48 protein-coding genes and 4 pseudogenes (1 of these 52 cut by a window edge) are annotated in these 57,094 nt (G+C 67.4%); 25 read left to right on the top strand and 27 right to left on the bottom strand.

Going from position 1 to position 57,094, the window contains the following annotated elements; translation table 11 throughout:
- A protein-coding gene (locus tag D620_RS0110180; RefSeq protein WP_017665700.1) for a glucose 1-dehydrogenase crosses the window boundary here: on the bottom strand, positions 1-492 show its 5' portion. The gene continues 270 nt to the left of window position 1, outside the view; only the first 492 of its 762 coding nucleotides appear in the window; the start codon lies at positions 490-492; its stop codon lies off the left edge, out of view.
- Between the two features lie 29 nt (positions 493-521).
- Positions 522-1,970, bottom strand: a complete 1,449-nt coding sequence (mgtE, locus tag D620_RS0110175; protein ID WP_017665699.1) for a magnesium transporter — start codon at positions 1,968-1,970, stop codon at positions 522-524.
- A gap of 104 nt (positions 1,971-2,074) precedes the next feature.
- Here mgtE and D620_RS0110170 point away from each other — a divergent pair, with 104 nt between their 5' ends.
- From D620_RS0110170 to D620_RS0110135, 8 genes are all read left to right on the top strand, one after another.
- Complete coding sequence (locus tag D620_RS0110170; RefSeq protein ID WP_017665698.1) at positions 2,075-2,536, top strand: peptidylprolyl isomerase; 462 nt, start codon at positions 2,075-2,077, stop codon at positions 2,534-2,536.
- A gap of 5 nt (positions 2,537-2,541) precedes the next feature.
- Complete coding sequence (locus tag D620_RS0110165; protein ID WP_017665697.1) at positions 2,542-3,132, top strand: hypothetical protein; 591 nt, start codon at positions 2,542-2,544, stop codon at positions 3,130-3,132.
- Between the two features lie 65 nt (positions 3,133-3,197).
- Entirely contained in the window at positions 3,198-4,553 is a 1,356-nt protein-coding gene (gene miaB / locus D620_RS0110160) for a tRNA (N6-isopentenyl adenosine(37)-C2)-methylthiotransferase MiaB (protein WP_026092117.1), read from the top strand.
- A gap of 10 nt (positions 4,554-4,563) precedes the next feature.
- Positions 4,564-5,142, top strand: a complete 579-nt coding sequence (locus D620_RS15835) for a hypothetical protein (RefSeq protein WP_155800106.1) — start codon at positions 4,564-4,566, stop codon at positions 5,140-5,142.
- 153 nt (positions 5,143-5,295) lie between these two features.
- Complete coding sequence (locus D620_RS0110150; RefSeq protein WP_017665694.1) at positions 5,296-6,336, top strand: PhoH family protein; 1,041 nt, start codon at positions 5,296-5,298, stop codon at positions 6,334-6,336.
- A 186-nt stretch (positions 6,337-6,522) separates the two neighbouring features.
- The gene (ybeY, locus tag D620_RS0110145) at positions 6,523-7,002 is read left to right on the top strand and encodes an rRNA maturation RNase YbeY (protein WP_017665693.1); all 480 of its coding nucleotides are present in this window, start codon (positions 6,523-6,525) and stop codon (positions 7,000-7,002) included.
- A gap of 89 nt (positions 7,003-7,091) precedes the next feature.
- The gene (locus tag D620_RS0110140) at positions 7,092-7,955 is read left to right on the top strand and encodes a transporter associated domain-containing protein (RefSeq protein ID WP_017665692.1); all 864 of its coding nucleotides are present in this window, start codon (positions 7,092-7,094) and stop codon (positions 7,953-7,955) included.
- A 95-nt stretch (positions 7,956-8,050) separates the two neighbouring features.
- Positions 8,051-8,935: a LysR substrate-binding domain-containing protein gene (locus tag D620_RS0110135; RefSeq protein WP_081596574.1), complete on the top strand. Its 885-nt coding sequence runs from the start codon at positions 8,051-8,053 to the stop codon at positions 8,933-8,935.
- Positions 8,936-9,135: 200 nt separating this feature from the next.
- On the opposite strand, the gene D620_RS15160 is transcribed toward D620_RS0110135, so the two are convergent.
- The 7 genes from D620_RS15160 to D620_RS0110100 all read right to left on the bottom strand — a co-directional run bounded on the left by D620_RS15160 (position 9,136) and on the right by D620_RS0110100 (position 13,459).
- Positions 9,136-9,996, bottom strand: a complete 861-nt coding sequence (locus D620_RS15160) for a lysophospholipid acyltransferase family protein (RefSeq protein WP_017665690.1) — start codon at positions 9,994-9,996, stop codon at positions 9,136-9,138.
- Positions 9,989-10,411, bottom strand: a complete 423-nt coding sequence (locus D620_RS0110125; protein ID WP_155800105.1) for a Fur family transcriptional regulator — start codon at positions 10,409-10,411, stop codon at positions 9,989-9,991. The genes D620_RS15160 and D620_RS0110125 overlap by 8 nt, the downstream gene beginning before the upstream one ends.
- Before the next feature lie 157 nt (positions 10,412-10,568).
- Complete coding sequence (locus D620_RS0110120) at positions 10,569-11,018, bottom strand: MucR family transcriptional regulator (RefSeq protein WP_017665688.1); 450 nt, start codon at positions 11,016-11,018, stop codon at positions 10,569-10,571.
- Positions 11,019-11,129: 111 nt separating this feature from the next.
- Positions 11,130-11,609 (bottom strand): GNAT family N-acetyltransferase, encoded by a 480-nt coding sequence (locus D620_RS0110115; protein WP_017665687.1) that lies wholly within the window; start codon positions 11,607-11,609, stop codon positions 11,130-11,132.
- Positions 11,606-12,229, bottom strand: coding sequence for a tRNA (adenosine(37)-N6)-threonylcarbamoyltransferase complex dimerization subunit type 1 TsaB (tsaB, locus tag D620_RS0110110; protein WP_017665686.1), 624 nt, complete (start codon positions 12,227-12,229; stop codon positions 11,606-11,608). Before tsaB ends, D620_RS0110115 begins: the two co-directional genes overlap by 4 nt.
- Positions 12,230-12,272: 43 nt before the next feature.
- Positions 12,273-12,881 (bottom strand): malonic semialdehyde reductase, encoded by a 609-nt coding sequence (locus tag D620_RS0110105; protein ID WP_017665685.1) that lies wholly within the window; start codon positions 12,879-12,881, stop codon positions 12,273-12,275.
- Positions 12,878-13,459, bottom strand: a complete 582-nt coding sequence (locus D620_RS0110100) for a NifU family protein (RefSeq protein ID WP_017665684.1) — start codon at positions 13,457-13,459, stop codon at positions 12,878-12,880. Before D620_RS0110100 ends, D620_RS0110105 begins: the two co-directional genes overlap by 4 nt.
- 130 nt (positions 13,460-13,589) lie before the next feature.
- Here D620_RS0110100 and D620_RS0110095 point away from each other — a divergent pair, with 130 nt between their 5' ends.
- The 5 genes from D620_RS0110095 to D620_RS0110075 all read left to right on the top strand — a co-directional run bounded on the left by D620_RS0110095 (position 13,590) and on the right by D620_RS0110075 (position 21,601).
- Positions 13,590-16,658: a M16 family metallopeptidase gene (locus tag D620_RS0110095; RefSeq protein ID WP_017665683.1), complete on the top strand. Its 3,069-nt coding sequence runs from the start codon at positions 13,590-13,592 to the stop codon at positions 16,656-16,658.
- Between the two features lie 136 nt (positions 16,659-16,794).
- Entirely contained in the window at positions 16,795-18,180 is a 1,386-nt protein-coding gene (locus D620_RS0110090; RefSeq protein ID WP_026092114.1) for a class II 3-deoxy-7-phosphoheptulonate synthase, read from the top strand.
- Between the two features lie 125 nt (positions 18,181-18,305).
- A complete protein-coding gene (egtB, locus tag D620_RS0110085; RefSeq protein WP_017665681.1) occupies positions 18,306-19,601 on the top strand; it encodes an ergothioneine biosynthesis protein EgtB in 1,296 nt (431 codons plus the stop codon).
- Between the two features lies 1 nt (position 19,602).
- Complete coding sequence (gene egtD, locus D620_RS0110080) at positions 19,603-20,589, top strand: L-histidine N(alpha)-methyltransferase (protein WP_017665680.1); 987 nt, start codon at positions 19,603-19,605, stop codon at positions 20,587-20,589.
- 46 nt (positions 20,590-20,635) lie between these two features.
- The gene (locus D620_RS0110075) at positions 20,636-21,601 is read left to right on the top strand and encodes an NAD(P)/FAD-dependent oxidoreductase (RefSeq protein WP_017665679.1); all 966 of its coding nucleotides are present in this window, start codon (positions 20,636-20,638) and stop codon (positions 21,599-21,601) included.
- On the opposite strand, the gene D620_RS15155 is transcribed toward D620_RS0110075, so the two are convergent.
- From D620_RS15155 to D620_RS0110055, 4 genes are all read right to left on the bottom strand, one after another.
- Positions 21,574-22,347: an FkbM family methyltransferase gene (locus D620_RS15155; protein ID WP_196795272.1), complete on the bottom strand. Its 774-nt coding sequence runs from the start codon at positions 22,345-22,347 to the stop codon at positions 21,574-21,576. The two genes, D620_RS0110075 and D620_RS15155, sit on opposite strands and share 28 nt — an antisense overlap.
- Positions 22,340-23,509: a hypothetical protein gene (locus D620_RS0110065; protein WP_017665677.1), complete on the bottom strand. Its 1,170-nt coding sequence runs from the start codon at positions 23,507-23,509 to the stop codon at positions 22,340-22,342. The genes D620_RS15155 and D620_RS0110065 overlap by 8 nt, the downstream gene beginning before the upstream one ends.
- Positions 23,506-24,303 carry an NTP transferase domain-containing protein gene (locus tag D620_RS0110060; protein WP_017665676.1) on the bottom strand — a complete coding sequence of 266 codons (798 nt, stop codon included), beginning with the start codon at positions 24,301-24,303 and terminating at the stop codon, positions 23,506-23,508. Before D620_RS0110060 ends, D620_RS0110065 begins: the two co-directional genes overlap by 4 nt.
- A gap of 82 nt (positions 24,304-24,385) precedes the next feature.
- The gene (locus D620_RS0110055; protein WP_324603066.1) at positions 24,386-25,894 is read right to left on the bottom strand and encodes a tryptophan halogenase family protein; all 1,509 of its coding nucleotides are present in this window, start codon (positions 25,892-25,894) and stop codon (positions 24,386-24,388) included.
- Between the two features lie 197 nt (positions 25,895-26,091).
- Here D620_RS0110055 and D620_RS0110050 point away from each other — a divergent pair, with 197 nt between their 5' ends.
- The 5 genes from D620_RS0110050 (at position 26,092) to D620_RS0110030 (ending at position 35,161) form a co-directional block, all read left to right on the top strand.
- A complete protein-coding gene (locus D620_RS0110050; RefSeq protein ID WP_017665674.1) occupies positions 26,092-29,385 on the top strand; it encodes a TonB-dependent receptor in 3,294 nt (1,097 codons plus the stop codon).
- A 13-nt stretch (positions 29,386-29,398) separates the two neighbouring features.
- Positions 29,399-30,376 (top strand): glycoside hydrolase family 16 protein, encoded by a 978-nt coding sequence (locus D620_RS0110045; RefSeq protein WP_017665673.1) that lies wholly within the window; start codon positions 29,399-29,401, stop codon positions 30,374-30,376.
- A gap of 33 nt (positions 30,377-30,409) precedes the next feature.
- Positions 30,410-31,465 carry a LacI family DNA-binding transcriptional regulator gene (locus D620_RS0110040; RefSeq protein WP_017665672.1) on the top strand — a complete coding sequence of 352 codons (1,056 nt, stop codon included), beginning with the start codon at positions 30,410-30,412 and terminating at the stop codon, positions 31,463-31,465.
- Positions 31,462-32,670 (top strand): MFS transporter, encoded by a 1,209-nt coding sequence (locus D620_RS0110035; protein WP_017665671.1) that lies wholly within the window; start codon positions 31,462-31,464, stop codon positions 32,668-32,670. The genes D620_RS0110040 and D620_RS0110035 overlap by 4 nt, the downstream gene beginning before the upstream one ends.
- A 94-nt stretch (positions 32,671-32,764) precedes the next feature.
- Positions 32,765-35,161 carry a glycoside hydrolase family 3 protein gene (locus tag D620_RS0110030; protein ID WP_017665670.1) on the top strand — a complete coding sequence of 799 codons (2,397 nt, stop codon included), beginning with the start codon at positions 32,765-32,767 and terminating at the stop codon, positions 35,159-35,161.
- Between the two features lie 18 nt (positions 35,162-35,179).
- On the opposite strand, the gene D620_RS15150 is transcribed toward D620_RS0110030, so the two are convergent.
- Positions 35,180-37,141: an alkyl/aryl-sulfatase gene (locus D620_RS15150; protein ID WP_017665669.1), complete on the bottom strand. Its 1,962-nt coding sequence runs from the start codon at positions 37,139-37,141 to the stop codon at positions 35,180-35,182.
- A 207-nt stretch (positions 37,142-37,348) separates the two neighbouring features.
- Here D620_RS15150 and D620_RS0110020 point away from each other — a divergent pair, with 207 nt between their 5' ends.
- Positions 37,349-38,491 (top strand): hypothetical protein, encoded by a 1,143-nt coding sequence (locus tag D620_RS0110020; RefSeq protein ID WP_017665668.1) that lies wholly within the window; start codon positions 37,349-37,351, stop codon positions 38,489-38,491.
- A 51-nt stretch (positions 38,492-38,542) separates the two neighbouring features.
- Positions 38,543-38,869 carry an ArsR/SmtB family transcription factor gene (locus D620_RS0110015; protein ID WP_017665667.1) on the top strand — a complete coding sequence of 109 codons (327 nt, stop codon included), beginning with the start codon at positions 38,543-38,545 and terminating at the stop codon, positions 38,867-38,869.
- Between the two features lie 28 nt (positions 38,870-38,897).
- Here D620_RS0110015 and D620_RS0110010 read toward each other — a convergent pair whose 3' ends face one another.
- The 3 genes from D620_RS0110010 to D620_RS0110000 are packed head-to-tail and all read right to left on the bottom strand — an operon-like array spanning position 38,898 to position 41,557.
- Complete coding sequence (locus tag D620_RS0110010; RefSeq protein ID WP_017665666.1) at positions 38,898-40,460, bottom strand: SulP family inorganic anion transporter; 1,563 nt, start codon at positions 40,458-40,460, stop codon at positions 38,898-38,900.
- A gap of 51 nt (positions 40,461-40,511) precedes the next feature.
- Positions 40,512-41,177 (bottom strand): carbonic anhydrase, encoded by a 666-nt coding sequence (locus D620_RS0110005; protein ID WP_026092110.1) that lies wholly within the window; start codon positions 41,175-41,177, stop codon positions 40,512-40,514.
- 14 nt (positions 41,178-41,191) lie between these two features.
- On the bottom strand, positions 41,192-41,557 hold the full coding sequence (locus tag D620_RS0110000) for an ArsR/SmtB family transcription factor (RefSeq protein ID WP_017665664.1): 366 nt from the start codon (positions 41,555-41,557) through the stop codon (positions 41,192-41,194).
- Positions 41,558-41,764: 207 nt separating this feature from the next.
- On the opposite strand from D620_RS0110000, the gene D620_RS0109995 reads away from it, so the two are divergent.
- Positions 41,765-42,931, top strand: a complete 1,167-nt coding sequence (locus tag D620_RS0109995; protein ID WP_017665663.1) for an acyl-CoA dehydrogenase family protein — start codon at positions 41,765-41,767, stop codon at positions 42,929-42,931.
- Positions 42,932-42,993: 62 nt separating this feature from the next.
- Here the strand turns inward: D620_RS0109995 and D620_RS0109990 are convergent, their stop codons facing one another.
- A complete protein-coding gene (locus tag D620_RS0109990) occupies positions 42,994-46,344 on the bottom strand; it encodes a TonB-dependent receptor domain-containing protein (protein WP_017665662.1) in 3,351 nt (1,116 codons plus the stop codon).
- Positions 46,345-46,749: 405 nt separating this feature from the next.
- Between D620_RS0109990 and D620_RS0109985 the strand changes: the two genes are divergently transcribed.
- Complete coding sequence (locus D620_RS0109985) at positions 46,750-48,399, top strand: acyl-CoA dehydrogenase family protein (RefSeq protein WP_017665661.1); 1,650 nt, start codon at positions 46,750-46,752, stop codon at positions 48,397-48,399.
- On the opposite strand, the gene D620_RS15145 is transcribed toward D620_RS0109985, so the two are convergent.
- A complete protein-coding gene (locus D620_RS15145; protein ID WP_017665660.1) occupies positions 48,396-48,857 on the bottom strand; it encodes a response regulator in 462 nt (153 codons plus the stop codon). The genes D620_RS0109985 and D620_RS15145 overlap by 4 nt on opposite strands.
- A gap of 159 nt (positions 48,858-49,016) precedes the next feature.
- Here D620_RS15145 and D620_RS0109975 point away from each other — a divergent pair, with 159 nt between their 5' ends.
- Entirely contained in the window at positions 49,017-49,832 is an 816-nt protein-coding gene (locus D620_RS0109975; RefSeq protein WP_017665659.1) for a tyrosine-protein phosphatase, read from the top strand.
- Between the two features lie 61 nt (positions 49,833-49,893).
- Positions 49,894-50,862, top strand: coding sequence for a thioredoxin-disulfide reductase (trxB, locus tag D620_RS0109970; RefSeq protein WP_017665658.1), 969 nt, complete (start codon positions 49,894-49,896; stop codon positions 50,860-50,862).
- A 47-nt stretch (positions 50,863-50,909) separates the two neighbouring features.
- On the opposite strand, the gene D620_RS0109965 is transcribed toward trxB, so the two are convergent.
- Positions 50,910-51,338 (bottom strand): MAPEG family protein, encoded by a 429-nt coding sequence (locus D620_RS0109965; protein WP_026092109.1) that lies wholly within the window; start codon positions 51,336-51,338, stop codon positions 50,910-50,912.
- 10 nt (positions 51,339-51,348) lie between these two features.
- Entirely contained in the window at positions 51,349-51,804 is a 456-nt protein-coding gene (locus D620_RS0109960; RefSeq protein ID WP_017665656.1) for an MAPEG family protein, read from the bottom strand.
- A gap of 92 nt (positions 51,805-51,896) precedes the next feature.
- Here D620_RS0109960 and D620_RS0109955 point away from each other — a divergent pair, with 92 nt between their 5' ends.
- On the top strand, positions 51,897-52,268 hold the full coding sequence (locus D620_RS0109955; protein WP_017665655.1) for a tRNA-binding protein: 372 nt from the start codon (positions 51,897-51,899) through the stop codon (positions 52,266-52,268).
- A gap of 60 nt (positions 52,269-52,328) precedes the next feature.
- Here D620_RS0109955 and D620_RS15830 read toward each other — a convergent pair whose 3' ends face one another.
- From D620_RS15830 to D620_RS16615, 6 genes and pseudogenes are all read right to left on the bottom strand, one after another.
- On the bottom strand, positions 52,329-53,108 hold the full coding sequence (locus D620_RS15830) for an AraC family transcriptional regulator (RefSeq protein WP_017665654.1): 780 nt from the start codon (positions 53,106-53,108) through the stop codon (positions 52,329-52,331).
- Between the two features lie 89 nt (positions 53,109-53,197).
- Positions 53,198-54,757 (bottom strand): annotated as a pseudogene (locus D620_RS15560) (amidohydrolase).
- A gap of 67 nt (positions 54,758-54,824) precedes the next feature.
- A pseudogene (locus tag D620_RS16635) lies at positions 54,825-55,043 on the bottom strand (DUF1427 family protein); the annotation flags it as partial.
- A 51-nt stretch (positions 55,044-55,094) separates the two neighbouring features.
- Complete coding sequence (locus D620_RS16815; RefSeq protein WP_267878684.1) at positions 55,095-55,811, bottom strand: isochorismatase family protein; 717 nt, start codon at positions 55,809-55,811, stop codon at positions 55,095-55,097.
- A 114-nt stretch (positions 55,812-55,925) separates the two neighbouring features.
- Positions 55,926-56,288 (bottom strand): annotated as a pseudogene (locus D620_RS16935) (ferritin-like domain-containing protein).
- Positions 56,289-56,528: 240 nt separating this feature from the next.
- Positions 56,529-57,094: pseudogene (locus D620_RS16615) on the bottom strand (ATP-binding protein); the annotation flags it as partial.

The following is a 57,094-nucleotide window of genomic DNA, read 5'->3' as shown; positions in this document are numbered from 1 at the left end:
CTTGGTGAGCGTCACCACCGCCGCCTTGGCCGAGTTGTAGGCGGCAAGATCGGGCGAGGGCTTGTTGCCCGCAGCCGAGGAGAAGTTGACGATCGAACCCCCGCCACCCCGCGCCATGAGCGGGATCGCCGCCTTGCAGCCCATGAAGATCGAATCTACATCTACGCGATAGCAGCGGCGGAAATCCTCCGGGCTGATGTCGGCGATGCTTCCGAACACCGTGATCGCGGCGTTGTTGACCAGCACGTCCAATCGGCCATGCGCGGCCTCGACCTCGGCGATCACCTCCTGCCAGCGCGCCCAGTCGGTGACGTCCTGCGGCAAGTAGCCGCAGCCCAGCTCCGCCGCCGTCGCGCGCCCGGCGCTCTCATCGATATCGGTGATGATGACGCTCGCACCCTCGGCCAGCAGCGCCTTTGCCGCCGCCTTGCCCAGACCCATCGCGCCGCCCGTCAGCAGCACAACCTTGCCGCCCACCCGTCCTGCCATCATTCTCTCCCTTATGTTGGGGAGGAGGGCTATCAGCGCGCCAGACCGCTGACCACTGCCAAACCTAGGAAGACCAGGAAGCCCATCGAATCCGTCGTCATGGTGACGAAGATCGAAGAGGAGATCGCCGGGTCCGCCTTGAACCGCTGGAGCGTCAGCGGCACCAGCACGCCAGCGAACCCCGCGATCACGATATTGCACAGCATCGCCGCGCCGATCACGCCGCCCAGCAAGGGGTTCTCGAACAGCACCGCCACAATCCCGCCGATCACCAGCGCGACCGTGCCGCCGTTCAATGCCGCAATCGACATCTCGCGGCGGATCGCGCGCCAGGTATTGGCGTCGGTCAGCTGGTTGGTGGCAATCGCGCGCACCGTGACGGCGAGGGTCTGCGTGCCCGCATTGCCGCCGATCCCGGCGACGATCGGCATCAGCACCGCAAGCGCCACCATTGCCGCGATCACATCCTCGAACTGCGCGATCACCGTCGAGGCGACCGATGCGGTGAGCAGGTTCGCCAAGAGCCAGCGCACCCGCGCCTTGTAGCTATCGACGATCGGCTCGTTGATGTCGCCATCGCCGGCACCCGACAGCAGCAGCGCGTCCTCGCCCGCTTCTTCCGAGATGATGTGGACGATGTCATCGACCGTCATCTGCCCCACCAGCCGGCCACTGTCGTCCACCACCGCGGCCGAGATCAGCGCGTATTTCTGGAACATCAGCGCGACCTCTTCCTGGTCCATCGTGACCGGGATCAGGGTCTGGTCGCGCTTCATCACATCGGTGAGCTTCACGCCGCGCGGCGTGGTCAGGATCCACGAGAGCGCGCAGGTGCCGACCGGGTGGTGGCGTTCGTCGATGATGAAGACCTCGAAGAAATCATGCTCGAGATCGCCGTCCTCGCGCAGGAAGTCGATCAGCCCGCCGACATTCATGTGCTCGGGCACCGCCACGAAGTGCCGGCTCATCAGGCGCCCGGCGGTCTCTTCGGGATAGGCGAGCGCGCTGGCCACCGCCTCGCGGGTCTCGGGCTCCAGTTCGGCGATGACCGCGCGCTGATCGGCCTCGTCGAGGTCCTCGATCAGCTGCACCGCATCGTCGGTGTCGAGCTGCTCGGCGATGGTGGCGACCGCCTGCGCGGGCAGGGCCTCCATCAGGTCCTCGCGCACGTAATCGTTCAGTTCCGCGATCACGTCGCTGGTCATCAGGTCGGTGATCGCGCGGGCGAGGGCGGCACGTTCGGACCGGCCCAGAAGCTCGATCAGGTCGGCGATGTCGGCGGCATGGAGCGGTTCGACGAGGTCATAAACCGCGCCCTTGTCGCCCGCATCGAGCGCATCGCGCACGGCGGAGACATAATCGACCTTGAGCCGGTTCTCCTGGTCGTGGCGTTCGTCGTCGACACGGTCGTCGGGGCGCACCTCGATCTCCGCCATTTCGGCAGTGACGAGATCATCGTCGAGGATGCGCTCTTCGGCCATGCCTGAGGCGTTTACGGAGGCAAGGCGCAAAAGCAAGGGCAGAGGGTGACAGGGACGAGATGGCTGCTAAAAGCGCGGGCAAATTTTGCGCAGGAGACACGAAAATGGCCGAAACCCTCACCTTCACCCTCGACAACGGCACCGGCGAGACCGGCGATGTGGTCATCAAGCTGCGCCCCGATCTCGCCCCCGGCCACGTCGCGCGCATCACCGAGCTGGCGAGCGAAGGCTTCTACGACGGCGTGATCTTCCACCGCGTGATTTCGGGCTTCATGGCGCAGGGCGGCGATCCGACCGGCACCGGCATGGGCGGCAGCGACAAGCCCGACCTCGCCGCCGAATTCAACGCCGAGCCCCACGTCGAAGGCGTGTGCTCGATGGCCCGCGCGCAGAACCCCAACAGCGCCAATTCGCAGTTCTTCATCTGCCTCGACGACGCGCGCTTCCTCGACAAGCAGTACACCGTGTGGGGTCAGGTGATCAGCGGCATGGAACACGTCCACGCCATCCCCAAGGGCGAACCGCCGCGCGCACCCGGCAAGATCGTCAAGGCGACGGTCGCCTGACGCCAATGCCAACCGACCGGATCGGGCGCGCGATCGCACAGATCACGGCAACGCCCGATCCGGCGCGGTTGGCGCAGATTGCCGACCTCGCAAGCCGCGCCTCGGATGCGGCAGAGACAAGGCGCGCACCGCTTGATCCGATCATGGACGAGCTGGAGGCGCTGACCGGCTTTCGTGAGGAACCCGGCTTTTGGGCGAGCTTTCACGGCGGCAGCGGGCCGGAAGAGTTCGCGGCCATCATCGCACTGCCTCTGCCCGATCCGATCACCGATCTGGAACCGTCCGAAATCGCTGACTTGCTCGCGCTTGAAGAGCGTCTGCGGCTGGACGATCAGGCTGTCTATCAGCGTGTTCTGAGCTATCTGTCTGCTTGTCTTGGCGATGCGTTCACCACTGACCTCATCTATTGGCCGCATCGCGAAATGAATGCGGCCGAGCTTCGCAATGAAGTCATCAGGCGTCGGAGCATCCTCCACGCCGAGGGTATCGCGGGCCTGCACGCCTATGAGCGCGGACTGGCCGAGGAGGTCATGGCATCGGGCAACTCACCCCTGTGGGCGCAACATTGGGCTGAGAGCGTTCTTCGACGCGGCTAAACCGAACCACCGCAGCTTCGCGGGCGTTGAACGCATCCCCGCTTGGCGCTAAAGGCGCACCCTTCATGAAACCCACCTCCGCCCCCCAAAGTCCTCCGGCTACATACAGGGTCAAGAGCTTCGGCTGCCAGATGAACGTCTATGACGGCGAGCGCATGGGCGAGCTGCTGGCGGAACGTGGCATCACGCCCGCGCCCGAGGGGGAGGAGGCGGACCTCGTCATCCTCAACACCTGCCACATCCGCGAAAAGGCCGCCGAGAAGGTCTATTCGGACATCGGCCGGCTGGTGAAGGCGGGCGAGGAAGCGGGGAAGAAGCCGCTGATCGCGGTCGCAGGCTGCGTCGCGCAGGCCGAGGGCGAGGAGATCATGGCACGCGCGCCCTCGGTCTCCATCGTGGTCGGCCCGCAGGCCTATCACCGCCTGCCCGAGATGCTCGACAAGGCGGCACAGGGCGAGCGCGCGACCGATACTGACATGCCCGCCATCGCCAAGTTCGACGCGCTGCCTGCGCGGGCCAAGCGGGGCCCTAGCGCCTTCCTCACCGTGCAGGAAGGCTGCGACAAGTTCTGCACCTATTGCGTGGTGCCCTATACCCGCGGCGCGGAAATCTCGCGGCCTTTTAGCCATCTGGTCGCCGAGGCGCGCAAACTGGTGGAGCAGGGCGCGAAGGAGATCACGCTGCTCGGCCAGAACGTCAATGCGTGGGCGGGCGAGGACGACAAGGGACGGCGCATCGGGCTGGGCGGGCTGATCCGGGTGCTGGCGGGGATCGATGGCCTTGCGCGCATCCGCTACACCACCTCGCATCCCAACGACATGGACGATGACCTCATCACCGCGCATGGCGAAGTGGACAAGCTCATGCCCTATCTGCACCTGCCCGTGCAGGCGGGCAGCGACCGCATCCTGAAGGCAATGAACCGCCAGCACACCGCCGAAAGCTACCTCAGGCTGATCGAGCGCTTCCGCGCGTCACGCCCCGATATCGCGCTGTCGGGCGATTTCATCGTCGGCTTCCCGGGCGAGACCGAGGCCGAATTTGCCGAGACGCTGGGGATCGTCGACGCGGTGCGCTACGCCGCCTGCTTCAGCTTCAAATATTCGCCCCGGCCCGGCACGCCTGCCGCGACGATGGACGGCCAGATCGCGCCGGAAGTGATGGACGAGCGCCTCCAGCGTCTCCAGCAGCGCATCGGCGCGCACCAATACGCCTTCAATCAGGCGAGCGTGGGCGCGCGGTGCCTGGTGCTGGTCGAGCGCACCGGGCGGCATCCGGGCCAGTGGCTCGGCAAGTCGCCGTGGCTCCAGAGCGTGCACTTCGAGGGCGATCACAGGATCGGCGATCTGGTTGAGGTGACGCTGGCCGAAGCGGGGCCCAATTCGCTGCGCGGACGTGTGCGCGCGCCGGCGGCACTCTGAGGCCGCGCGGGTGACGGCGGGCGCTTACGATACGCGCGGCTTCGTCGTCATCGAAGGGCTGCTCGAAGCCTCGCATGTCGCCATGCTCGATGCGGCGATGGACGTCTCGCAGCGTAGCGGCGCGCTCGCCCCCAGCGAATATGTCGCGGGGGCGGAAGACGAATATTCCCCCGGCCTTGGCGAGCTGTACCTGCGCCATTGCCGCCCCGCGGTCGAGGCGGCGATCGGCTGCGCCCTGGTCGAGACCTATGCCTACTGGCGCCTGTACCGGAAGGGCGCGGTGCTCGAGGCCCACACCGACCGCGCCTCGTGCGAGGTGACGGTCTCGGTGACGGTGGGGAGCGATCCGCCGGGCCAGCCCTGGCCGTTCTGCCTGACCGATCTGGCGGGCGAGACCATCGCGGTGACGCTCGCGCCGGGTTCGGCGATCATCGTCAAGGGGCACCGCGTGCCCCACTGGCGCGAGCCGCTGGCCGGGCGGGTGCACAAGCAGATGTTCCTCCACTACGTCCACGCGGGCGGAGCCTTTGCGGTGCACGCCTTCGACGGACGCGGCGCGGACGTGCTGGGGCATATCCGCGGCGGGTGAGCGCCCCGGCGCCCGCTCGCCCGGGGTCAAGATGTCACCCCCGTGACTTTCCACCACCATCTCGCCGCACCCGGCTTGCCATGACGCGCGCGCAGCTTAGGCTCGCGACTCAAGGGCCGAGGGATCGTCCTTCTGCCGCAGCCAAAGGACCTTATGGGCCGACGACCCTCCCGTGCCGGGCATCCGGCGCTCTCGCCTGACCCCCGTGGCATTCCGGCACAGCGGCGCGCGCGTGTCGATCTGACCTTCGAGAACCAGGCGCTGCTCGGCCCCCTGTTCGGCCAGTTCGATGCCAATCTGGTGCAGGTCGAGAACCGGCTCGGGGTCTTCATCCACGCCCGCGGGCATCAGGTGGTGATCGAGGGGCCCGAGGACGACGTCGCCCGGGCGCGCGAGACGCTCAAGACCATGTACGACCGGCTCGCCCGCGGCGAGGCGCTCGATAGCGGCGCGGTCGAGGCGCTGATCGCGATGTCGGCCGAACCGACCTTGGAGGGCATCATCTCGGGCGATGACGGCGCCCCGCCGATCATGATCCGCACCCGCAAGAAGACCATCGTGCCCCGGTCTGCAACGCAGATCGAATACATGCGCAGCCTTGCCAAGGACGATATCATCTTCGCCCTCGGCCCGGCCGGCACCGGCAAGACCTATATCGCCGTCGCGCAGGCCGTCAGCCAGCTCATCACCGGCTCGGTCCAGCGCCTGATCCTCTCGCGCCCGGCGGTCGAGGCGGGGGAAAAGCTCGGCTTCCTGCCCGGCGACATGAAGGAGAAGGTCGATCCCTACCTGCGGCCCCTGTATGACGCATTGAACGACTGCATGCCGCCCGAACAGGTCGAGCGCCGCCTCGCCAATGGCGAGATCGAGATCGCACCGATCGCCTTCATGCGCGGCCGCACGCTCGCCGACAGCTTCATCATCCTCGACGAGGCGCAGAACACCACGCGCGAGCAGATGAAGATGTTCCTCACCCGCTTCGGCCAGAACAGCCGCATGGTGATCTGCGGCGACCCCCGGCAGGTCGACATCCCGGGCGGCCCGCGGATGAGCGGGCTCAACGACGCGGTCGAGCGGCTCGAGGGCGTCGAAGGCTTCGGCACGATCCGCTTCACCGCCGCCGACGTGGTCCGCCACCCGATCGTGGGCCGGATCGTCGAGGCTTACGAGGGCAAGGACGGCGAGGGCGAGTAGAGCCTCGCCCGCATCCGTCACCCCAGCGAAAGCTGGGCCCTGGGGCCGCACAGGACATCGCTTGCCGCGCTGGGTCCCAGCGTTCAGCCTTCGGCTGTGCTTCGCAACCGCTGGGATGACGAAGATTGATCGCGGTTCGTTTCCCAACATTTCTCACCGATCAAATCCGCGCTAAGGGCGCGACCCATGCAACTCGATATCGACATCGAAGACTGGCCCCGAGGCGATTGGGAAGCGCTCGCCGCCCGGGCTGCGGTCGCTGCGGGCGAGGGCGAGCCGCTGCTCGCCAACCATCGCCTTGTCGCCAGCGTGCTGTTCACTTCTGATGCCGAGGTTCACACCTTGAACCGCGAATGGCGCCAGCGCGACAAGCCCACCAATGTCCTGTCCTTCCCGATGCTGGAGCGCGAGGAACTGGAAGAACTCGCCCCGGAAGGCCCGCCCGAAATGCTCGGCGATATCGCGCTCGCTTGCGAAACCTGCGCGCGCGAGGCGGCGGAAAAGGGCGTCACGCTCGAAGCCCACGCGACGCACCTCATCGTCCACGGCCTGCTCCACCTCGCCGGGCACGACCACGTCGAAAGCGACGAACAGGCCGAGGCGATGGAGGCGCTGGAAACCCGCATACTTGCCAAACTGGGCATCGCTGACCCATATGGCGGCTGACACCAACAGGAGCCACTCGCAAGGCCATGGCCGATTCCCATTCGTCCGCATCCCCATCGGGAGAGGCGGACAGTAGTAGCAGCGGGCTGATGTCCGCGCTTCGCAAGATGCTCGGCTTCGAGGGCGCGCGGTCCTTGCGCGAACAGCTCGAGGAAGCGATCGACGAGCACGAGGACGAGAACGGCGGCCCGGGCGAGGGCGCGGCCACGGGCGGAGACCTGTCGCGGGTGGAGCGGCAGATGCTGCGCAATCTCCTGCACTTTTCCGAACACGATGCCGATGATGTCGCCGTGCCGCGCGGCGAGATCATCGCGGTCGATGCCGCGATCAGTTGGGAAGAACTGGTCGCCGCCTTCTCCGAGCACGGCCATTCGCGCATGCCGGTCTACCGCGAGACGCTCGATCACGTGATCGGGATGGTCCACATCAAGGACGTCTTCCCCTTCCTTGCCAATGGCACGCCGCCGCCGGCCGACTGGACCACGCTGATGCGCCAGCCGCTCTACGTGCCGCAGGCGCGCGGCGCGCTCGATGTGCTGGCCGACATGCGCACCCAGCGGGTGCACCTTGCCATCGTGCTCGACGAATTCTCGGGCACCGATGGTCTCATCACCATCGAGGACCTTGTCGAGGAAATCGTCGGCGAGATCGAGGACGAGCATGACGAGACCCCGCAGGAGCTGATCACGCCGATCGGCGAAGGCATGTGGGACATCGACGCGCGCGCCGAGCTTGACGATATCGCCGACAAGATCGACCCGCGCCTTGCCGAGGTGGAAGAGGCGGTCGATACGATCGGCGGCCTTGCCTTCGTTCTCGCCGAGGCGGTGCCGCCGGTCGGCACGGTGCTGGAACATCCGAGCGGCTGGCGGATTGAAGTGACGGCGGGCGATGAAACCCACGTCACGCGCCTGCGGCTGCACCCTCCCGTGACCGAGGCAGAGGTGCAGTAGGCGCAACTTTTTGTGCCCTTCCACATTTTTTCTTCGATTTTTTGCATCCCCGGCGCGCGCCGGCCCGTATCTTCTGCAAGTGAGGAGATATGAGAATGCCAGCCCGTCGCCTGCCGCCCCTTCGCGCCCTTGAGGCTTTCATGCGCACGGTGCGTCTGGGCTCTGCCCGGGCGGCGGCCGAGGAGATCGGGCTTTCTCCCTCGGCGCTGTCGCGGCGGATCAGCAATCTGGAAGAATTCGTCGGCAAGAAGCTGTTCACCCGCGCGCGGCAATCGATGCAGCTGACCGACGAGGGCCAGGCCTTCTACGAGGCGGTGAACCCGCATATGGAAGCGCTCGCGCGGGCGGTGGAGAGCCAGTCGGACAATATCGCGCTGCTGCGCCTCAGGCTCGGCGTGTTGCCGATGTTCGGCAGCCAGCGGCTGTTTCCGCGCCTCGGCGAATTGCGCAAGCGCCACCCGCTGCTGCATATCGACATCGACACCGCACCGCACCTTGAAGACCGTGTGGGCGACACCCTCGATGCGGCGATCATCCTGTCGCGGGGACCGGCAAGCGGGCTGCATGCGGTGCGGCTCGACCACAATCTGGTGCACGCGATCTGCTCGAAGGAAACCGCGCGCGCGATCGGCCCCGACATCACCCCCGAGGTGATGTCCAAGCAGACCTTCCTGATCCACAACGAACTGCCCGAGAGCTTCGTCGCGTGGAAGAAGGCCAACGCGCTCGACACGATGGACCCGGCCGCGATCGACCACTATGATTCGGGCGCGCTGATGCTCGAGGCGGCAGCGCAGGGCCTCGGCATCGCGATCATGCACGATGATCACCTGCGGCGGGCGAATGACAACCGGCTCATCAACCTGCCCGGCGCGCCGGTCGAGAGCCCCTATTCCTACTGGTTCGTGTGCAAGCCGGTGGCGCTGGAGAGCCGTCCGGTGCGGATTTTCCACGATTGGCTGGTGCGCGCCGGGTTGTGATTGGCGTGCGCCCAAGGTGAGGACATTGCGGGCTTTCCTACAGGCGCGGGCGGTGACACAATCGCCGCCATGACGCACCCGGTCGCCCCTCTTGCCGCAGTTCTTGCCCAAGCTCTGGCCATGCCGGTGCGGGCGGCGGGTTTTTCGCCCCAGGACAGTGTCTCATTGTCTCCTACACGCGCGGGCGCTGCGGGCGAAGGTCAGTCGGCGGTCTCGGCCTTGGGCTCGTAGCGGACCGGGGCGACGCTGTGCGCGAAGGGGCGCAAGGGGTGGCCGCGGACCTCGACCAGCGCCTCCTCGATGCGGCGCCGCGCCTCGATGCTGATCGCCTTGCGGCCCTTGAAGTCCTCAGGGCTGAAGGGCTCGAGGTAGTGGAGCCGGACCGCGAAGCTGCCCTTGCGTGAGAGCACGCGCTTGGCGTTGTTGAAGCCGCCCTCCTCGCCGATCCAGCCGATCCACTCGGCTACGGGTCCGTAGTCGAGGATGACCGGCTGGACGAGCACGCCGGGCGGGGGCGGCTCGAGGACGGAGAGCATCGAGGTCTTGAAGGGGAGGAGCGACTGGCCGTCGGTGGTGGTGCCTTCGGGGAAGACGGTGACCGACCAGTTGTCGACCAGCGCCTCCTTCAGGGCGTTGATCTGCTCGGCCACGCCCATGCGGTGCTCACGCTTGACGAACACCGTGCGGTTGAGGCTGGCGAGCCAGCCGACGACGGGGGCGGCGGCAAGCTCGGCCTTGGCGACGAAGGCGGTCCCGCTCGCCCCGGCAAGGGCAAGGATGTCGACCCAGGAGATGTGGTTGGCAACGAAGAACACGTCGCGCTTCAAGTGTGTCCCCACCACCTTGACCCGCGCCCCGCAGACCCGCGCGGCATAGCGCAGGAACAGCATCGGGAAGGGCGAGCCGTAGGAGAAGGCGCGGTAGAGGTAGTGGAGCGGCACGAACACCAGCAGCAGCGCGACGAGCCCCGCCGAGCGCGCGGCGATACGCAGCCAGCCGGCGAGGCTGACCGGCGTCACCTCGCCGCGCGCGGCGGCCTGGCGCAGATCCCAGTCAGTCATTGCGCGACAGCCGCACGCCGTAGAGCTCCATGCGGTGGTCGACCAGCCGGTAGCCCAGCCGCTCGGCGATCTGGCGTTGCAGCGCCTCGACCTCGGGATCGACGAATTCGACGACCTTGCCGGTCTCGACATCGATCAGATGATCGTGATGCGCCTCGGGCACGGGTTCATAACGCGAGCGGCCGTCGCCGAAATCGTGACGGTCGAGGATGCCGGCTTCCTCGAACAGGCGCACGGTGCGGTAGACCGTGGCGATCGAGATGCGCGGATCGATCGCGGCGGCGCGGCTGTGGAGGAGTTCCACATCGGGATGGTCCTCGCTCTCCGAAAGCACCTTGGCGATGACCCGGCGCTGTTCGGTGATGCGCAGGCCCTTTTCCGCGCAGAGTTGTTCGAGATCGATCTTGTGGGTCAAGAAAAGCTCCATCGCCGCGCGCCGTCGCCCTTGCGGGTTGGGCCGCCCAAAAGCATTGCAACCCCACCCCTACAGGCGAGAGGCTGCATGCTCAAGCGGCCCCTGCCGCCCTCTCAACAGGGGCGGCTCGGAGCGTGCGACCCGCAAGAGCCGGGGTTCAGGCGGTCTTCTTGGCGCGGCGCGGCTTGGGCGCGGGCGTGCCGGGCTTGCGGCCCAGCCCGATCTTCTTGGCCAGATCACGACGCTTTTCGGCATAGTTGGGCGCGACCATCGGATAGTCGGCCGGCAGACCCCAGCGCGCGCGGTATTCTTCCGGGCTCATGTTGTAATTGCTGCGAAGATAGCGCTTGAGCATCTTCAGCTTCTTGCCGTCTTCAAGGCACACGATGTAATCGGGCTTCACCGAATTGCGCACCGCAACGGCAGGCTGCGGCCTGGCTTCTTCGACAACCGGCGTCTCGCCCAGATTGGCGAGTGCGGCATAGACGTTGGTGATGAGGCCGGGGACATCGGCGACGGCAACATCATTATTGCTGAGGTGCGCAGCGACAATGTCGCTCGTCAGCGTGATAAGCGTTTCTTTCATATCGATTTCCAGATCTTGCATGAGTTCCTCGCAGGCGTCTTTCTGGTGCGCCGGTTATTGCGCCATGGCGCAGTAAAGCAATCGTTGCAACTAGGTTGCTTTGCTTGTTCACCTTTTCGCGATGAGCCGAGGCTACTCGATTGTTCGCGCGAAAGTAATCGCGTCGATCCGTTCACCGTTAGCCATGCGGTAATAGTTGCGCCGCTCCCCGATCGGCGCGAAACCGCACTTGCGGTAAAGGTGGATAGCCGGATTGCCGCGCCGCATTTCGAGAAATACGCGCGCCGTGCCGCGGGTGCGGGCAACCGCGAAGAGCTGTTCGACCAGCGCCGCGCCCACCCCGCGGCGCCGCGCGCCCGGCGTGACCGCGATCAGCAGCAGCTCCTCCTCGTCGAGCACGTGGCGGGTGAGCACGAAGCCGGCCGGGGCCGGGGCAGGGTCAGCCTCATCCGCGATCGGCATCCCCGCCGCATCGACCACCAGCGCATGGGTGCTCGGCATCGCCAGCGCGTCGGCGACCTGCCGCCGGTTCCAGGCCTCGCCGTAAGCCGGATCGAAGGCCGCCTCCATCACCGCCATGATCCGGTCGAGGAGGGCGGGCGAGGGGGTCATGCGGCCCCTTGCGCCTTCATCGGCGTCGCATCCGGCCCGCGGCCATAGATGGGCGCGAGCGCGGGGGTGAGGAGCGCAGGGGCCAGCAACGGGACCGCGCCGGCATCGGGCAGCAGGTCGAGCGCTTCGGCCTGCGTCCCCTCGGCCAGCGCCGCGGCGCGGTTGCCGGCGACGAGCGCTGTTTGCGGGCGGGCGCGGGCGGCTTCGGGAGCGAGCGAGGCGACCTCGCCCAGTGGCAAACCGTCGGCACTGAAATCGGCCAAGAACCATTCGCCATGCCCGCCATTGGTGCAGACCGTGACGCCGCCGCCGGGCCGGATCGCGAGCGCCTGCGCGGCGATCAGCGCGAGGGTGGGGAAGCCCAGCACCTCGGCGCCCCACGCGAAGCCCAGTGCGCGCGCGGTGGCAAGGCCGATGCGCACTCCGGTAAAACTGCCGGGACCAAGGCTGACGAGAATGCGCCCGGCGCGCCCCTTGCCAGGCAGCGCCGCGATCATCGGCACCAGCGCTTCGGCATGGCCGCGGCCGATCACGCGGTGGTCATGCGCGATCCGCCCCCCGCCCTCGAACAGGGCGACCGAGCAGGCCTCCGAGGCGGTTTCGATCGCGAGTATCCGCATTGCGCCTGCGCCCTGCCCCAGCGCGGCGGCGGGCGCAAGCGGCTTAGGCGATGCGGTTGAAGCGCGCGAAGTCCGGGCGGGGCGAGCGAGCGAAGATGCTCGCCGGATCGCCGTAGCCGACCGAACAGATGAAGTTGACGCGGTGGCGCGGTTCATCGGCGAAGAAGGCGGCATTGACCGCTTGCCCGTCGAAGCCCGACATCGGCCCGCAATCAAGCCCCAGCGCGCGCGCGGCAAGCATCAGGTAGGCGCCTTGCAGCGAGGAATTGCGGAACGCCCCTTCCTCGCGCGCCTTCTCGTCACCCTCGAACCAGCTCTTCGCATCGGTATGCGGGAAGAGCCAGGGGAGTTCCTCGTGGAAGTCGATGTCGTAGCCGATCACCGCGGTCACCGGCGCGGCAAGGACCTTGGCCTTGTTGCCCTCCATCACGCAGGCCGCGAGGCGCGCCTTGGTCTCGGGCGACTTGACCCACACGATCCGCACCGGCTGCATATTGGCCGATGTCGGGGCCATCTTCATCAGGTCCCAGATCGCGTGGAGTTGTTCGTCGCTGACCGGCTTGTCGAGCCAGCCGTTGTAGCTGCGCGCCGCATTGAACAGCTGGTCGAGCGCCTCTGCCGACAGCGCGTGATCGTGGAACTGGACGGTCATGCCGCGCGCACCTCGGTGACTTCGGGGACGTAGTGCTTGAGCAGGCCCTCGATCCCGTGCTTGAGCGTCGCCGTGCTCGACGGGCAGCCCGCGCACGAGCCCTGGAGGGTCAGGTAGACAACCCCGTCGCGGAAGCCGCGATAGGCGATGTCGCCCCCGTCGCCCGCCACAGCGGGGCGCACGCGGGTTTCGAGCAGTTCGTTGATCGCGGCGATCACCTCGGCATCCTCGGGGCGTTCCTCTACCGCCATGTCCTCCTCGGGCGGCGGGACCGCGATCCCGCTTGCGGTGGCGGCGGCGAACAGCGGGGCTTCCGAGACGAAATGGTCGAGCAGGATCGCGATCACCTGCGGCTTGAGCGCGGCCCAGTCGGCACCGGGCGCGGCAGTGACGCTGATGAAATCGGTTCCGAACATCACGTTCACCACCTCGCCCGTATCGAAGATCGCGGCGGCGAGCGGGCTTGCCTCGGCGGCTTCGGGGGTGGCGAATTCGCGGCTGCCGGCGGCCATCACGGTCTGGCCGGGCAGAAACTTGAGCGCCGCGGGGTTGGGGGTGGTTTCGGTTTCGATGAACATGGCCCCCATCTAGGGTGCGCGCCGGCAAGGGGCAAGGGCAAGCCGCAGGCCCCGGGGGACCGGCAGCCGAGCGGATTGTGCGATAAGCATTCACTATCGCTTCAGACTTTGCCGCCCTATAGACCGCGCCATGACGTCCCATTCCCGCGCCCTGCGCGCGCTCGCCCTTCTCCTTGCCCCGCTGGTCGCGCTCCAGCCCGTGCTTGCCGAACAGGCCACGGCGCCCGGGAAGGACAAGGTCGGCAAGCCGGCGGTGAACGCCGCGCACGCCGTCACCCAGGCGCCCGCCGCCGCCGAGCCCGCCGTTCCGCCGGTGCCCGCGCCCCGGTCGCTCCAGACTGCCGGGAACGCGTGGCTCTACAAGGGCTCGGACATTCCGGTCGATGACAAGTGGCTGTTCGGGCAGATGAAGAACGGCCTGCGTTACGCCGTGCGCCGCAACGGCGTGCCGCCGCGTCAGGTCTCGATCCGGGTGCGCATCGATGCAGGCTCGATCCACGAGAACGACAGCGAGCAGGGCTATGCGCACCTTCTCGAACACCTGCTGTTCCGTGAAAGCAAATATCTCGGCAAGGCCGAGGCGATCGGCGCCTGGCAGCGGCTCGGGGCGACCTTCGGCAACGACACCAATGCCGAAACCACCCCGACCCACACCGCCTACAAGCTCGACATTCCCAATATCGACGATGCCAAGCTGGCAGAGAGCTTCAAGCTGCTTTCGGGCATGATCCGCGAGCCGGTGCTGTCCGATGCGAACGTCGCCGCCGAACGTCCGATCGTGCTCGCCGAAAAGCGCGAGCGCGGGGGTGCGGCGCAGCGCACCGGCGAGTTGACCCGCCAGACCTTCTTTGCCGGCCAGCGGCTCGCGGTGCGCAATCCGATCGGCACCGACGCGACGCTGAACGGGGCAACGGGCGGCGCGGTGCAGGCTTTCTACGACCGCTGGTACCGGCCCGAGAACACCGTGATCGTCGTTGCCGGCGATGCCGATCCGCTGGTGCTGGCGGGGCTCGTCGAACAGTGGTTCGGCGACTGGCAGGGCACCGGCGCGCCGGATGTCGCGCCCAGGTTCGGCGATCCGCTTGCACCCACGGGTGCGGTGGTTCCCGCAGGCGGCGGCCTTGCCCCGATCGGCGAGCTTGCTGTCGGCGTCGAGCCCGATCTGCCGCGCAGCCTCACCTATGCGATCCTGCGCCCGTGGCGGCCGGTGCAGGACACGATCGTCTACAACGAAGGCCTGCTGACCGATGCGGTGGCGCAGGCGATCATCAACCGGCGGCTGGAGAGCCGCGCGCGGGGTGGCGGGAGCTTCCTCTACGCGCAGGTCCAGCAGGACGACGTCTCGCGCTCGGTCGACGCCACCTTCGTGACCTTCGCGCCGCTCTCGGCCGACTGGCAGGCCGCGCTCGCCGATGTGCGCAGCGTCGTCGCCGATGCCATCGCCAATCCGCCCACGCAGGAGGAGATCGACCGCGAGATCGCGCAGTTCGACGTGGTCTTCGCCAACCAGGTCGAGCAGGAGAGCGTGCAATCGGGCAGCGACCTTGCCGACAATCTCGTCAACGCCGTCGACATCCGCGAGACCGTTGCCGCGCCCAAGGTGGTGCTGGGGGTGTTCCGCGGGGTGAAGCCGCGCCTCACGCCGGCTGCCGTGCTCAAGCGCACCCGCGCGCTGTTCCAGGGCTCGGTGACGCGCGGGGTCTATGTGACGCCCGCGGCGGGCGAGGCCGATGTCGCCGCGTTCCGCACCGCGCTTGCCGCCAGGGCTGCCGCCGACGGCTCGGCGCGCGTCGCGGGCGAGGCGATCGCCTTTGCCGATCTGCCGCCGGTCGGCGAACCCGGCACGATCACCGGCCAGAGCGCACTGGGCGTGCTCGAGGTCGAACAGGTCGATTTCGCCAACGGCGTCAAGGCGCTGCTGTGGGCCAATGATGCCGAGCCGGGCCGCGTGACCGTGCGGGTCCGCTTCGGTGCCGGCTGGCGCGCCTTCGACGCAGGCACTGCAGTCTTTGCCGAACTTGGCGAGCAGGCGCTGGTCGGATCGGGCCTTGGCGAGCTCGGCCAGAACGAGATCGACCGGCTGGCCACGGGCCGCAAGTTGGGCTTCGATTTCAACATCGACGATGCCGTATTCACCTTCACCGCGCAGACCCGTTCGGAAGATGTGAACGACCAGCTCTACCTCTTCGCTGCCAAGCTGGGCATGCCGCGCTGGGACAAGGACCCGGTGCTGCGCGCCAAGGCCGGGGCGGAGCTTGCCTACAACACCTATGCCACCAGCCCGGGCGGAGTGCTCAACCGCGATCTCGAATATCTCGTGACCGGCGGCGACGGGCGGTTTGCGACGCCCGATCCGGCGGCGCTCAAGGCAGCCACTCCCGAGCAATTCCGCGCCGTGTGGGAGCCGCTCCTCAGGCAGGGCCCGGTCGAGGTGCTGGTGTTCGGCGAATTCGACAAGGCCAGCGTGACCGAACAGCTGCGCCTCACCTTTGGCGCGCTCGCCCCGCGCGAGCCGGTCCCGGCCGATATCGCCGCACGCGTGCCCGGCTTTGCGCCGGCGGGCGCGGCGCCCGCGGTCCTCACCCACCGCGGCGATGCCAACCAGGCCGCCGCCGTGGTCGCCTGGCGCAGCGGCGGCGGGACCGAGGACCTGCGCACCAGCCGCCAGCTCGAAATCCTCACCCAGCTGTTCAACAACCGCCTGATGGACGCGCTGCGCGAACGCGCGGGGGCGAGCTATGCACCGCAGGTGTTCTCCAGCTGGCCCGCCGATCTGCCCAGCGGCGGGCGCATCACCGCGCTCGCGCAGCTCGAGCCCGCCTTCGTGCCGACGTTCTTTGCCGAGGCCGACAGGATCGCCGCCGATCTTGCCGCCAATCCGCCCACCGCCGACGAGCTTGCCCGGGTGACCGAGCCGCTCGCCCAGCTGATCCGGCGCGCCTCGACCGGCAACCAGTTCTGGCTCTACAATATCGAAGGCGCGACGGTGGATCCGGCCCGCATCGCGATGCTGCGCTCGATCCTGCCCGATTACTCGCAGACCACCCCTGCCGCGATGCAGGAACTGGCCGCGCGCTATCTGGCAAAGGAGCGCCTCTTCCGCATGGCGATCATCCCCGAAGGCCAGACGCTGGCCGAAGCAGCGCCCGCTCCGGGCGCGGGTATCAATGCTGCGCAGGAGGCGCTGATCGGGCGCTGATCGTTCTGTTCGCTGACTGTGCACGGGAAATAAAGTTGTCCGCGGTGGCATTGCCGCTTTACAATTCGTGCAGCGCTCGGCTAGCGGGCGCCCCCGCGCCATGCTTGCGCGCGCCTGAGAAGAAAGACCGATGACCGTGCCCGAGAACTGGACCCCGGAGAGCTGGAAGGCCCACGAAGCGCGCCATCTGCCGCTTTACGAGGATGCGGCGGAGCTCGCCGAGGCTGAAAAGACCCTCTCGTCCTATCCCCCGCTGGTTTTCGCAGGCGAGGCGCGCGCGCTCAAGGCGGACCTTGCCAGCGTGGCGAACGGCCACGGCTTCCTGCTCCAGGGCGGGGACTGCGCGGAAAGCTTCGCCGAGTTCCATCCCAACAACATCCGCGACACCTTCCGCGTGCTGTTGCAGATGGCGGTTGTGATGACCTTCGCCAGCAAGCGCCCGGTGATAAAGGTCGGGCGCATGGCGGGCCAGTTCGCCAAGCCGCGCTCCTCGCCGACCGAAACGATCGGCGATGTCACCCTGCCGAGCTACCTCGGCGACAACATCAACGGGATCGAGTTCGATCCGGTCAGCCGCCGCAACGATCCGGCCCGGATGGTGCGCGCCTATTCGCAGGCCGCCGCCACCTTGAACCTGCTGCGCGCTTTCGCCGGCGGGGGCTATGCCAACTTGAGGCAAGTCCACCAGTGGACGCTCGACTTCATGGGCCGCACCCCGTGGACCGAGAAGTTCAGCGAGATGGCCGACCGCATCGGCGAGGCACTCGATTTCATGGAGGCCTGCGGGATCGATCCCCAGACCGTTCCGCAGCTCAAGGGCACCAGCTTCTACACCAGCCATGAAGCGCTGTTGCTCCCTTACGAGCAGGCCATGACCCGCCGGGATTCGCTGACCGGCGATTGGTACGCGACCAGCGCGCACATGCTGTGGATCGGTGATCGCACCCGCTTCCCGGGTTCCGCGCATATCGAATTCGCGCGCGGGATCGGCAATCCGCTCGGCATGAAGTGCGGGCCCAGCCTCGAGCCTGACGCGCTGCTGCGCCTGCTCGACGATCTCAACCCGGGCCGCGAGGCCGGGCGCATCACGCTGATCAGCCGCTACGGTCACGACAAGGTCGAAGAGGGCCTTCCCAAGCTGGTGCGCGCCGTGATGCGCGAAGGCCATCCGGTGGTGTGGTCCTGCGATCCGATGCACGGCAACGTGGTCAAGTCCGACACCGGCTTCAAGACGCGCCCCTTTGACCGCATCCTCAGGGAAGTGAAGGGCTTCTTCGCCGTCCACCGCGCCGAAGGCTCGCACCCGGGCGGCATCCATATCGAGATGACCGGCCAGGACGTGACCGAGTGCGTCGGCGGGGCCGTGGCGATCACCGAGGAACGTCTCGGCGATCGCTATCACACCCATTGCGACCCGCGCCTCAATGCCGAGCAATCGCTCGAACTCGCCTTCCTTGTGGCCGAGATGCTCAACGAGGCGGCCGGCGGCAGGCGCGAGGCGGACATCAGCCACGCGGCCTGATTTCCAGCGGGAATCTCACGCTGGTGATGATTTTCTGATAGCCGCGCGGCTATCAGGCGTCTTTCCTGCGTAACGGGAAGCGGGCATCTTGCGAATGTCCATCCGTGGTGAGGAGGAGGGCGCACGTGCATCGCAGCGAGTTGCAGAACACTCCGGCACAGGCGGCCCATGGACAGGCGCTGGCTGCGCATTTCGCAGCGACGCGCGCGCTCGCCGAGGCGCTGGTCGCGCCGCTTTCGGATGCGGATGCCTCGATCCAGTCGATGGAGGATGCGAGCCCCGCCAAGTGGCACCTCGCGCACACGACATGGTTCTGGGAAACCTTTCTGCTGCGCGAACATGGGCGGAATTACCGGCTGCACGACGAACGCTGGCCGTTCCTGTTCAACTCCTACTACGAGGCCGAGGGCGCGCGGATTGCCCGGGGGGCGCGCGGGATGCTCTCGCGACCCACGCTGGCCGAGGTGCTGGAATGGCGCGCGATCGTAACTGCGGCGATGGAACCGCTGCTCGCCGATCCCGCGCTGGCACCGCTGATCGCCCTCGGCATCGCGCACGAGGAACAGCACATCGAACTGCTGCTCACCGACATCAAGCATGCGCTGTTCCAGAACCCGCTCGGCCCGGCCATGTGGCCGGCTGCGGGGAGGGGAGAGACAGCGGCTGCGACCTCGGTCGCCGGCTCTTCCTCCCCCGGCTGGCATGTGCACCCCGGGGGCATCGCGCTGGTCGGGCACCAGACCGAGAATTTCTCCTTCGACAATGAAGGCCCCCGACACCGCGTGCTGCTCGAACCCTTTGCGCTCGCCGACCGGCTGGTGACCAACGCCGAATGGGCGGAATTCATCGCCGATGGCGGCTATCGCGACGCGCGCCTGTGGCTCGCCGACGGCTGGGGCTGGGTGCAGCGCGACGGGGTAGGCGCGCCGCTTTACTGGGGCGGGGACGGCGCGCATTTCGCCCATCAGGGCTGGCAGGCGCGTGATCCCTATGCGCCCGTCACCCATATCTCGTTCTACGAGGCCGATGCCTTCGCCACCTGGGCAGGCGGCAGGCTTCCGACCGAGTTCGAGTGGGAAGCGATCGCGCGCGGACAGGATGGCAGCGCCAGCGCCCCGGCGCATGACCCGTGCGGCGGCAACCAGCTCTATTGCGCGGGGCCCGTGCTGCCGACGGGATCGACCGGACTGTTCGGTGATTGCTGGCAGTTCACCCGTTCGGCCTATCTGCCATACCCCGGCTTCCGCCCCGCCGCGGGCGCGGTGGGCGAATACAACGGCAAGTTCATGAGCGGACAGGTGGTGCTGCGCGGCGCATCCTGCGCCACGGTGCGCGGGCATTCGCGGGTCTCCTACCGCAATTTCTTCTACCCCAACCAGCGCTGGCAGTTCACCGGGCTCCGCCTCGCCAAGGACGCCTGAAATGACGAAGCCGACAGGTCTGAAACTGGTCGAACGCGATGCAGGCGGGGTCGATTTGGCGTTCCGCGCCGATGTGCTCGCAGGTCTTGCCGAGCCCCATAAGGCGGTGCCTGCACGCTGGTTCTACGACGATGCCGGATCGCAGCTGTTCGAGGACATCACGCTGCTCCCCGAATATTACCCGACCCGCGCCGAGACCGAGATTCTGACCAATCGTGCCACCGAGATCGCCGGGCTGATCGGGCCGGGCCGCGCGGTGGTGGAGTTCGGTTCGGGCTCGTCGGTCAAGACGCCGTTGCTGCTCTCGGCAATCGGCCCTTCCGCCTATGTCCCGCTCGATATTGCCGGCGATTTCCTGCGCGCCTCCTCGGCGGCGCTGGCCGCGAAGTTCCCAGGCCTGCCGGTCCTGCCGGTCGAGGCCGATTTCATGCGCCGGGTGGAACTGCCCGCCGAAGTCGCCGGCCTGCCCAAACTCGGCTTCTTTCCCGGCTCGACCATCGGCAACATGATCGCCCGCACCGCGACCGATCTGCTGCGCACCATGCGCGCGACCCTGGGCGAGGGGGCGCTGCTGCTGATCGGCATGGACCTCGTCAAGGACGAGGATGTCTTGCTCGCCGCCTATGACGATGCGGCGGGGGTGACCGCGGCTTTCAACCGCAATCTCCTCGCCCGCATCAACCGCGAGCTTGACGGCGACATCCCCCTCGATGCCTTCGCCCACGAGGCGCGCTGGAACGATCTTTTCGCACGGATCGAGATGCATCTGGTCGCTCGCACGGACGTGACTTTTACCGTCAGCGGCCAGCGCTTCGAGATGCGCGCGGGCGAGAGCATCCACACCGAGAACAGCCACAAGTTCACCAAGCGCTCAGGGCAAATGCTGCTGGCCGCGGCCGGGTGGGAGCCGCGCGCGCGCTGGACGGACGCGGCGCGGCAGTTCTCGCTGGTGCTGGCCGAATCCTGTCCGCCCCGCTCGGCGCCCTGAACCTTGCGCGCCTGAAACCTCCGGCGTTCTGGGGCGTTGGCGCGGGATGGACGGACAGAACGATATTCTCATCATCGGCGGCGGCATGGCGGGGCTTTCGGCAGCGACCGCTCTGGCGGGCGCTGGCGCGGGCGTGACCGTGCTCGACAAGGGGCGCGGGCCGGGCGGGCGGATGGCGGCGCGGCGGGCCGAGATCGGCGGCGAGCCAGCGAGCTTCGATCACGGCGCGCAATATTTCACCGCGCGCGATCCCGCCTTTCGCGATGCGGTCGCAGATTGGGAGACGGCAGGCGTCGCCGCGCGCTGGCCGGCTGCGGGCGCCGACGCCTGGGTCGGCACCCCCGGCATGAACGCGCCGATCCGCGCGATGGCCGAAGGCCTCGACGTGCGCTGGAATGTGCGCGCCGAGCGGCTTGGCCGCGACGGCGCGCTCTGGCGGGTGGAGGCGGGCGAGGTGGTGTTCCGGGCCGCCACCGTGCTCGTCGCCGTACCTGCCGAACAGGCCGCCGTGCTGCTTGCCGAACCAGCGCCCGGCTTCGCCGCGCGCGCCGCCGCCGTCACCTCGGCGCCGTGCTGGGCGGTGATGGCGGGCTTTGCGCAAGGCCTGCCCCTTGCGGATACCTTCCGCGCGGACAACGGCCCCGTCAGCTGGGCTGCGCGCAACTCCGCAAAGCCGGGGCGCTGCGGCGGCGAGACCTGGGTGATCCATGCAAGCCCCGCGCGCAGCCGCGAACTGATCGATCTGCCCAAGGACGAGGCCGCGCGCCTCCTGCTGGCCGATTTCTTCGCTGTCACAGGCACCGCGCTCGCCGTGCCGCAACACCTCGACGCCCATCGCTGGCTCTACGCCCAGCCCGAAGCCCGCAAGGGCGAGGGCCCGCTCTTCGATGCCGGATTGCAGATCGGAATCGCCGGAGACTGGCTTCGCAGCCCCCGCGTCGAAGGCGCGTGGCTATCGGGCCGCGCGCTCGCCGATCAGGTGCTTCAGGAGCGGCGCGCCAGCACGTCGTAGTGGTGGCCGCGTCCGTATTTGGCAAAGCGGGTGAAGCCCGCGGCGCGCAACAGCGCCTCGATCTCGCCCGCGCTCGCCCAGCGGTCATCGACTTCGTAGAAGATCGCCTCAACGCGGGCAAATCTCTGCGTCTTGGCGAGTTCGGAAATCACGACCGCCTCCAGTCCCTCGACGTCGATCTTGACGAACATCGGCAAGTCGCCCGCCAGCAGCGGATCGAGCAGCGGGGCATCGATCGTCTCGATCGTGATGCCGCCCACGCCCACGCCGCCCTCGCGTCCGGCGAGCGTTGCCGTGCCGGTGTGATCGGGCGCGACATTGATCGTCACCTCCCCCGCGCTGTCGGCGATGGCAAGCAGGTGCAGTACGGTCCGCGCCGCGCCGCCGTTCAGCGCGACATTGGCGGCAAGGCGCGCATGGGTGGTCGGCACCGGCTCGAAGGCGATCACCTGCCTGCACGCGGGGTTCTGCGCCGCGATCAGCGAATAGAGCCCCTGATTGGAGCCGATGTCGACGAAGACGAAATCTTGCCGCTGGCCCAGCAGCAGGTCGGCCAGATCGCGGCCATAGGTGCCGAAGATGCAATAGCGGAAGGTGGTGTCCTGCCAGTTGGGCACCATCAGCACGCCATAGGCCGAGCGCACCGGGCCATCGGCGCACGCCATCAGCGGCGAGAGCACGGCTGCCTTCCACTTGCGCAACGTCTTGGCCACGCCGTAGCGCCAGAATGCTGCAAGACTAGCCAAGCGGGGTCCTTTCGATAAATGCGGTGATCGCATCGGCCGCGCGCTCGGCCGAGGGGCGGGCCGAGAGCGAGAAGGTCGCATCGATCAGCGCCTGTTGGCGGGGTGCATAGTCGGGATGCGATGCGATGGCAGCATCGATTTTGTCGAGCAGGTTCCCGGCGCTTTCCAGCACCGGCCCTGCCTGCCAGTGCAGGTAATTGGCATCACCGCGCCAGTTCACGAGGTGACTGTTGAGGAACAGGCACGGCCGGGGCTCGCGCAGGAATTCGTAGATCTGGCTGCTGACATCGCCGAGGTAGATGTCCGCGCTGTTGGTGTAGCTCATGTCGCTGCTCGCGCTGCTGCCGGTGTCGATGTGGATGCGGGGCTGGCGCGCGAATTCGGGGCCGGGGGGCGTGACGCGCGCGAGGCTCGGCGGATCGACCGTCACCACCCATTTGCGTTCGAACAGCATCACGTGCGGCGCGAAGATCAGATTGTAGCGATCCTGGTTGCGGAAGGCTTCCAGCACCTGCGCGCCGTGCCTGAACCAGCTCGACAGCTTGGGCGAGGGGTGGGGGTTGTAAATCACGGTGGGCCGTTCGGGGGCGGGGAAGCTGTCTGCAAAGCGGTTGTGCGCGCACAGATCGAACTTGGGATAGCCGACCAGCGCGATCTGATCCGCGCGCAGGCCGGCCTCGGCGATCAGCCGGTCGCGGATCTTGGGGCCCGAGACCAGCACCAGATCGAACTTCGCGCTTTCCGGATTGAAGCCGATCGCCCGGTCGCCTGCGCCGTGGCGTGTGTGGATGAGCTTCACCGTGTCGAGCCCGTAACGGGTCTTCAGCAGCAGCGAGGTCTTTTCCGAGACCACCACCGCATCGAAGTTGGCGAAGAATGCGAGGTTATCGCGGTAGATGAGCAACTTGGTCGCCGGGACGAGCCGTTCGAGGGCGCCGGCCAGCGCCTGCGACGTGCCGCTCCTGAGGGTCAGGTGCACCAGCTCGACCCTGGCGAGCAGCGCCGGATCGGCCTGCCGCTCGATCTCGCGGCGGATCGCCTCGCGCGCGAAGGCGAGGGTGATGCGGTGCTCGCCGCGCGCCGCCAGAGCCAGCGCGATGGGGAGCGAGTGGGCAAGCTGGTGGGTCTGGTCGTGGTTGAACAGGAAGCAGATGCGCTTCATCCGCGCGCCGCCCCCAACAGGCGTTCGGCAAGCGCATGGTCTTCGGGCTTGTCGACATCGACGCCCATGCGCCCGTCCGACAGGATCACCGGCACAGCGCTCGCGCCCAGCCGCGCGCCGGCCGCCGCGAGCGCATCGCGCAGGGTCATCTGGCGCAGCAGCAGGCGCGCCATCAGCACCGGGCCGAAATGGGCGGCGAGACGGAGCACAGACTTGCGATCGGCCTCGACCTTTTCCCAGAACTTGAGGGCATTGACCGCGCCCGGGCCTGTCAGCGCAAACAGGTTCGCGCCGGTAAAGGCGCCGCCCTTGAAGGCGAGCCAGGTGCGCCTGTTGGGGCCGACCGCACGCTCGAGATTGCTGCGTTCGACGAAGGCGACCGAAACGTCTCCGGCCCCGGCGCCTGCAACGAATTCGGCGATGGTGGCCGGGGTCAGCATCACGTTGTCGGCGGTGGTGACGAGCAGCGGCAAGCCGATCGCCGGATCCTCGAGAGCGCCCCGCACCGATCCGCTGATCGTGGGTCCCGAGACGCGGAATGCGATGCGCGGCTCTTCCACCGCCCAGGCCAGATCGCGGTGGGCGCGCAGTTGCAGGGTGTTCTGGGCGAGCACCACGATCCGCGCGATCCCGGGCGCATCGAGCAGCGCTTCCAGCACGCGGTTCAGCATCAGCTCGCCCGCGACCGGGACCAGCGCCTTCATCTCGGCGCCGAAATGGGCAGCCATGGGATCGATGCCCGGACGCTGTCCCGCCAGCACCAGCGCGGTCCAGCCTTGAGGTGCGTCGGTCATGGGGGGAGCGGGCCTCGGGCAAGCGATGGGTGACGGCCGCTACTTCCTAGCGCCGCCCCCGAATGTCAAGAATTGGCCCCGTTCACGCCGCCATCGGCGCGGGGCAATACCGGGCAAGGTAATCGCCATGGCCGGGCATATGCTGGACGAGGTAGCGGATCGATTGCTCCATCTCGTTGACCTCGGTCGCGGTCTTCACCGGATCGAGCGCATCGGCCATCGCGTTGTGGCCCCCCATGCTGATGCCCTGACCCATCATCACCGCCGCCCAGCTGGTCTCGGTGAACAGCTCGTCCTCCTCGCGGAAGATCTGGCCGTTGGCACGGAACAGCTCGACTTTCTCGGTGAGCGTGTCGGGCACGGGCATGGTGCGCACGTAGTTCCAGAAGTCGGTGTCGGTGCGTGTCGTGGCGTTGTAGTGAAGGATCAGGAAATCGCGAATGCGCAGGTATTCGCGGCCCGTGAGGCGGTTGAAGGTGTCCTCCTGCACCTGGGTTATGCCGTCCAGCGACAGGAGCGAGATCAGCTTGTCGATCCCGGTGTTGATGAGGTGGATCGAGGTGGATTCGAGCGGTTCCATAAAGCCCGCCGCAAGGCCCAGCGCGACGACGTTCTTGTTCCAGAACTTCTTGCGGCGCCCGGTGACGAAGCGCAGCCAGTTGGGCTCGGCCTGGGGCTTGCCCGCGATATTGCCGAGCAGGATGTCGAGCGCCGCCTGGTCCTCAATATAGGCCGAACAATAGACATGGCCGTTGCCGTTCCTGTGCTGGAGCGGGACCTGCCATTGCCAGCCCGCGGCGTGGGCGGTGGCGCGGGTGAAGGGCGGGGCCGGGCTGCCGTCCTCGCGCTGGCAGGGGAGGGCAACGGCGCGGTTGCAGGGCAGGTAGTGGCTCCAGTCGTCGTAGCCGGTCTTAAGCGCCTGTTCGATCAACAGGCCGCGGAAGCCCGAGCAATCGATGAACAGGTCACCCTTGAAGGCGCGGCCATCCTCGAGGCTGACGCCGGTGACAAAGCCGCTCTCGCAATCGAGCTGGACGTCGGCGATCTTGCCTTCCTGACGCACCACGCCGCGGCTCTCGGCGAATTTGCGCAGGTAAGCGGCATAGCGCCCCGCATCCAGGTGATAGGCATAGTTGACCGGCGGCAGATCGTCGCGGCTGAAATCCTCGGTGCGGGCGAACTTGCCGAAATAGGCGGCCATCGTCTCGAGGTTGAAGACCTGGATCGGCCGCTTGTCGCCTGCGCCCTGCATCCGGTGCCAGACATGATGGAAGCTGATCCCGCCCATCGTGTAGCCATAGGCGCCGAACGGGTGGATATAGCTGTCGCCCAGCCTGCCCCAGTTTTCGAACTGGATGCCGAGCTTGAAGGTGCCCCCGACTTCGCTGAGCATCTCGCGCTCGTCGATGCCGAGCAGCTGGTTGAAGCCGACGAAGGGCGGAATCGTCGCCTCGCCGACCCCGACCGTGCCGATGCTCTCGGATTCGATCAGCGTGATTTCCACAGGTCGCCCCTTGCGGATGCGCGACAGGGCCGCCGCCGCCATCCACCCTGCGGTGCCCCCGCCGACAATGATAATCCGTTCAATCACCACGTTTTCCTCGATCCCAACCGGGCCTCTACGGGCCGTTTGCGCGGGGGGACTGCCACCGCGACAAGTGTTGCCAGAATGCAATATGAACCGCAGATTACAAGTCTTGAGAACGCTCTCAAGATCGGTTACAACTGTCCCGCAGCCCGCAGTGTCAGGCACGAACCTGGCGCGCGGAATGGGGAGAGACACACAACATGAACACCGCCAAGCTCGCGCCGCGTCGGCGCCTCCTTGCCCTCGGCACCGCCTCTGCACTGGCGATTGCCGCGGCCAGCCCCGCGCTGGCGCAGGACGCCGCCGCGAGCGGCGAGGAACCCGACGCCGCCGCGCCCGCCGAAGAGCCCGAAGCCGACATCATCGTCACCGGCTACCGCGCCTCGCTGCAATCCGCGCAGAGCATCAAGCGCAATGCCGACACCGTGGTCGACGCGATCACCGCCGAAGACATCGGCGCGCTGCCCGACCGCTCGGTCGCCGAAGCGCTGCAGCGCGTCCCGGGCGTCAATATCGGTCGCTTCGAAAAGCCGTCGGACCCTGACCGCTTCTCGGTCGAAGGCACCGGCGTCATCATCCGCGGCCTCAATTTCGTGCGTTCAGAACTGAACGGGCGTGACATCTTCTCGGCCAACGGCGGCACGGTGCTGAGCTTCAACGAAGTCTCGCCCGAACTGCTGGGCTCGGTGCTGGTCTACAAGAATCTCACCGCCGACATGGTCGAAGGCGGGATCGCGGGGACCGTCAACCTTGTCACCCGCAAGCCGCTTGACCGGCGCGGTTTCCACATTTCGGGCACGCTTGAAACCAATGTCGGCGATCTGGCCGAAGAGTGGTCGCCCGGCGGTTCGGTGCTGGTGTCGAACACCCTCGAGACCGATGCCGGCACGCTCGGCGTCCAGATTGGCTATGCCCGCTCGGAGCTGATCAGCCGTACCGACGCCTCGCAGGTGGCCGACCCCTGCTACCGCCCGGCCAGCCTCACCGGATCGTGCTTCCGTGTCCGTCCGGTCGGCAGCGGCGGGATCGGTGGCACCCAGAACTTCAACGCCGACAATTTCCCGCCCGCCGGCGCGCTGGTCGTGCCCAAGGGCGCAGGCGTGCGCACCACCGATCTCGAGCGTGACCGCGAGGCCTTCTCGGCCGTCGTCCAGTACGAAAGTCCGAACCGCGACCTGCTGATGACCTTCGAGTGGCTGCGCGCCGACACGACGTTCTTCACGAAGGAAAACGCCGCGCTCGCGCTGGTCAATGACGATGGGCTGTTTCCGGTCCCCGCAGCCGGCAGCACCTGGCAGTTCGACAGCAACGGGTTCTTCCAGAAAGGCGTGCTCAGTCAGCGTATCGGGGATGCCTATGCCAACCCCTTCGGCCGCGGCGGCATTCCGCTCGAACTGCTCCGCTTCGAGCGCGAGACCCGCTCTTCGACCGAGGACGTCTCGTTCGACGTGGACTGGAACATCACCGACCGTCTGCGCCTCAACTTCGAGGCGCAGCACATCCAGTCCGATCTTGCGCAGGATTCGATCATCGGTGTGATGTCGACCTGGGCGAATATCGATCTCGATCTCACCGGCAAGGTGCCGCAGGTGCAGTTCCTCGCGCCTCCGGGCGCGCCGGCGGATTACTTCACCTCGGGGCGCAACACCTATTACTGGTTCCTGCTCGACAGCATTGCCCGCAACGAGGGCGAGCTCGATACGCTGCGCGCCGATCTCGAATACGACATCTCGGAAGACGGCTTCTTCAAGCAGGTCAAGTTTGGCGCGCGCTGGTCGGATCGCGGACAGACCACGCGTGACACCAACTTCAGCACCTGGGGCAACCTGTCGGCACCCTGGGCGGGCCGTGCGGGCTGTGCGCCGTGGAACGCCGGGCCCGGCTGCGCTGCAACCGGCGGCTTCCAGCCGGGGCGCTTCTTCACGGGGCTTCCGGGCCAGGAATTCGCGATCGGCGGCGGCGCCTTTGTCGACGATTTCCCGAACTACGCCAACCTGCGTTCGCCCTTCGACAACAACTTCCAGCGCGGCGGCACTTCGCCGCTGCCGGGCGGGGCCCACTTCTTCGGCGCGGACAGCTTCCTTGCCGAATACCTCTCCGGCGATTCGGCCAGCCAGGCGCGCGAGATCAACACTTTCTCGCAGACCCCGAATCCCTTCTTCGGGGTGCGCAACCGCAGCTTCACCAATGCCGTGACCGGCCAGACCAGCGCCTGCGATCCGTTCTGCGAGAACGAGATCAACGACGTCTCGGAAACCACCAAGTCGGGCTATGTCCGCGTCGATTACGGCACGGACTTCGATAACGGCTGGAAGGTCACGGGCAACATCGGCGTTCGCTATGTCGAGACCGAAGTGGTGGCGGCGGGCCTGATCGGCTTCCCCAACCCGTTCTTCTTCGACAACGTGCAGTCGGGCGGCAACGGCAACGGGCGGGCGGAGCTGTCCGAAGTGACCGCGGCCTGCGCCCGCGCGCAGCAGCTGCCTGCCGACCAGCGTCCGGCGTTCTGTAGCCTCTCGCAGACGCGCCTCGCCGAATTCGCCGCCGCACACACCGGCGAGATCGTGCTCGATGACCGTGCGGTGACCTTCGACAACTGGCTGCCGAGCTTCAACGCGCTGCTCGACACCGGCAATGGCCTCCTGTTCCGCGCGGCCGTGTCGAAGGGCATCTCGCGCCCCGATCTTGCCGCGTTCCGTTCGGGCGGCGGCATCGGCGACAACACCGCCGACCTGCGCGCGCAGGGCACGCTCGAGACCGGGCCGCTGTTCCAGATCTTTACCGGCAACCGCAACCTGCGTCCGATCGAAAGCTGGAACTACGACCTCTCGGTCGAATGGTATTTCGACCGTGTCGGCTCGCTGACGCTGTCGGGCTTTGCCAAGGACATCAAGGGGATCGTCAACAGCGGGGTGGACGTCGTCAACTTCGTGTCGCCCAGCGGGCTCGATCTGGATGTCGAGGTCAACGGGCCGGACAACCGCCAGAACGGCACCCTCAAGGGGGTCGAGCTGGCCTACCAGCAGACCTACGACTTCCTGCCGGGGCTGCTGAGCGGGCTGGGCAGCGTGCTGACCTATACCTATGTCGACGGCGGCGATTTCCGGAACACCAACCTCGCCAACAACCAGAGCGATTTTGCAGGGTTGCAGCCGCTCGCCGGGATTTCCAAGCACACCGTCAACGCGGTCCTGTTCTACGACAAGGACTGGCTGTCGATGCGCGCTGCCTACAACTGGCGCTCGGCCTTCCTGATCACGCCGCGCGACGACATCTTCCCCTTCTCGCCGATCTGGGGCGAGGAGACCGGGCAGCTTGACGCCTCGATCTTCGTCACCGTCGCCGACGGGTTGAAGCTGGGCGTGCAGGGCGTGAACCTGCTCGACGAAGTGTTCCGCACCAGTCAGGTGATCGACTTCGACGGCACACGGGTGCAGCGCTCGGCATTCCGCAACGACCGCCGCTTCACCTTCCTTGCCCGTTTCGACTTCTGACCGGGACGAGGCCATGACGATTGCAGGGCTGCTGAAGGCGGGCACGCTGACAGCGGCCCTGCTGGTTTCGGGGGCATCCTCGGCCCCCGCCGACCAGCCTCTCGCCGCGCTCGAAGGTGCGGGGTGGGAACTGGTCTGGGCCGACGAGTTCGACGGCACTGCGCTCGACCGGAGCAAGTGGACGCCCGAGCGATCCTGCTGGGGCGGCGGCAACAACGAACGCCAGTGCTACACCGACCGGCCCGAGAATATCGCAGTCGAGGGCGGAATGCTGCTGCTCAAGGCGCGCAAGGAACGCTTCGCCGGCCCCGCGCGCCCGCCCGAGATCGCCGACTGGAACAACCCCACGCAGGTCCAGTCGCACACCTCGGGCAAGGTCCGCACCATTGGTCTGCACGCCTGGCGCTATGGCCGGATCGAGGCGCGCGCAAAGGTGCCGGCGGGGCAGGGCACCTGGCCTGCGATCTGGATGATGCCCGACAATCCCGTCTACGGTCCCTGGCCGCGATCGGGCGAGATCGACATCCTCGAGGCGGTCAATATCGGCGCAAGGTGCAAGGATTGCGCGGGCGGCATGGGCGAGAACCGCACGATCAGTGCGCTGCACTTCGGCGATTTCGCGCCGCAAAACCGCTATGTCGACCACCGCAACGCCTTGCCGGGCCTCGCGCTGCCTTCGGACGATTTCCACGTCTATGCGGTCGAATGGGGCGAAGGGGTGATCCGCTTCCTCGTCGATGACCGCGTGCATCTTGCCGTTACCGCCGATCAGTGGAGCACGGCAGCGCCCTCGGCCCGCGGGAACCCTGCCGCGCCGTTCGACCAGCCCTTCTACATCATGGCAAACCTTGCCGTGGGCGGGCGCCTGTCGGAAGAAAACAACGCCAAGGGGGTTGCGAAAGGCAGCTTTCCCGCGCAATTCGCAATCGATTGGATAAGGGTCTACCGCTGCGCCAGCGACCCGACAACGGGGCGGGCCTGCATCAGGTAGGCAGGCGGTAATCGGGACAAGAACGGGCGGGCCATGGCGCGGGTGCGCAAGACAGTCACGATCAGGGACGTCGCCGAGGATGCGGGTGTCTCGCTCCAGACGGTGAGCCGCGTCGTCAATGGCGGCCCCAACGTGCGCCCGCAATTGCGCGACAAGGTCCAGGCCGCGATCGACCGGCTCGGCTATGTTCCCAGCCTTGCCGCCCAGCGCATGAGCGGATCGCGTTCCTACATCATCCTGGCCATCAACGACCGCGAACGCACGCTTGCCGACTGGCGCGAGCGGCGCGGCACGGACTGGGTCGACCAGATGCTGCTGGGCGGGATCCTGACCTGCTCGAAGCACGGCTATAGGATGATGGTCGAACTGGTGGATACACATTCCGACCACGTCGAGCGCGAATTGGGCGCCGCGCTGTCGGCGCTCCAGCCCGACGGCGTGATCCTGACCCCGCCGCACTCCGAAAACCGCCTCATCACCGCATTGCTGGCCGAGCGCGCGATTCCCTTTGCGCGCATCGGATCGGATGCGCCCGGGGCAGGGATCCGGCTGACGATGGGCGATGCGGGCGCGGCGCATCTTGCCACCACCCGGCTGGTGCAACTCGGCCACAAGCGCATCGCGATGATCGCGGGCCCATCGCAATACAGCCTTTCGGGCTGGCGCATCGCAGGCTGGCGCCGCGCGCTTGCCGAGGCTGGCTTGCCGGACGAGGGCCTGCTTGAAGTCGGCGATTTCGGATTCGACAGCGGCATCCGTGCGGCGCGCACGCTGCTTGAGCGCAACCCGGATCTCACCGCGATCATCGCCTCCTCCGACCAGATGGCGCTGGCCGCGCTCGAAGTCGCGCGCGAACGCGGCCTCGATGTGCCGCGCGACCTGTCGCTGGTTTCCTTCGACAACACGCCGATCGTGCGCTTCACCCAGCCGCCGCTGACCGCGGTCGACCAGCCGATTGCCGAGACCGTCGCGCGTGCGATCGAGCATCTGATCGCCCGCGCCCCCGGAGCCGAGGATGGCGAGGTGATCGAAGTTGCCGCCGCACTGGTCGAGCGCTCCTCGACAGCCCCTGCGCCGGACCGCGGTTGAGCGCCGCGCCCGCTCCGCCGCCCGGGCGCCAGCCGCTCTGGTTCCTCGCCCTCTTTGCGCTGGCCGCGGCGGGCGGTGCGGTTGCCTATGTGCCGCTGCTGACTGTCCTGCTGCCCCAGCGCATTGCCGAGTTGCAGGGCGGCGAGGATGTCGCGGCGCTGGCACAGGTGAGCTTCCTTGGCGCGGTGATGGCGAGCATCGCCAATATCGGCGTCGGCATGCTGAGCGACCGCGCAAAGGTGCGCAGGCCTTTCGTGATCGCCGGGCTGGCGCTGTCCAACGCGCTGCTCCTGTGGCTGGGAACAGCCGCGAGCCTCGCCGAGATCGTGGTGCTGGTGATGGTCTGGCAGGTTGCGCTCAACCTCATGCTCTCTCCGCTGATGGCGTGGGCGGGCGACTGTTTCCCTGACGAGCAAAAGGGCATGCTGGGTGGAGCGTTGGCGCTGTCGCCGGCGCTCGGTGCGCTGGCGGGTTCGCTGGTGACCTGGGCGGGCCTGGTTGCGCCGTCGGCGCGTCTGGCGCTGGTAGCGGTGCTGGTGAGCGCGCTGGTCCTGCCCGCGGTCGTGCTGGGCACGGGCCGGGTGCAGCCTGCGCTCGTCGCCCCGGCGCCAGCGCCAGCCTCTGCCACGCGCGCTGGGGTTCCGGTCCGGGAACGGGTGGTGCTGCGGATGTGGGCGGCGCGGCTGCTGGTGCAGGTGGCCGAAGGCGGCATGTTTGCCTTCCTCCTCTACTGGCTGCGCTCGATTGCGCCGGGCTATCCCGAGAACGGCGCGGCCAACATCTTCAGCCTCGTGCTGGTTGGCGCTGTGCCCGTGTCGTTGCTGCTTGGACGCTGGTCGGACCGCCATGCGCGGCCCGTTGTGCCGCTGGTGGCCACAGCGCTGCTGTGTGCCTGCGGCATGGTGGTCATGGCTGCCGCGCAGTCGCTCGCATGGGCGATTGCGGGCTATGTGCTGTTCGGGCTTGCGGCTGCCGTTTTTCTCGCGCTGCATGCCGGCCAAACCCTGCGCGTGCTCCCCGCGCCGCAGCACCGCGGACGTGATCTTGGCGTGTTCAATCTCACCAACACCGTGCCCGGGATGGTGATGCCGTGGCTGACGGTCATGCTGGTTCCGCAGTTCGGATATGGCGCATTGTTCCTGCTTTTCGCAGGTCTTGCCTTGGCCAGCGCCGTGCTGCTCGCCGGTGCGTTGCGCCGGGCCTGAAGTGCGCGCTTCGGCCTTGCCAAAGCGTGTGGGCGGCGGCATAGTTTGATAACGTTCTCAAAAATAAGCAGCGGATCTGGGAGGGTCTGGCGACATGGCGATTGGCACGATCGGGCAGCGACTTTGCGGGGCGGCGCTGATCGCTCTGCTGGCGGGCTGTCACGGCCCCGAACAGATCCGCTCGGCCAGTGCGCCGATCGCAACTGCGCCCGCGCCCGCCCCGGCGGCGGGCAGCCCCGAGGACCTGCTCGCGCGGATGAGCCTGGAGCGCAAGGTCGCGCAGATCATCCAGCCCGATATCGGCTCGATCACCCCTGAAGACGTGCGCCAATACCGCTTCGGCACGATCCTCAACGGCGGCAACTCGGGCCCGTTCGGCAATGACAAGGCGCCTGCCGCCGACTGGCTGAAGCTGGCCGATGCCTTCTGGGAAGCCTCGAGCGCAACGCTTGCCGATGGCGAGCCGGCGGTGCCCGCGATCTGGGCGACCGATGCCGTCCATGGCCACGCCAACGTGCCGGGGGCGACCGTCTTTCCGCACAACATCGCCTTAGGGGCGACGGGTGATGCCGACCTCGTTCGCCGCATCGGCGCGGCCACCGCGACCGAAATCGAGGTGACCGGTCTCGACTGGACCTTCGCGCCCACCGTCGCCGTCGCCCGCGACGATCGCTGGGGCCGCACCTACGAGAGCTATTCCGAAGATCCGGCGCTTGTTACCAAGCTTGGCGCGGCGATGATCGAGGGCTTGCAGGGCCGCCCGGGCGAGCCCGGCCTTCTTGGCGCGGGCAAGGTCGCGGCGACGGCCAAGCACTACTTCGGCGATGGCGGCACATCCCAGGGCGTCGACCAGGGCGATGTCAATGGCGACCTTGCCGCGCTGATGGAAATCCACGCAGCGCCTTATCCGGCGGCGATCGATGCCGGCGTCGCCAGCGTGATGGCGAGCTTCAACTCGATCAATGGCACCAAAATGCATGGCAACAAGCCGCTGCTGACCGACGCGTTGCGCGGTCGACTCGGCTTTGGTGGGGTCGTGGTGGGCGACTGGAACGGCCATGGCCAGATCAAGGGCTGCACCAATTCCGATTGCCCGCAGGCGCTGCTGGCGGGGCTTGATATCTACATGGTCCCCGAAGACTGGAAGGCGCTCCACGCGAGCCTTGTGGCGCAGGTGAAGAACGGCACGATCCCGATGGCGCGGCTCGATGAAGCCGTGTTGCGTGTCCTGCGCATGAAGCAGAAGCTCGGCATTCTGGATGGCGAGGTGAAGCCCTCGGCGCGTCCCAATGGCGGCAAATGGGACCTGCTCGGCTCGCCCGGGCACCGCGCGCTTGCACGTGAAGCTGTCGCCAAGTCGCAGGTGATCCTCAAGAATGCGGGCATCCTCCCGCTGAAGCCGGGCGCGCGGATCGAGGTGGCGGGTTCGGCGGCCGACAACGTGCCGCAGCAGGCCGGCGGCTGGTCGGTCACCTGGCAGGGCGGCGGCGATCTCACCGCAGCCGATTTCCCCGGTGCGACCTCGATCTATGCGGGCATCGCCGAGGCCGCCCGCGCCAGCGGCGGCGAGGCGCGTCTGGCGGTCAAGGGCGACCCTGCGGCCAAACCCGACATCGCCATCGTCGTCTTCGGCGAGCAGCCCTATGCCGAATTCGTCGGCGACCGCAAGGACCTGGCCTTCCGCGACGAGGAGGGGCTTGCGCTCCTCAAGGCCTACAAGGCGCGCGGCATTCCCACAGTCGCGGTGTTCCTCTCGGGCCGCCCCCTGTGGGTCAACCGCGAGCTTAACGCGGCCGACGCCTTCATTGCTGCCTGGCTCCCGGGCAGCGAAGGGGCGGGGGTGGCCGACGTGCTGTTCGGCAAGGCCCAGCCGACCGGGCGTCTCTCGTTCAGCTGGCCTGCGCGGTGCGACGGCGCGCCCCTCAACGGGCCCGAGGGAGCGCTGTTCCCGCTCGGCTACGGCCTCGGCTTTGCCGTCCCGCGCATCGCGCCGGTGCCGTTCGACGAGACCTGTGCGGCGCTCAGCCATGATGCAGGAGCAACATGGTTTGCCAGCGGCAAGCTCGGCACGCAGGTGCAGGCGACCGCCGACAATGCGCTGCTCCCAGATTTGCGCGGCAGCGGCAACGGGATCGTCGTCACCGGCGTCGACCGCCGCGCGCAGGAGGATGCGCGCCGCATCGCCTTCGGGCCGGGTGCGAAGCTGACGTTGAAGGGCCCCGCCAGCGGCGCGGCTTTCCGGATCACCTATCTGGTCGCGGCGCGCCCCGCCGCTCCGGTCACCGTCACGGCGGGGGGCTCGCGCGCGCTCGACATCACCCAGGGTCTTTCGGTGGCCGAGGGCAAGGGCTGGCGCGAGATGGTGCTGAGCGCGAAGTGCCTTGGCGAGACCGGCGGCACCCTTACCTTCGCCTCCGAGGCGCCCTTCGCTTTCCAGATCGGCGAAGTCACCCGCGACGAGACGGCGGCGGGCGCGGAGTGCTCGTTCTAGGGCACCCCGGGCGGCCGCTCAGGGCAGCACGATTTCGAAGCCCTGCGGCATCGGATCGAGGTTGTCGATCAGTGCCTGTAGCGCCGCCTTGTCACCGGTCACCTGAAGCCCGGCCTTCTCGAGCGCTGCGACCGGCTGCTTGAGGAACAAGAGCGCCAGCAGCATCACGCGCGGTCCCTTGATCGTGGCGACCGCGCCTTCCGGCAGGGCGCCGACCCGTCCGATCAGCGTCTGGCCGGTGACTTCAAGACCGGCAACTTCGCCGCGATCGGTCAGTTCGATCCCGATCGTAATGCCGCGCGGCCCGGGCCGTTCGGGCGCAAAGCGGGTTGCGGCGGAATCGAGCAATTCCTGTGTCGAGAGCGCGGCGATGAGGTCGGTGGGCTGGACCGCAGCGGTCGGCGCGCGTCCGCGTCTGAGGTCGCTTGCCGCAGCGAGGAACTGGTTGCGCCAGATCGCGCTTTCGGCCTGATACGCCTGCTGTTCGTAGCTTGCCGCAAGGAGCGCCCTGGCTTGCGGGTTGGCGGGATCGGCAAAGACGAGGTTCTGGAGCAGGTCCGAGGACCAGCGGTAATCGCCTGCGGCCATGGCATTTTCCGCCAGCGCGAGCGTTCGCTCAGGCCCGCCGAGAGCATCGACGAGCTTTTTCGCACGCTCCACCGGCGGATAGGGGTGTAGGTTGGCGGGCACCGCGTCATACCAGCCGAGGTAGAACTGGTAGATCGCCTTGGCATTGTGACTGATCGTCCCGTAATAGCCGCGCGTGGCCCATTCGGCAGCGTTGCCCGGCGGGGGCGCTGCCTCCAGCACCTCGGCAATCTCGGCCATAGTCTCGCCGCGGTTCATGCGGCGCACGGTCTGGTCGTGGAGCCAGCGGTAGTTGTCGCGTTGGGCGGCGAGCCAGGCGGTCCCTGCCGCGCGGCCGAACACCGGCCAGCAGTGGCTCGAGATCACCGCATCGCTCTGCGGCGCGTAGCGGATCGCGGCTTCATCGAGATAATGCGCCCAGGCGCGCGCATCGCGCACCTTGGCACCGCGCGGCGTGAGGATATTGTGCAGGCTGCAAGTCGCGATCTCTGCGGCAAGGAAGGTCTTTTCCGGCCGGATGAACACGTTGAACTCCGCCGGCGCCTCGGTGCCTGAAACGATCTGGAATTCGAGGCTGACCCCGTCCACCACCCGCGTCTCGCCGGTTGCCGCGATGGTATCGGTCGGCGGGATCAGCGAAAGCGTGCCGACCGATAGCCCCATGCCAATGCCGCTGCCCATCTGGCCGGTCGCACCCGGGGCGAGGCCCGCGCCGAACTGGTAGGCTGCCCGCCGCGACATGGCCCCGCCGGCGATGACGTTCTCGGAAGTGGCCTCTTTCATGAAGCCACGGGGCGCGATGATCGGGACGGTGCCGGCCTTGACTGCCGCCTCATCGGCCACGCCGCGCACGCCTCCGAAATGGTCGCCGTGGCTGTGCGAATAGAGCACCGCGCTGACCGGCCGCGTGCCGAGCGTCGCGTTTACCAGTTCCAGCGCTGCCTTGGCCGCTTCGACGGTGGTCAGCGGATCGATGATGATCCAGCCCGTCTGGCCGCGGATCACGGTCATGTTCGAGACATCGAACCCGCGCACCTGCCAGACGTTCTTGGTCACCTCGAAAAGGCCGTGACGCTTCAGGTGGGTCATGTGCCGCCATAGCGAGGGGTTGACCGTTTCGGGTGCGGGGCCGGTGACGAAAGCATAGGCATCAAGGTTCCAGACCGGCTTGCCATTGGCTGCAAGAATCACCGGTTCCTTGCGGGCGGCGAGGAAACCGCGTGCAGCATCTGCCGCATCGCGCGCGCCTTCGGGCGGCAGGCCCCGGCCTGTGGCGCTCTGCCCGGCCTTCGTCGCCTCGCTTGCCGGGGCAGGTCCGCTCTGGGCAGCGCCTGTGCTGGCGGCGATGACAATTGCCAGCGCCGCTGCGGCGCGCAAGCTTGCAAGATTCATTTCGGCAATACCCCTCTTCTCCCGAAGCGGTGATGCCCTTGCGGGCGCGCAGTTTCAAGCCGGGGCCGGGAGAAGCGCTGGCGCGCTATCATCATACATACAATGAATAGAACGTTTGTAATCAAAGATTGAATTTTTCCGATGCCACCGGCGCGGCTACCAAGCGAAACCTCTCCGCTCTCCGCCCCCCCGAAAAGGAACCGGCGCATGGACCAGTTACGCCCGCTTTCGCAACCCGCCGCGCGTGCGCCTTCGCGGCGCAGCCGGCCGCAGCTTGCGCTCGTCGAGGCGCGCCTGCGGCTCGTCCATTCGGCGGACGGGATCCCCGATGACTGGCGCGCCGCACTGGAGGCGCTCCTCGGCTGGCTTGGCGTTTCGGCCGACATCGTCCCTGCCGCCCGCGCCGGCCGCCTCAAGCGCTTCGCCGACTGGACGATGCCCGGGGGGGCGGTTTTCGCCCCCTGGCTGGGCTGGAGCGCGGCGGCCTTGCAGCATGGCGGCCTTGCCCATCTGCCGCAGGCGCAATTCGTTTCCAGCTACCTTCTCGATCATCCGCGCGGCGCCGCACGGGGGGGCGGCGGGCTCGATCTGGTGCTCATGAGCCCCCATCCCGCACACTGCATTGCCGAGGAAGCAGGCGGCGTGCCGGTGCCGCGCGCGGGGGTGCTGGCGGCCATGATCCGCATGGCGCGGGCGCAGAAGCGCGAAAGGCTGGCGATCATCGTGACTGCCCGCCAGCGCGGTGCCGTCGCCAGCCGTCTGCTTGCCGCAGGCCGGGGGCTGACCGGCGATGGCCTGGCGCTCGACATCCTCACCCTCGAAGAGGCGTTGCCCGCACTGATAGGCCCGCGCGCGCAGTGGGATGCGGTGATGGCCATGCCCGACCACCGCAGCACCGTCTTCATGCTGCTCGCCCATGCCAGCGGCCAATGCCGCGCCTGGCCGATGCTGTGGCATGCGGGCGAGGGCGCGCGGAGCCTGAGGCTTGTGACCTGCGAAGCGCCGGGCGAGGGAATGACCCGTCTGCCGCTCGGAGCCGAGGCGATGATCCATTCGCTTGCACTGATCCTGCACGCCGCAGGAGCCGGTCAACACGCCGCGCGGCTCCACGAGGGGTGGGCGCGCCTGCGCGACAGCGGGATCATCGCCCCCGGCCATGCCCAGAGCGGCGCGCCCTATGTCACAGAGGTTGCCGACAGCGAATTCATCGCAATTTTACAACGTGATGGGGCGGCGAGTAAACGGCCGCAGTTGCCGTGGCGGGCGCTCGAAATTGACAAATGCGCAAGGCCGGGGAGCAAAAGCCCGCATTTGCGCGTTATCGTCTCAAACCGGAACACACCGGGCTAAAGGGTCACCGTCATGCCATGTCGCAAGGTTGTTGCAACGGAACTTGCCCATGTGCTGCGGCAGATTTCGCACCCCGATCGCATCCGTCTGCTCCTGAAGCTGCAAGCGGGCGAGCAGACGGTGAACGAACTGGGCGATTTGCTCGAGATCACGCCTACCCGCGTCTCGCAGCATCTTGGCGTGCTGCGCGCGGTGGCGCTGGTCGAGACCCAGACCCGCGGCCAGCAGCGCGTCTACAGCCTCGCCCAACCCGAGCTTGCACAGTGGCTGATCGAGGGGATCGACTTCATCGGCCACCGGCTGAGCCGCGCGACCCCGGTCGATCTCCAGAACGCGAAGCAGTTGTGGCAGGCCGAGGGCGCCGAGCCGGTGGCTTGAACACCGGCTCCAGCCCGCGTCCGGCCGCTCAGGCGGCGGGGCGCACCATCAGGCCGGGGATTTCGGTCTTCTCTTCCGAGCGGCGCCCATAGCGTTCGACCAGCTCGCTCCATTCGACCACCAGCGAGCCGCCGGTCGACTGGTGCAGTTTCTCCCACGATGACAGCATCTCGAGGCAGGCGTGGTCGATATAGTCGAGCTTCTCGACATGGATGTGGACCTCGGAACCGAAGGGCGAGGATTCGAGCGCCTGGCCAAGCTGCGGGATCGAGAAGAAAGTCGCCGAACCGGTCATCCACAGGTCGATCCGGTTAGCAGCCGCGTCATGCTCGCGCCGGATTTCGAGGTGCGAGAAGGTGTAGACGAGCTTCGCGGTCGCCAGCGCGAAACCGAGGATCACGCCGGTGAGCAGGTCGATAGCGACCACCCCGATGAGGGTTGCGAAATAGATCGCCAGCTCCTGCTTGCCGAATTCGGCGATCTTGCGGATCTGCGCGACATTGACCAGCTTGTAGCCGGTGTAGACGAGGATTGCGGCCAGCACCGAGGTCGGGATCTCGTTGAGGATGAACGGGAAGGCGACCACCGCCAGCAGCAGCCAGCCGCCGTGCATGATTGCCGAGAAGCGCGTGTTCGCGCCCGCTTCGACATTGGCGGCCGAGCGCACGATCACCCCGGTCATGGGTAGCGCGCCGAGCCCGCCGCAGATCATGTTGCCGATGCCTTGCGCGCGCAGTTCCTTGTCGTAATCGGTCCGCGCGCCGATGTGCATCTTGTCGACCGCGGTCGCGCACAGCAGCGTCTCGGCGCTGGCGACGAAGGCGAAGACCAGGCCGAGGGTGAGGATGTCCGGGTTGGTGATTCCGGCGAAGGCTTCGCCGGTTGGGATGTTGAGCCCGCTCGCCAGCGTCTCGGGCAGATCGACCAGCGTGATCGGCAACGCGAAGGCGATGGCAAAGGCGGTGCCGACGATCACGCCGAGGAGCGGCCCCGGGATCAGCGCCAGCGCCTTGGGTTTGAACTGGTTCCACAGGACGATCGTGGCGATGGTCACCATCCCCGCCATAGCCGCCAGGTGGTGGACCGATCTGTCGGTTGGGATGGCCTTCATGATCGCCTCGGGGATCGCGGCGATGTTGAGCAGGCCATTGGCGCGCGGCGCATCGTCGAGCATCACGTGCAGCTGCGAGGCGAAGATCAGGACGCCAATCCCCGCCAGCATCCCGTGGATCACCGAGGGCGAGATCGCGCGGAACCACTGGCCAAGCTTCAGCACGCCGGCCAGCAGTTGCAGCGTGCCCGCGATCAGGCCGACCACGCCGAGCATGACAAGGCCGTGTTCCTGCACCAGCTGATACACCAGCACGGCCATCCCCGCCGCAGGCCCGCTGACCTGCAACGGCGACCCTGCGAGCGTGCCGACCACCAGCCCGCCGACGATCCCGGTGATCAGCCCGAGCGCGGGCGGGGCTCCGGAAGCAATCGCGATCCCCATGCACAGCGGCAGCGCGACGAGGAAGACAACGATCGAGGCAAGAAAGTCGCGGCCGAGCACGGCGGACATCGGACGGTCGGCAAGGGCGGCGGGCATGGGGGCAGCTCCGGTGCGAAGAGGGGCAAGGCAGGTGGAACGCGGCCGGGATCAGCAGGCGTGGCTGTGAACCACCGCATCGGCAAGATCGGCGGCATAGCGCTCCTCGACCGAGACCCAGGTCATGCTGGCCTCGTCATAGGCGGACACCTCGCCGGTCTTGATGTCATAGACCCAGCCGTGGAGCGTCACCGCCTTCTGCGCCAGCGCGACCGCGACCGTGGGGTGGGTCTTGAGATGCTGCAATTGCAGGATGACGTTCTGTTCGAGCAGCATGCGCATCTTGGCATCGGCATCGAGCCCCGCACCCAGCGCTTCGGTTATATCGACCGCACCCTGCGAATAGCCCAGCCATTCGCGCACATGCGGCAGGCTGGTGAGGCCCGCACGGTTCATCGCGCCCTTCATCGCTCCGCATTCGGTGTGGCCGCAGATCACGATGTTGGGGATATTGAGCGCGCCGATCGCGAATTCGATCGAGGCGGTCATCCCGCCGGTCTGGTTGGTGTGCGGGGGCACGATGTTGCCGGCATTGCGGCAGATGAACAGCTCGCCCGGATCGGTCTGGGTGAGCATCGCGGTCTCGATCCGGCTGTCCGAGCAGGTGATGAACAGCGCCTCGGGGCTCTGGCCGGTGGCGAGCCGTTCGAACAGCTCGGCCTTTTCGGGGAAGACCTCGCGCTGGAACTTGACCACGCCTCGAGCGAAATGGGGCATCGGATTGTATCCTTTCAGTGGGACGAATTGGGGGCGGGCGCGCTCCACAGCGCGCGGGCGGCATCGATGTGTTCGGCTTCTTCCAGCCGGGCGCGGATATCGACCAGCGGCAGGGCCTGGAGGATCCAGTCGGCGATGAACGGTTGGGCGAGGCGGTAGAAATGGTTGCGCCCGTCGCGCCGCTCCTCGACCAGCCGGTGCGCGCGCAGCAGGGCAAGGTGCTGCGAGACGCGCGAAGTCGGCAGTGACAGGGCAAGGCCGAGCGTCGTCACGTCCTTCTCGCCATGGCGCAGCTCCTCGATCAGCCGCAGGCGGTCGGCATGGGCCAATTGCCGGAACAAATCGGCAAGCTCGCGCGAAACGATCAAGCGGCTGGGCATGAGGCGTCCTGAAATTTGCAAGAATGTGCATGTATGCAATTACAAAGCTATGTGAATCTATATCATCGGTCAATGCAATTGTGTTGCGCGGCGGCACCGGTCCCGCGCTGGAAATCCGCCGCCTCGTCAATCTGTGCGGGTGACAGACCGGCGAATGTGTGGTGTCAGGGGCGCCGCACACCCCATGCAGACAGGGACGAAAGAGACATGAATTTCGAGCTTGCCCACGAACACCAGATGCTCAAGGATCTGGTCGCAAACTTCGTGCGCGATAACCTGATGCCGTTCGAGCAGGCGGTGATCGCCCGCGAGAATGTCGGCCAGGGCACCTACCTCACCCCCGAAGAGACCGCCAGGGTCGACGCCGCGAGCCGCGAGCTGGGCCTGTGGGGCCTTGATGCGCCCGAGGAAGTGGGCGGAATGAACCTGCCCATGGTGGCGATGGTCGGCGTTTCCGAGGAACTCGGCAAGACCGTCGTTCCCTATTACCTCCCGCCCGACAGCCCGAATTTGAGGATGCTGATGGTCGCCGCCGACGAGCGCCAGCGCGCAGCCTATCTCGAACCCTACGTGCGCGGCGAGACGATCAGCGCGATCGGTATCTCCGAACCGGGCGCAGGTGCCGATCCGCAGGGAATGCGCACGACCGCGGTCGAGGATGGCGACGACTGGATCATCAATGGTCGCAAGATCTGGATCACCAAGGGTGCCGAGGCCGACTTCACGATCCTCATGGCGGTCACCGACAAGAACCCCAATGGCCGCAACGGCATGTCAGCCTTCCTCGTCGACAGGGGCACGCCGGGCTTCAACGTCACCCGCAAGATCCCGATGATCGACGGCACGGCGACCTACGAGATCGCGCTCGAGGATTGCCGCGTGCCGGGCTGGAAGCTCCTCGGAAAGCGTGGCCAGGGCTTTGCGCCGATGCAGGTGCGCCTTGGCACGCGGCGTATCGAAATGGCCTCGTGGTCGATCGGCATGGCACAGCGCGCGCTCGACATGATGATCGACTATGCGCCGCAGCGCAGCACTTTCGGCAAGCCCCTTTCGGCGCGCCAGTCGGTGCAGAACTGGATCTCGGATGCGGCGACCAAGATCCACGCGATGCGGCTGATGACCTATGACTGCGCGTGGAAGATCGACGAGGGGCGCGACACCCGCTCGGAAATCTCGATGATCAAGAGCTTCTGCACCGAGAGCGCCTACGAGATCGTCGATCATGCGATGCAGCTTTACGGCGGCATGGGCATGACCCGCGAGCTGCCGCTTTACCTGATGAGCAACAAGCTGCGCACGATGCGCATCTATGATGGCCCATCCGAGATCCACAACTGGGTGGTCGCCCGCTCGCTGCTCGGCACCCACGAGTAAACGCGAAGGGGCGGGGCGGCCCGAAAGCCGCCCCGCCCTCTGCGTTGCCCTTGGGGCTATCTTCAGAACTTGCCGCGCAGGCCCAGGTAGAAGAACCGCCCGCGCACACCGATCGGCCGCACCAGCGATGCAAGGTAGGGCTCGCGGTCGGTGAGGTTGTTGATCCCGCCGTAGAAGCTGAAGTTCTCGGCGACATCGTAGCTGGCGAAGAGGTCCTGGACCAGCGAGTCCCCGGTGTCGCGCTGCGAGAGCGGGACACGGGTGTTGTCGGGGCGCACCACCACCTGGCCGCCGTCGATCACAACATCGACAACCTGGATGTTGGTGATGCCCGGCGCAAGCTGGCTGCTCTCGAAGCGGCCGGTCCATCCGATGCGAGCCTTGGGGAGCTTCCAGGTGACGCCGAAGTTGGCGATCCATTCGGGGTTGCCGAATTCGCCGAGGTTGTCGTTGTCGATCGCCTGCGAGGTGAGATCGAGCTCGGCCTGGAGGCCCGTCGCGGTCGTCCCCGGCACGGCGGCGAAGATCGAGGTGTCTTCGAGGAAGCGGGTCCCGGTGACCGCCAGGTCGAACGAGCCGTAGCCTTCGCCGAAGGGCTCATCGATGGTGTAGGTGGCGGCAAAGTCGATACCGCGGACCGCAAGGCTGCCGAGGTTGACGTTACCGGCGGTGAAGAAGTCGATCACGCCGGTGGTCGGGTTGCGGGTGATGGCATCGCAGAACTGGTTGCTGGTGGTCGGCAGATCGACGCAGGCCGCGGCAATCTGGACCCCGGTGAGCGAACCCACCGCCCCGGAGATCTCGATGTCATAATAGTCCGCAATCACGCTCAGCCCGTCGAGGAAGCCGTTGGGCTCCCACACGAAGCCGGCCGTGAAGGTCTTGGCTTCTTCTTCCTGCAGGTTGGGGTTGCCGCCGGTAATGCCCGGACGGAAGGCCGAGGCGAACTGGGCGGGGTTGAAGCCGGCCGGCACGAATTCGAGACAGTTGGCCGGACGGAACGAGCTGCCCGAGTTGACGTTGGCCGCCGCGCACGGGTCGGCCAGCAGGCCGATCGTCGCCGCGCGCACCGGGCCGAACAATTCAGCAAGGTTGGGTGCACGCACCGCGACGGAGTAGGTGCCGCGGAAGGTCAGCGTTTCATGCGGCTTGTAGCGGCCGCCGACAGTCCAGGCGAGCGTCTTGCCGATGGTGTTGTAGTCCGAATAGCGGATCGCGCCGTTGAACTCGAGCAGGTCGACGAACTTCATGTCGGCCAGCACCGGGGTGCGCAGTTCGCCGAAGACTTCCTTGACCGTGATGTCGGGGTCCTGGAAGCTCGGATCGGGCGAGGGCCGCACCGGCGAGCCGCTCGACACGACGCCGCTGGTGATCCCCGGCGCGTTCTGGAGCGGGGAGGGGGTGAACTGCGAGGTGTCCTTGCGGTATTCGAAGCCGACCGCGAAGCCGATCGGGCCGCCCGGCAGCTCGAAGAACTCGCCCGTATCGCCCGTCAGCGAGCCGAGCAGCTGCTGCTGGGTGAGGATCGTCGAGTTGACCATGTCGACGAAGACGAAGTCCGCGCCGGCGCCGTTGATCACATCGGGTCCGAACAGGTTGATCGGCGCGCACACGCCGGTGCGCGGCGTGAAGCTGATCGCGCGCCCCGTTCCGTCGGGGTTGCGCGGCGGGCGCGGGAAGGGCGAGACGCCGGGCGCGGTGCCGTCAAGCTCCGAGCGGCAGATGATGTCGCCGGCCTGGGCGTTGTTGGGGTTGATCTGGATCGACTGACCGCCGCGGATCGCGCTCACCGTGCGGTTGTTCGCCCGGAAAGTGCCAAGGTTCCCCGCAGTCAGGGCAACCGCGTCGATCGCATAGAAGTAGCGGTCGTCCAGACGGGTATTCTTGAACAGGGATTCGACCTCGGTGCGGCCGTAGTTGTAGGACAGTTCCCACTTCCACCCGAGCTTGTCGAAATCGCCGCGCAGGCCCGTCACAAACCGGATGGTGGTGCGTTCGGTATTCTCGGTCGGCAGGATATCGACATCCTGCAAGTCGCGCGACATCACGATGACCGGGGTCTGGCCGAGGCCCTGCAAGGTGGTGATCTGGTTGCGCAGCGCGGTCGGGATGAAGGGGTTGTCGAGGCGGATCGGAATATCGTCGTTGAACGGCGTGCCGGTCGCATCGACACCGTCGGTGAAGGCATACTTGCCCTCGAAGAAGGCGGTGATGCCGGGAGTGACCTCGAAGTCGGCACCGGCGCTGAATACCAGCTGCTCGATTTCGGGGAGGATCAGTTCGTTGACGTTGGCGCCGATCCCGTCACCGCCCGAGGCACTGAAGGCATCGACGAAGGTGCCGGGATTGAAGGCGCGCAGCCTGGTGCCGTCGAACACCTGGGCCACGGGGATGTTGGTGCCCGGCAGGGTCGGGACGGTGCCGTTGGGAAGGATTGTGTTCACCGCATCGAAAGCGCTGGCAAAGCCGTTATCGATGGCGATGATCCCGAACTTGCTCGAGACCGGCAGGGTAACGTTCGGGTAGAAGGCCTGACTGGGGCGCTGGCCGGCAGGCAGGCCGTAGTCTGCATCGGTGAGGCCGAGCAGGTCGAAGATCGCTTGGTTGGCAAAGCCGAGCCCGTAGAGGCCCGTGCCCGCGAAGTCGCGATCGGTGGCCTTCAACGACGTCTGCTTTGAGTAATCGACCGAGAACACCGCGCTGCCGCGCCCGTCGAGAAACTCGCCGCCGCCGGCAAGGCTGACCGAATAGTTCTCGGCATCGCCTTGACCGGAGATGCCGCCCTGGACGTTGAACTCGAGCCCGTCAAAATCGCGGCCCGAACGCAGCGTGAAGTTGACGACGCCCGAGACCGCGTCCGCGCCGTAGATCGAAGAGGCGCCGCCGGTGAGCACCTCGACGCTCTTGATGCGTCCCTGCGGGATCGCGCCGATGTCGACCGCAGCCGAGCCGCCGGTGCCGGGCACGTGGCGCCGGCCGTCTTCGAGGACAAGCGTGCGCACCGAACCCAGCTGGCGCAGGTTCAGCAGGCTGAGGCCGAGGTCCGAACTGTCGCCCGCGGCGGCCTGGTTGACCGAATCGATGCCCGGCAGTGAGCCTTGCAGCGCGGGGATGTTGCGCAGCTGGGTGGCAAGGTCGGCCTGACCGCTCAGCGCGATCTCGTCAGCGCCCACGACCGTGATCGGGCTGGTGCTCTCGGTGGTCGCATCGATCGCGATGCGCGAGCCGGTGACGACGATCGCCTCGCCCGGTTCGGCAGGATCGGCCTCTTCTGCGGCGAGGTCTTCGGCGGTGATTTCGTCCTCTGCCGCTTCGGCGGCGCTCGCCTGTGCAGGCGCAAGGCCCGCGATCAGCAGCGCGGCGGCAAGAGCGGGAAGCGACGACGACTGGAGAGAGAGCTTGGGTGTGCGCATTTTATGTCCTCGCGTAGATTGGCCGGCGACACGGACTGGCGCCGCGAGGGGTGCGGCGCTGGACCATGCCGTATTCGCCAGGTGCGGCGCCTGCCGGGGCGAAAGCCCTTGCGGCGCATCCCGTGCGGTCCTTCCTGCGCGAGGACAGAAGTCGGAGTTTGCGGCCCCTGATCGTCTGCCCCCAGACGAATGTCGCGCCAGTGATCTGGCTGCAACCCTTGCGGTATTACGATCCGGCCAATTCGTGGTTAGTGGTCATACTGCGTAGTTTTGGCCGATATTTCGGCTTTGCAATGGACCTGTCACCCAAAGGCAACAGAGGCCTCCGCCCGCCGGAGGGGTGCGGTCCGGATGGGCAATTTGCAGGGCTGGCATGCCCGCACGGCTCTGCTAGCACTGCGCGTCATGAGCGATTGGATCACGGCCGCACGCGCGGCTCTGGGAGCGGCGCGGGACTATGCGCAGAGCGTGCGGCAGGCGGTGGCGGCGGTGGTCGCTCCGGCGGGCGTGCCCGATGCAGGCCTCGTGAACCGAGACCAGCACCGCGTCCACGGCTACGCCTGGGTGGCGGCCAGCATCGCGGCGCTCGAGGCGACGGCGGACTGGGCTGCGCGCGCCGAGCGGGCAGGACGGTTCGGCCCGGCAGAAGAACTCGCATTGCGCATCGGCTTTGGCGAATACCTCGCCCAGATCGCATACGGCCTGCCGATGAGCGCGCACGAAGTTGTGCGCGCCGCGAGCTTCGGCACCGAGGCCGAGGCGCGCGCCCTGGCGGCGGACCCGGCAGCTGCGCGCTTCCTTGCCGATGGCAGCACGCCGGAAACCCGCGGCCGCCTCGCCGCGCTGCTGGCCGATGGCGTGCGCCCTTGCGAGGCGCTGGGCGATGAGGAGCTCGATCTTGTCCGCGACCAGATGCGCGCCTTCACCCAGGATGCGATCACGCCCTACGCCCATGCCTGGCACCTTGCCGACGCGCTGATCCCCAATGCCGTCATCGCCGCGATGGCCGAACTGGGCGTATTCGGCGTGTGCATCCCCGAGGAACACGGCGGGCTCGGCCTCGGCAAGCTCGCCATGGCGGTGGTCTCGGAGGAATTGTCGCGCGGGTGGATCTGCGCAGGCTCCCTTGGCACCCGATCGGAAATCGCGGGCGAGCTGATCGCCGAGAACGGCACGCCCGAGCAGAAGGCCAGGTGGCTGCCGCGGATCGCCGACGGCTCGTGCCTGCCGACCGCAGTGTTCACCGAGCCCGATACCGGCTCGGATCTGGCAGCCGTGCGCACCCGCGCCGAGCGGCAGGGCGATGGCAGCTGGCGGGTGACGGGCGCCAAGACGTGGATCACCCACGCCGCGCGCGCCGACCTCATGACCATGCTGGTGCGCACCGATCCCGGCCAGCCCGGCTATGCGGGACTCTCGATGCTGCTCGCCGAAAAGACGCGGGGCAATGATGCCGTGCCATTCCCCGACGCGGGGATCGAGGGCAGCGAGATTGCCGTGCTCGGCTACCGCGGCATGAAGGAATATGCGCTCGGGCTCGATGGTTTCGCCGTAGCCGCCGACGGCCTCCTCGGCGCACGCGAGGGGCAGGGTTTCAAGCAGCTGATGCGCACCTTCGAAGGCGCGCGCATCCAGACCGCCGCGCGCGCGGTGGGAGTGGCGTGGAACGCCTTCGACCTCGCGCTTGATTACGCGCTGGGGCGCAAGCAGTTCGGCGAGGCGCTGGCGGCTTTTCCGCGGGTCGCCGACAAGCTCGCGCTGATGGCGGTGGAGACCGTGATGGCGCGCGAGCTGACCTATGCGGCCGCACGCGCCAAGGACCTCGGCAATCGCTGCGATATCGAGGCCGGGATGGCCAAGCTGCTTGCCGCGCGCGCCGCATGGGGCGCGGCAGATAGCGCCGTGCAGATCCACGGCGGCAATGGCTATGCGCTCGAATTCCCGATCAGCCGCGTGCTGTGCGATGCGCGCATTCTCAACATCTTCGAAGGCGCCGCCGAAATCCAGGCGCAGGTGATCGGCCGCGGTCTGCTGAGCGCGCAGCCAAGCGCTTAAAGCACCCGGCGATAGGGCTCGTCGGGCAGCACGGCGCGGTGGGGATCGGGGATCGCCGCGCTCTTGAGATCGACATGCCGCGGGCGATCGCCGCGCAGCTTGAAGATGCGCCGCACCCGCGCGACGAGATTGGCCGGCTCGAAGGGCTTGGAGATGAAATCCTGCGCCCCGGCATAGATCGCCTGCAAATGGTCCTGCTCGCCGTTCATCGCGGTGAACATCATCACCGGCAGATCGTAAAACTCGCTCGAACGGCGCAGGCGGCGCAGCAGGGTTATTCCGGATTCGCCCGGCATCGACTGGTCGAGCAGCAGCAGATCGGGACGCTTCTTGTGCACGCAGGACCACGCCGCACCCGCGCTTGTCACCCAGCCGCAGGCGAAGCCCGCATCGATCAGCACCTCGCTCGCGAGCTCCGCGATCAGTTCGTCGTCATCGGCAATCAGGATGCGGGCCATGGGCAGGTCGTCCGGTCTGGAGTTGGCAAATGCCCTGTTAACCAAGCAAGCGTTGGGGCAGGCCTGCCGGGCGCCTCCGGAGCAACCCTTAAGCATCTTCCGCAGGCCCGCTGGCCCCTGTCTTGCCCCTGTCTCGAAGCCCTGTAAGGGTCCGCGGCGATGACCAGCGATTCTCTTGACGCGGCCCGTGGCGCCGCCCGCATCGGCCCCTTCTATGTCACTGAAGGCATCCATAATCTGCGCGATTATGGCGGCTATGCCGTGCCGGGCGGGGGGCGCGTGCGGGAAGGGGTGCTGCTGCGCTCGGGCCAGCACATGGAGGCCAGCGAGGCCGACCTTGCGCTGATCGATGCGCTGGGCATCCGCACCGTCATCGACCTGCGCGGCACCAGCGAGCGCGAGGGGTTCCCGTGCCGGCGCCATCCGGATTTCGCTGCGCAAGTCATCGCCTATGACGGCGAAACCTCGAACTCGCCCCCGCACGAAGGCGGTGGCGGGCAGATCGTGATGACACCGCAGAAGGCGCGCGAGAGGATGCTGGCGGTCTATACGCGGATGCCGGTCAACCCTGCGATGATCTGGGTGTTCCGCGAGTATTTCAACGCGCTCGATACCAACGGAGGGGCCTCTCTGGTGCACTGCTTTGCCGGCAAGGACCGCACCGGGATTGCCGCCAGCCTGCTGCTGCACGTGCTGGGCGTCCACCACGAGGATATCGTCCACGAATTCCTGCTCACCAATGATGCGCCCACCCGCGCGATCCTCGAGCGCCAGTCACTTCCGCGCATGGAAACCCATTACGGCACCATCGACCCCGAGGCCCTGCACAACCTGATGGGGGTTCTTCCTGAATATATAGAGACTTACATCGAGAAAGTGACAGCAGATCACGGCTCGCTCGATGCCTATCTCGAAACAATCTTAGGTGTGGACGGGGTAAGAAAAGAGCGTCTGCGCGCCAAGCTGGTGGCGTGACTTTCCCGCGCCACATCCCCATATCCCGCTCTTGAGAAATCCATCCGAGGCACCGCTGACCATGGCCACCCACACCACCAAGATGCTCATCATCGGCTCCGGCCCCGCAGGCTATTCCGCCGCGATCTATGCCGCGCGCGCCATGCTGGAGCCGATCGTCGTCCAGGGTCTTCAGCCCGGCGGTCAGCTCACCATCACCACCGATGTCGAGAACTATCCCGGCTTTCGCGACGTGGTGCAGGGCCCGTGGCTGATGGAGGAAATGCGCGCGCAGGCCGAACACGTCGGCACGCGGATGATCTGGGACACGATTGTCAGCGTCGATCTCGAGAACGGCTCGCCGTTCCGTGCGGTGGGCGACAGCGGGGACGAATATATCGCCGACTGCGTGGTGATCTGCACCGGCGCGCAGGCCAAGTGGCTGGGCGTTCCGGGTGAGCAGGCGCTGGGCGGCAAGGGCGTGAGCGCCTGCGCCACCTGCGACGGGTTCTTTTACCGCGGCAAGAAGGTCGCGGTGATCGGCGGCGGCAACACCGCCGTGGAAGAGGCCCTCTACCTCACCAACCATTCCGACAATGTCACCCTGATCCACCGCCGCGACAGCCTTCGCGCCGAACGGATCCTGCAAGAGAGGCTGTTCGCCCACCCCAAGATCACCGTGCTGTGGAACAAGGCGGTCGAAAGCTTCGAGGCGGGCGAGAACGGCCTGCTCCATCACCTCGCGCTGACCGACACGGTGACGGGCGAGGCAAGCACGCTGGAGACCGACGGCGCCTTCGTCGCTATCGGCCACGCGCCGGCGACCTCGCTGTTCGTCGACAAGCTGCCGATGGACGAGAGCGGCTATCTGCTGACCGAGCCCGGCACGCCCAAGACCGCGATCCCGGGCGTGTTTGCGGCCGGCGATGTGACCGATCACGTCTACCGCCAGGCGGTGACCGCGGCCGGCATGGGCTGCATGGCCGCATTGGACGCCGAGCGTTGGCTTGCCACGCGCGCGCATGCCGTCCAGGCTGAGGCGGCGGAGTAAGCCATTCCCGCCTCTCGCGCAAGCGCGAGGGCAGGGGGGCACATGGGTCAGAACACCGCGATCGCGGCGTGGAGGATCAGCACCATCAGCGCGAGGCTCGAGAGCGCGAACAGTGCAAAGCGCACCGCGACCTTGTTCCAGGTCGCCTGCACCACCGAGTGCAGCACCCTCAAAATCACATAGGACCATGCGAGGGAGGTGTTGAACCCATTGCCCTGGCCGATGATCGCAAGCACGATCGCGACTGCATAGAAGAGTGTAGGAGCTTCATGCAAGTGATTGTAATTGTCCGCTTTCCAGCTCACATTTTCAGGCAGGAGCGCGCGCAGGCTCGATCCTTCGCCGCCAACCAGGTTCTTTGCGTCGATCCCGGCCTTGTTCATCGCCGGGATGCGGGTCGCATACATCCAAATCCACATCACCATCGTCCACGCCAGCAGCGCGACCACAGGCTGAAGAATATCCATTCCGATCATAGCAGTGTCCTTAAGCAGGCAGGGCCGAAGGGTCGGCCAGAAGGGTCGCGATCGCCGCCCGCACCGCCAGCACGATCAGGGCGAGGGTCGACAGGATGAACAGCGCAAAGCGCACCGGGATCGTGTTCACGGTCGCCTGCCACACGGAGTGGACGATCCGCAGGCCCACATAGACCCACGCCGCAAGCACATCGGCAGCCCCCGGGCCCATGATCGCCAGGATCGTCACCGCCGCATAGAACAGCGTCGGCTGCTCCATCAGGTGGGTAAAGTTGTGCGCAGGCCAGTTGGCCTTGTCAGGCAGCACGCCCTCCAGATCATTGCCGCGCACACCGACCTTGTTCGGCAGCGCGGACTTGTCCGGCATCTTCGCCACTGCCCCGAACCGCGCCGGAATGATCCATAGCAACATGACGAGCGACCACACCACCAGCACGGCGGCGGGCGCGAGTATCTGCGCTTGCATCGATTGATCCCCTTCGAATGCCTCTCTGGCCCAGGAGACTGGGGGGGGCGGATTGGATTGTCAAACGCAACCTACCCGCTAGCCTGCGCGGCATGCACCTTGTCCACGATCCCGCCGCCCCGCCGGCCGAGACCATCACCTTCGCGGATTTCCTGCGCGTCGATATCCGCGCCGGCCGGATCATCCGCGCCGAGCCCTTTCCCGAGGCGAGGAAGCCCTCCCACAAGCTCACGATCGATTTCGGCCCGGGCGTGGGCGTGAAGCGCTCCTCGGCCCAGATCGCGGCGCAATACACGCCCGAGATGCTCGAAGGCCGGATGGTCGCCGCCGTGGTCAATTTCCCCCCGCGCCAGATCGGCCGGTTCATGTCCGAAGTGCTGACTGTGGGCTTCCCGGACGCCGAGGGCCGCGTGGTGCTGTTCCAGCCCGACAGCGCCGTGCCGCCCGGCGCAAGGCTGTTCTGAGCGCGAGGTCGGGGCGGGCCCCGGCCCGTGGCGGCGCGCGCATGGCGGGTTGGCACTGTCCTAGCCCTTGGCGTGGCGGCGGCGCCATTCCGACGGCGTCATCTCGTGCTGATGGACGAACACCCGTGCCAGCGCCTGCGGGGTTTCGTAGCCAACCGCCAGGGCGATCTCGATGATCCGCATCTCGCTGTCCGCAAGCAATTCGGCGGCGGGCGCGATGTGCAGCCGCTGCTGGTAGCGGTAGGGCGGCGCGCCCATGGTGCGGGCAAAGGCGTGCGCGAAGTGGAAGGGCGAGAGGCGGGCGATCGCGGCAAGCTCTTCCAGCGGGACGCGGCGCTCGATGTTGGCGGCAAGGAAGGCGGCGGTGCGCCGTGCCTGCCATGGCGCGAGCCCGCCGCGCGCCTCGCCCTGCTGCCGTGCCTGCGCCGACAGCATCAGGAGCCGCCAGAGCAGCACGATGCGCAGCGAATCCAGGAGCAACGGAGCGGGGGCAGCCGCCCCGCCCGAGAGCGAATGGATCATCGCCGCGAGCCTATGGGCCTCGGGATCGGTGATGGCGTCGAGCGGCTCGAAGCGCACCGCATGGGCAGCCTCCGCGGCTGCGAGCAGGCCGGCCTCGAAGGGGATCGCGAACCAGTGGACGCCCGCTCCTTGAAAGGCCGGATCCGCGACCCGCAGCGCGCGGCCTGCAACCCTGCGGTCGAGGCCTTCGCTCTGGCTGATGCGGAACAGCGCGACCGCATGGGGCGGCTGGAGATGGCCGCACGCCGCACCGGTGCGGACCGGGAAAGGCTTTTGCGCGGGGCTGGCAGGCGGGACGAAGGTCGCTAGCCGGGTCATCGACGGGCTCTCCTTGTGCCGTGAATGATCCCCTTGCGGTCCCCCCTGGGCAAGCCCCGGACCCCCCAATCTTTCGGGGGAGAAGGGCCTCACCCCGACGGGGCGGCGCGGCTTCCCCCGGGCGGGTTTGGGACTGCGGGGGCAGGGCGCTGGCAGGGAAACCCTTCGGCGCTGTAGACCGGCTTGCCGTCGGCGATGGTCAGCACCGCGGTGATCTGGCGGATCTCGTCGCCCGGCACGCTGAAATAATCGCGGTCGAGCACGGCAAGATCGGCAAGCATTGCCGCCGCGATCCGGCCCTTGCGGCCTTCCTCTTTGGAAAACCACGTGGTGTTTTCGGTCCACATCCTCAGGGCCGTCTCGCGGTTGAGGAGGTTCCTGTGCGGGTAGAGCGCGGTGCCGCCGAGGGTCTTGCCCGTAACCAGCCAGCCGAGCGACACCCGGGGATCATAGGAGGCAACGCGGGTCGCGTCGGTTCCGGCCGAGGTCTTCACCCCGGCCTCTAGCACCCGCTTGAACGGCGGGGTGGCCTCTGCCGCGCGCGCCGTAGCGCTCGATGAAATACTCGCCCTGATAGGCCATGCGGTGCTGGAAGGCGATCCCTTCGCCCAGCGCCGCGACGCGGTCGATCGAGCGTTCGCTGATCGTCTCGGCATGGTCGAAGAACCAGTGGATGCCGTCCAATGGGATGTCGCGGTTGACGGTCTTGAACACGTCCAATGCGCGGGTGATGGTCTCGTCATAGGTGGCGTGGAGGCGCCACGGCCAGCGGTTCTGCGCAAGGATGCGGATCACGCCTTCGAGATCGCCTTCCATGTTCGCCGGCATGTCCGGGCGCAGCATGCGGAAATCCTCGAAATCGGCGGCCGTGAAGACCAGCATCTCGCCTGCACCGTTCAAGCGGAAATTGTCGTCGCCCTGATGGTATTTCGCCCTTGCGGTCCAGCGCCGGAAATCCTCCTTCTCCTCGCCCGCCTTCTGGGTGAAGAGGTTGTAGGCGATGCGCATGGTCATCTGACCATCGTCATGGAGCTGCTGGATCACGGCGTAATCGTCGGGATAGGTCTGGAAGCCGCCGCCGGCGTCGATCACGCTGGTGACGCCGAGCCGATTGAGGTCGCGCATGAAGTGGCGGGTGGAATTGAGCTGGTAGTCGAAAGGGAGCTTCGGGCTCCTGGCGAGGGTCGAATAGAGGATGCTGGCAGCGGGCGAGGCAATCAGCAGGCCGGTCGGGTTGCCGCTCGCATCGCGCTGGATAGCGCCGCCCGGCGGGTCGGGGGTGTCCTTGGTGTAGCCCACCGCGCGCAGGGCGGCCGCGTTCAGCAGCGCGCGGTCATAGAGGTGGAGGATGAGGACCGGCGTGTCGGGCGCGGCGGCGTTGATCTCGCCGAGCGTCGGCAGGCGTTTCTCGGCGAACTGCGTTCGGAAAAACCGCCGACCACGCGCACCCATTGCGGGGCGGGGGTGCGAAGGGCCTGTGCGCGCAGCATCGCCATTGCGTCGGCGAGGCTGGTGAGCCCGTCCCAGCGCAGCTCCATGTTGAAGTTGAGCCCGCCGCGGATGATGTGGATGTGATTGTCGGCGAGCCCGGGGATGACCCGCCGCCCGCCCAGATCGATGACCTTGGCGTCCGGCCCGGCGAGCGCCATCACCTCCGCGCTTGTGCCCACCGTTGCAAAGCGGTTGCCGGTGATCGCCATGGCTTGCAGCGCGGGGGCCGAGGATGTGCTCGGCGCAGTCGGCGCGGGTCTCGGCGACGACATCGCCCTCGCCGTGCCACAGGCGTTTGGCGAGCGGGACGGTCTGCTCGCCCAGCAGGATGCCGAGCAGGCCGACCAGCGCGATCACCGGCGGCGCGGGGGAGTGGACGTTGAGGAGAGAGTAGATGATCCCTACCAGCAATCCGGCACCCAGCGCTGCAAGATAGGCTTTCATCGGCAGGTTCCTGTCAAGGCGCAAAAGGCGGGGAAGGAGGGGCCGGCCGCCTCAGCCCTCGTGCGCGTCGGCGCCGAGGATCGACTTGGCGTCGATGATGCCGAGGCCAGAGGCCCCGCCGTGCGCCATCGCGGTGCCGGTGACCGCGCCGTAGGTTGCGGCCCGCGCCCAATCGCGTTGCAGCTCGCGCAAGTGTTGCAGTGCGGTCAGCGGCCGCGCGCCAGCCTGCACCATGCGATCCATCGCCCGCGCGTGCGCCTCGTCCGACACATCGCCGCAGGCATCGGCAATCACGTAGACCCAGTAGCCCTGGTCGAGCGCCGACAGGGCGGGCCCGACGATGCACACGCTGGTCCACAACGCCCGGGGCCGGACGGCAACCAGCCGCAGCGCGAAGGCATCGAGCATCACCGCGCCCTGCGCGCCATGCCCGCGCACCCCGTCCCAGGTGCGGCGCACCGTCGTCCCGTCGCGCACCGCGACACGACGCTGCGAGCCGAGGCGGATTTCCTGCCGCCCGACCCGCATGAAGGCGTTTGCCGGGCCGAATTCGGCGTAGGCTTCCTGCACGTCGAGCACGTTGCGTTCGGTGTGGCCGGTCTGGTCCCCGCCTTGGGCAAGCGCGCTGACCAGCGCGGCGCGCAGGCGCAGCTCGGAGGCGGGCGACGCGTCGGCGGCAAGCGCGATGCGCTGGCTCCAGACGAGGCCCGCATCGGGATCATCGGCGTCAAAGGCGATCGCCGATTGCCACGTCACCCGCTCGCGCAGTTCGCCGGAGAGCCTGACGGGAGGGCGCGGTGCGGGGGCTGCGGGCTGCGCTTGCGCAAACGGTAGCGGGCGCTGCCATGATGGCAGCCGCCAGCACTGCGCGCGCGGGCGGGCTCAGACGGCAGGGTCGAGGTGGGCCTCGAGATGCCACAGCTGCTGGTCGGTCTCGCGGCTGATACTGGTGAAGAGGTCGGCGGTGTCCTTATCGCCGGCGGCGGCCGCTGTGTCGCTATCGGCGCGCACCAGCTTGCCGAATTCGCCCAGCGATCCGGCGAGCGCCTTAAGGTGCGCCTCGCCCCCGCGCGCCGCGAGCGGATATTCTTAGAGGCAGCTCGTCGCCGCCACGGTCTGGACCCTTCCGTCGGCAATGCCGCCCAGCGCGGCGATGCGTTCGGCAATGGTGTCGGCGAAGTCTGCGCCGATGGCAGGCACGGCGTCGAACGGTTCGTGAAGCTGCATGAAATCCTTGCCGCGCACGTTCCAGTGTGCCTGTTTCAGCTGCACCGCGAGATCGATCGCATCGACAAGGCGCGCCTATAGCAGGTCGATCGAGGCCTTGGTCAGGCTGCGCGGCAGATCGAGGCGGGAGGTGTGTGTGGTCATCGGGGTCTCCTCAAGGCAGCCGGAGCGGCCTGTGGCGCACCGGCGGTTCTCGCTACGGGCGGGCGATGGTGCACCGCCGCCAGCAATTCCGGACGCGGCGCGCGGCGGGCCCGCTCAGGCTGCGGCGGCGGGCAGCACCGGGACGGTGATCGAGCGTTCGCCGCCGAAATCCTCGCGCACCACGATCCGGCCTTGCCGCTCGAGATGGTCGAGCAGCCGCCGCACGCGGCTCGGCGAGGCGCTGCCGTAAAGGCGGCCGAGTTCCTCCTCATGCGGCATCGCCGCGCCCGTGTGAGCCGCGATGAGGATCGCGAGATAGGGGGCGAGGCAATCGTCATCGACCCCCTCGGCGGCGCGCGAGATGGTCGCTTGCGTGGTCTCGTCCAGCCGGTCGAGGCCGCTCACCGCATGGGCGAACAGGCGGCGGAAGCGGGCGATGTCGATATGGGCCGAAGCGATTCCCGCCTGACGGCAGCGGATCGCGAAATCGCGGAAGAGGCTCGCGGCGGGGCGGTAGGTTGCGCCTGCGGCAAGTGCGATGGCGCGGATCGCGTCTTCGCAGCTTTCGGCCCCCGCGGCCGAGGCCGGCGCCGCTGCCGGCGGCGGGTCCGCGCGCGTCACCTCGGGCAAGTCGCGCGGGCGGGCGAGCGCGGCTTCGAGATCGGCGCGCGGCGGCGGGG

The organism is Porphyrobacter sp. AAP82 (assembly GCF_000331285.1).
Lineage (GTDB): Bacteria > Pseudomonadota > Alphaproteobacteria > Sphingomonadales > Sphingomonadaceae > Erythrobacter.
The sequence above is the reverse complement of the archived record's forward strand: the minus strand, read 5'-3'. Positions and strand labels throughout refer to the sequence as shown.

Excerpts from the sequence above, each read along its gene's own strand:
- mgtE (WP_017665699.1), bottom strand. The coding sequence starts at position 1,970 with ATGGCCGAAGAGCGCATCCTCGACGATGATCTCGTCACTGCCGAAATG.
- D620_RS0110170 (WP_017665698.1), top strand. The coding sequence starts at position 2,075 with ATGGCCGAAACCCTCACCTTCACCCTCGACAACGGCACCGGCGAGACC.
- D620_RS0110165 (WP_017665697.1), top strand. The coding sequence starts at position 2,542 with ATGCCAACCGACCGGATCGGGCGCGCGATCGCACAGATCACGGCAACG.
- miaB (WP_026092117.1), top strand. The coding sequence starts at position 3,198 with ATGAAACCCACCTCCGCCCCCCAAAGTCCTCCGGCTACATACAGGGTC.
- D620_RS0110150 (WP_017665694.1), top strand. The coding sequence starts at position 5,296 with ATGGGCCGACGACCCTCCCGTGCCGGGCATCCGGCGCTCTCGCCTGAC.
- ybeY (WP_017665693.1), top strand. The coding sequence starts at position 6,523 with ATGCAACTCGATATCGACATCGAAGACTGGCCCCGAGGCGATTGGGAA.
- D620_RS0110140 (WP_017665692.1), top strand. The coding sequence starts at position 7,092 with ATGTCCGCGCTTCGCAAGATGCTCGGCTTCGAGGGCGCGCGGTCCTTG.
- D620_RS0110135 (WP_081596574.1), top strand. The coding sequence starts at position 8,051 with ATGCCAGCCCGTCGCCTGCCGCCCCTTCGCGCCCTTGAGGCTTTCATG.
- D620_RS15160 (WP_017665690.1), bottom strand. The coding sequence starts at position 9,996 with ATGACTGACTGGGATCTGCGCCAGGCCGCCGCGCGCGGCGAGGTGACG.
- D620_RS0110120 (WP_017665688.1), bottom strand. The coding sequence starts at position 11,018 with ATGCAAGATCTGGAAATCGATATGAAAGAAACGCTTATCACGCTGACG.
- D620_RS0110115 (WP_017665687.1), bottom strand. The coding sequence starts at position 11,609 with ATGACCCCCTCGCCCGCCCTCCTCGACCGGATCATGGCGGTGATGGAG.
- tsaB (WP_017665686.1), bottom strand. The coding sequence starts at position 12,229 with ATGCGGATACTCGCGATCGAAACCGCCTCGGAGGCCTGCTCGGTCGCC.
- D620_RS0110105 (WP_017665685.1), bottom strand. The coding sequence starts at position 12,881 with ATGACCGTCCAGTTCCACGATCACGCGCTGTCGGCAGAGGCGCTCGAC.
- D620_RS0110100 (WP_017665684.1), bottom strand. The coding sequence starts at position 13,459 with ATGTTCATCGAAACCGAAACCACCCCCAACCCCGCGGCGCTCAAGTTT.
- D620_RS0110095 (WP_017665683.1), top strand. The coding sequence starts at position 13,590 with ATGACGTCCCATTCCCGCGCCCTGCGCGCGCTCGCCCTTCTCCTTGCC.
- egtD (WP_017665680.1), top strand. The coding sequence starts at position 19,603 with ATGACGAAGCCGACAGGTCTGAAACTGGTCGAACGCGATGCAGGCGGG.
- D620_RS0110075 (WP_017665679.1), top strand. The coding sequence starts at position 20,636 with ATGGACGGACAGAACGATATTCTCATCATCGGCGGCGGCATGGCGGGG.
- D620_RS0110065 (WP_017665677.1), bottom strand. The coding sequence starts at position 23,509 with ATGAAGCGCATCTGCTTCCTGTTCAACCACGACCAGACCCACCAGCTT.
- D620_RS0110060 (WP_017665676.1), bottom strand. The coding sequence starts at position 24,303 with ATGACCGACGCACCTCAAGGCTGGACCGCGCTGGTGCTGGCGGGACAG.
- D620_RS0110050 (WP_017665674.1), top strand. The coding sequence starts at position 26,092 with ATGAACACCGCCAAGCTCGCGCCGCGTCGGCGCCTCCTTGCCCTCGGC.
- D620_RS0110045 (WP_017665673.1), top strand. The coding sequence starts at position 29,399 with ATGACGATTGCAGGGCTGCTGAAGGCGGGCACGCTGACAGCGGCCCTG.
- D620_RS0110040 (WP_017665672.1), top strand. The coding sequence starts at position 30,410 with ATGGCGCGGGTGCGCAAGACAGTCACGATCAGGGACGTCGCCGAGGAT.
- D620_RS0110030 (WP_017665670.1), top strand. The coding sequence starts at position 32,765 with ATGGCGATTGGCACGATCGGGCAGCGACTTTGCGGGGCGGCGCTGATC.
- D620_RS15150 (WP_017665669.1), bottom strand. The coding sequence starts at position 37,141 with ATGAATCTTGCAAGCTTGCGCGCCGCAGCGGCGCTGGCAATTGTCATC.
- D620_RS0110020 (WP_017665668.1), top strand. The coding sequence starts at position 37,349 with ATGGACCAGTTACGCCCGCTTTCGCAACCCGCCGCGCGTGCGCCTTCG.
- D620_RS0110010 (WP_017665666.1), bottom strand. The coding sequence starts at position 40,460 with ATGCCCGCCGCCCTTGCCGACCGTCCGATGTCCGCCGTGCTCGGCCGC.
- D620_RS0110005 (WP_026092110.1), bottom strand. The coding sequence starts at position 41,177 with ATGCCCCATTTCGCTCGAGGCGTGGTCAAGTTCCAGCGCGAGGTCTTC.
- D620_RS0110000 (WP_017665664.1), bottom strand. The coding sequence starts at position 41,557 with ATGCCCAGCCGCTTGATCGTTTCGCGCGAGCTTGCCGATTTGTTCCGG.
- D620_RS0109995 (WP_017665663.1), top strand. The coding sequence starts at position 41,765 with ATGAATTTCGAGCTTGCCCACGAACACCAGATGCTCAAGGATCTGGTC.
- D620_RS0109990 (WP_017665662.1), bottom strand. The coding sequence starts at position 46,344 with ATGCGCACACCCAAGCTCTCTCTCCAGTCGTCGTCGCTTCCCGCTCTT.
- D620_RS0109985 (WP_017665661.1), top strand. The coding sequence starts at position 46,750 with ATGAGCGATTGGATCACGGCCGCACGCGCGGCTCTGGGAGCGGCGCGG.
- D620_RS15145 (WP_017665660.1), bottom strand. The coding sequence starts at position 48,857 with ATGGCCCGCATCCTGATTGCCGATGACGACGAACTGATCGCGGAGCTC.
- D620_RS0109975 (WP_017665659.1), top strand. The coding sequence starts at position 49,017 with ATGACCAGCGATTCTCTTGACGCGGCCCGTGGCGCCGCCCGCATCGGC.
- trxB (WP_017665658.1), top strand. The coding sequence starts at position 49,894 with ATGGCCACCCACACCACCAAGATGCTCATCATCGGCTCCGGCCCCGCA.
- D620_RS0109965 (WP_026092109.1), bottom strand. The coding sequence starts at position 51,338 with ATGATCGGAATGGATATTCTTCAGCCTGTGGTCGCGCTGCTGGCGTGG.
- D620_RS0109960 (WP_017665656.1), bottom strand. The coding sequence starts at position 51,804 with ATGCAAGCGCAGATACTCGCGCCCGCCGCCGTGCTGGTGGTGTGGTCG.
- D620_RS0109955 (WP_017665655.1), top strand. The coding sequence starts at position 51,897 with ATGCACCTTGTCCACGATCCCGCCGCCCCGCCGGCCGAGACCATCACC.
- D620_RS15830 (WP_017665654.1), bottom strand. The coding sequence starts at position 53,108 with ATGACCCGGCTAGCGACCTTCGTCCCGCCTGCCAGCCCCGCGCAAAAG.